Below are 57671 nucleotides of genomic sequence, written 5' to 3'. Positions count from 1 at the left end.
TTCTCGCCGATGGCTTGTAAATGGAGGGCGATCAGCTCCTCCTTCTTCAATTTCTTGGCCGCTGCATCCACAGCCGCGAACGGCGGCAACAGGGCGAAGATAGCGATCCGGAATCCCCAATTTCGCATGATTTACCTCGTGCTCATACGGCCGTTACCCAATCCGGATTTCCTGAAACTTCGGTCTTCCTTGAATCGACACCCAACGACTACTTGATGGCAAAGGCTCGAGCGGCAATCCGCATATCGTGCATCACGCGATCGAACTTGATCTCCCAATGTCCCACGAAACCGCCGATCGCAGAGGCGTTCAGGGCAATCCTGTACTGATGTGGCAGGGTCAACCCATCGACTTCCTTGAAGTCCGAAAAGGTCTCCGTCAAGCTGATGCGGATCTTGTCTGCGGGCCCGGAACCGGCTCCAAACGCACCTCCACGAATGTCTACGATTCCCCGCCCCATGCCGGCCGGCAAAGTCAACCGGTATCTGCTCGCCACATGACGATAGGTCTCCGGTTCGAAGTAGATCCGAATCCGGTAGTCAACGCCGTTCTTCGGCCGGTACTCCAACCTGTGAAGTCTCCGGCCCTCGAACTTCTTGAGTCCCTGGTACCGGACCCTGGCGTGTCTTTTTCCCAGGTCCATTAGCGCCCAGTCGGTGGAGAGGACCCCCCCGTAGAGCCCTTCTTGGGCCAGGCGGGGGAAGAAGTCCCAAAGCGTGCTCCCCAGTCGGGACCGTTCGCCTGGACTGACGTAGGGAATGTCCAGCTCCTCCCCGTTGCGGATGAGGGTCTCCCCCACGTATTGCGGATGGCCGAACTTGATTTCGGTCCGGAGTTTGTTTCCCTCTGCCAGGAGCATGGCCGGACCGACCATCTTGGCCCTGTTTCCCACCCGGATGTCCAGGGTTCCCAAGCCCTGAGCGACACGATTCTTCCGGGCCGGATTCTCACCGACGGCTTTCAGGTGGAGAGCGACAAGCTCATCGGCCTTCATCTTCTTGGCTGATACAAACGGAGTCGCCAAGAGAAGCGCGCCAGCGGCGAACGCACCGAAGATTCTCCACGGTCGTGTAAATTTCCCTCTCTCCGATGGATGGAGGTTCCAGTTCATCATTCCCCGTCCCAAATTCAGCCGTCGACTTTGCCGTGAAGTTGCAGGCGCCTACTTGATGGCGAAGGCCCTGGCGGCGATCTTACGATTGTGCGACATACGCTCGATCTTGATCTCCCAGTGTCCGACGAAACCGGATTGGGCGTCGACGTTGAGGGTGATCCGGTAAAGATGCGGCAAGGTCAGCCCATCGACCTGCTTGAAGTCCGAGAAGGTCTCGAACAGGTTGATCCGGTTCTGGTTCGACGGCCCGTCGGCGGGACCCGGACGAGTATTGTACTGTGGTCCCGAGAATCCTCCGCCTCCCGGAGCCGTAGCACCTCCCGCGCCGCCGCCTCCACCAGTGCGGCCGTCGCCTGCAATGTCCACCAATCCTCGCCCCATTCCACCCGGCACCGAGAGCCGGTAGCTGCTGGCAACGTGGCGGAAGGTCTCAGGTTCGAAGTAGAGGCGGATGCGGTAGTCCACCCCCTTCCTGGGCTTGTACTCCAGTTCGTGCAGCTCTTTCCCTTCGAACTTTTTGAGTCCCCGGTAGCGGACCTTGGCCCGCTTCTTCTTCAGGTTCAGCAGCGCCCAGTCGGTGGAGAGGACTCCTCCGTAGAGTCCCTCCTGAGCCAGCCGGGGAAAGTTGTCCCAGAGGGCCGTCCCCAGTTGAGAGCGGACGCCCGGGCTGATGTAGGCGACGTCCACCTTGTCCCCATTGCGGATCAGGGTCTCCTGGGGGTATTGGGTATGCCCGAAATTGAAGCTGGTCCGGATCTTGTCCGCCTCCGCCAACACCATGGCGGGCCCGCCCAGCTTGCCCTGGCCTCCGACCCGGATGTCCATGGTGCCCAATCCCTGGGCCACCCGGTTCTTCCAGACCAGGTTCTCGCCGATGGACTTCAGATGGAGGGCGACCAGTTGGTCCGCCTTCATCTTCCTGGCCGGCAGATCCACCGCCGTGAGGAGAAACGCCGCGACGGCGCAAATGATCAGGCACGTTGATTTCTTCATGGTTTATCCCCTTATTGAAGGACCCCCGTTCTCGATGCAGCAAGGACTATTGCCCAAGAACGAACGGGCAAAAAAATGCATGAACTGAATGTCATATTCGCTTAGTCGATCCGGCGGGGTCAAGTCTCCGGTGGCTCAGGGCGGGGAGTTCCCGGCGAATGGTCTCCTGACGCCGGGCATCCAGCCGGGCCAGGATCACACCTTCGCCGTCGGGAGCCACGGCCAGGGAAACTCCCCAGGGATCGATGATGGCGGAACGTCCGCAGGTGGCGAATGCAGGCGTGTGCCGGCCGCACTGATTGGGCGCGATGACGTAGGCCTGATTCTCGATGGCGCGGCTGCGCAAAAGGACCTCCCAGTGATCCCGCCCCGTCGGCAGCGAGAAGGCCGACGGGACCAGCAGGATCCGGCAGCCCCGGACAACGAGACTCCGATACAGTTCCGGGAAGCGCAGATCGTAGCAGATGGAAAGGCCCAGGCGGCCATGGTCCGTTTCGGCGGAGACGACGTCGCGGCCGGGAGCCACCCAACTCGACTCCTGGTAGGACACCCTTCCAGGCAGGTCCACGTCGAAGAGGTGGATCTTGCGGTAACGGGCCAGGAGGGATCCCGAGCTGTCGAAAAGAAGACTGGTGTTATAGACCCGGTCCCGGCCCTCGGCGCGCTCGCAGAGGCTGCCTGCCAACAAAGTGATCCGGAAACGGCGCGCCAGATCACCCATCCTTCGGCTGGTGGGACCCGGGACCGGCTCGGCGGCGCGGATCACCTGTTCCTTGCGGCCCAGGCAGTTGAAGAGTTCCGGCAACGCCACCAGCCGGGCGCCCCGCTCGGCAGCTTCCCGGACCAGCCGCTCGGCGGTCTCCAGATTGCGCTCCTTGTCCTCTCCCGAGGTCATCTGGACCGCCGCTGCCCAATAGGTGTCGCCCATGCCGCCCCCGTTCCGAGACTGGTATGATTCTACAGGTTTGGCGCCAGCCTGCGCCGACCGCGGCTTCGTACATGCTCCGAATCCGAGTCTAGAGAGTTCGGTCTATGGATCCCGAAAGACTTGAAATCAACCGTTGCGAGCCAGCACGATCCGGAAGCGGACCGCTTTTCCCGGCGGTGCTCTTCCTGCTGTCAGTGTTCTCCATTCCACTGGCCGCGACTCCGCTGGAGTTGGAAGAGGACCAGGGGCTGACCGGCTTCGGCTTGGCGTTGCGGCGTCTCCCGCCCACGGGTTCTCTGCTTTACATCACGGCCCACCCCGACGACGAAAACAACGCCGTCCTGGCCAAGGTGAGCCGGGGGCTCGGGATCCGCACCGCGCTTCTGAGCCTGACCCGGGGAGACGGAGGACAGAACGAGATCGGTCCGGAACTGTTCGAAGCTCTGGGAGTGCTCAGGACCCAGGAACTCATGCGGGTGCATCGTTTCGACGGCGCTCGCCTGTACTTCACCCGGGCCTATGAGTTCGGCTACTCCTTCAGCGTCGAGGAAACCTTGCAACGCTGGGGCGAGGAAGTGCTGCGGGACGTGGTCCGGGTGATCCGGGAGTTCCGGCCGGACGTGATCTTGACCCTCAACCCCCATGGCGCGGGTGGGGGACAACATCACCAGGCGTCGGGGCGCCTGGCGGCGCAGGCCGTCGAGTTGGCCTCGGACGCCTCTCGTTTCCCGGAACAGCTTGAGGAAGGCCTTCGGACCTGGCAGCCATCCCGCCTGTATCAGGCGCCGGGTGTGGGGTGGGCTTGGGGTGATGGAAGTTCCGCATCGAGCCGGACGGCCGCCATCGAAGTGGGCGAATATGATCCGCTGCTGGGAGAATCGTACGCCGAGTTTGGAGCCCGGGCCCGGAGCAGCCATCGCTGCCAAGGGATGAACGTCCTGCCCGAGCCAGGATCGCGTACGGCTTACTTCCGTCTGATCGAGGGCGATACGGATCTGGGTGACGGAACCGGCTTCTTCGACGGCCTCGATATCTCATTGATGAGAGTGGCCCGGCATGATCGGGAGTTGGCCGGCGGCCTGGAGAAACTCCAACGTCTGATCGGGCAGATCCGGGACGACTACGCCGAGTCTCATCTCGATCAGGCGGCTGCGGGAGTCATGCAGGGCTTGGCGCTGGTCCGGGAATTGGCAGCCCGGACCGGCAATGCCGAGGCTCGATTTCTGCTTCGAGCCAAGGAGCAGGACTTTCTTGCGGCCGCCCGCCGGGGGCACTTCATCTACCTGGACGCGCTGGTCCGCCAGAGCCGGGACGGACGCGTCAATCCGGGAGAAGAACTGCTGGTCCAGGTCCGCTTTCTGAGCCGTTCCGGGCGTCCGGCACGCCTGCGCTCGGTTCAGTTGTCGGGCGCTGGAGATTGGAACGTCCGGAGCCTGGGAAGATCCGGTCCCATCAGCGAGTTCCGGGCCACGGTCCCGGCCGAGGCCGGCTACACGCAGCCGTACTGGTTTCGGCCCGATTCGAAAATCGATCTTTTTTCGGTCCGCGAAGGTTTCAGCGGCGTCGAGGCGGTGAGTCCATCAGCCTTGAAAGCCCAGGTCACGTATGTCTCGGACGGTGTCGAAGCCAGCGCCGAGGTTCCGGTCCGGTACCGCTGGTTCGACCCGGTGATCGGCGGCGAGCGGCGGCGGGAACTCCAGGTGGTCCCGGATGTGACTCTCGAGTTGGAGCCGGAGGTCCGGATCTTCGTTCCGGGCGCCACGCAAGGGAAGATCTTTCACGTCCGCGTGGAGAACGAGAGTCCCGGGAGTCTCGATACGGTCGTGGAGTTGCTGGCTCCGGCGGGCTGGCGGGTGCAACCCCGGACTCGCGATCTGTCGTTCCGGCGGGAGGGGGAGACCGCCACCGTCAAATTTGAAGTGGAGCCGCCGCAACATCTCGAACCGGGCAGCTACCGGCTCGAGGCCCGGGCGAGAGTCGGAGGCAGGACCTACTCCCAGGGCTACCGGTCCATCGACTACCATCATGTCGAGACCCGGCACCTCTATCGGCAGGCCCGGTCGCTGGTCCAGGCGTTCGATGTGAAGGTGGCCCCGGTCCGGGTCGGCTACGTGATGGGAGTCGGCGATCAGGTCCCGGCCGCGATCGAGGATCTGGGATTGGAACTCAACTTCCTGGACGCCTCGGATCTGGCCGAGGGAGACCTGTCCGGTTTCGACGTCATCGCCACCGGTGTCCGGGCCTATCTGAACCGCGCCGACCTGAGATCCAACAACCATCGGCTTCTGGAATATGTGCGCCAGGGCGGGCATTTGCTGGTCCAGTACAACAAGTACGAGTTCAACCGGGAGCAGTACGGTCCCTACCCGGCGCGCATTCACCGTCCCCACGATCGGGTCACGGACGAGACGTCGCTGGTGCGAGTCCTGGAGCCCGATCATCCTGCGCTGACCTGGCCGAACACCATCACCGATGCCGATTGGGAGGGATGGGTCCAGGAACGGGGTCTCTACTTTTTGGGGGAATGGGACCCGGCTTATCGACCGTTGCTCGAGTTGCGGGACCCCTTCCCTTACAACCCCGAGGCCAAGCGTGGAGCCCTGGTCGTGGCCCGCTACGGGAAGGGGACTTATGCCTATACCGGCCTGGGGTTTTTCAGGCAACTCCCCGCCGGTGTGCCGGGCGCCTTCCGGCTCTGGGCCAATCTGTTGTCCTTGGGAAAAGCGCCGTGACGCTCCTCTTTCCTCATTCCTCTAAAATGATCCAATGCTCTCGCTGGGGATCGTCGGCCTGCCCAACGTGGGCAAGTCCACCCTCTTCAACGCGCTGACCTCGGGCGCGGCGGGCGTATCCAACTATCCCTTCGCCACCATCGACCAGAATGTGGGCCAGGTGCCGGTCCCGGACCCGCGGCTCCGGGACCTGGAGCGGTTGCTGGCGCCCAGCGAGTGCACGCCCTGTTTCGTGCAGTTCATCGACATCGCCGGCCTGGTGCGGGGCGCCAGCCGGGGAGAGGGCCTGGGGAACCAGTTCCTCGGTCACATCCGGCAGGTCGACGCTCTCGTCCACCTGGTGCGCTGTTTCCCGGACCCGGATATCGTCCATGTCCTGGATCGGGTGGACCCCGCCCGGGACGTGTCGGTCGTGGAAACGGAACTGATGTTGGCTGACTTGGAGGTCCTTGGCCGGATCGTCTCCAAGCAGCAAAACACGTGGAGGACCGATCCCCGGACCCATGCCAGGGAGAAGGAGCAGTTTCTTCTTTTCCAACGATGCCTGGAAGATGGGGTTCCCCTCAGGTCGCTGGACCTGGACCCGCAGGCACAGCGGCGCCTCAAAGGACTCGGGCTGTTGACGGGCAAGCCTGTCGTCTATGTGGCCAACGTCGCCGAGGAGGACTATTCGCTCGGCGAGGACCAGCCCTGCGTCCGGTCGCTCAGGGCGGAGGTGGCTCCCGCCGGCCCGAACCCGGTTCTGGTGGTCTCGGCATCCCTGGATCATGAACTTCAGCAGTTGGATCCCGAGGACAGGGAGGAGTTCCTGAACGAACTGGACCTGCCGGCCCCGGGTCCGGAACGGCTGATCAGACGGGGGTTCCAAATCCTGGATCTGGTGACCTTCTACACCATCGCCCGAAAAAAGCTCCGGGCCTGGGAGATTCCCCGGGGCACACCGGCCGTCCGGGCGGCCGGAAAGATCCACACCGACATGGAACAAGGATTCATCCGTGCCCAGGTTGTGTCCGGCCCGGAGCTCTGCCGGACCGGGGACTGGAAAGAGATGCACCAGAAGGGCCTGATCCGCACCGAGGGCAGGGATTACGAGATACAGGACGGAGACGTGGTGGAGTTTCTCTTCAGCCCGTGAGAGGCTGCGCCGTCCGCCGTTGCCGTGTGCGGCACGGGACAGCCATAATACCGGCGCCATGGGAGACTCGGAATCGGCTTCTCCATCCCGGGCCGGCGTTTTTCTGCGAACCTTTCAGGCCTTCCGGTACCGCGATTTCCGCTTGATGTGGACCGGCGCCTGCACCTCCGCCATCGGGACCTGGATGCAGACGACGGCCCAGTCCTGGCTGGTCCTCACCCTGACAAACTCCCCCTTCTATCTGGGTTTGATCGGTTTTCTGTCTCAAATGCCCATCGTCCTGCTGGCCCTTGTGGGAGGAGCCGCCGCCGATCGGGTGGACCGGAGAAAGCTTCTGCTCTTCTCCCAGTACGGCCAGATGGTCTCGGCGTTCATCCTGACGCTTCTGGTCTTCGCCGGCGAGGTCGAGCTGTGGCATTTCCTGGTCCTGGTGACGGTGGTGGGGACCGCCCAGGCGTTCGGTGCTCCGGCCTTTGCCGCTCTGATTCCCGGCCTGGTGAAACGCCGGGACATGGCCAACGCGGTTGCGCTGAATTCGATCCAGTTCAATCTCGCTCTGGTCATCGGACCGGTCCTGGCCGGGTTGATCATGACCTCCTATGGCGCTGTCGCCTGTTTCGGACTCAACGGGCTCTCCTTTGTGGCGGTGATCTGCAGCCTCTACCTCATAAAGAGCAGTTTCCGGCCCGCCGCCAGGAAGGAGACGGTCTGGGAAGGGATCCGGAACGGCCTCCGTTTCGTACGGGCCCGCAAGGCGCTCTGGCAACTGAGTTTTCTGGGTTTCGTCCTGACTTTCAGCGCCCTTCCCATGACGATGCTCCTGCCGGTCTACGCGCGGGACATCTACGGCATGGGGCCCGAGGGGTATGCCGGGATGATGACCTGCTCGGGCATTGGAGCGGTGGTGGGGGCACTGATTTCGGCCAACCTGGGATGGATGACCCGCAGAGGCCGGTTCAGCATTCAGGTCCAGGTCGTCCTGGCCCTGCTGTTGGCCCTGTTCGCCGTCTCCACGAACCTCTACCTGGGGCTGCTGCTTCTCTTCCTCTGCCGAGTCTGCCTGATGGTGCTCTTTGCCTCCGTCATGACGCTGGTCCAGGAAGCCACGACGGAAGAGATGCGCGGGCGAGTCCTGAGCATCTTCAATCTGGCCATGAGGGGAGGGATGCCGGTCGGAAATCTGGTGGCAGGACTGCTGGCCTCCCGGGTCTCCGCACCCTTCGCCCTTTTGGTAGGAAGCGTACTGATGGGAGGAGTCGCCGTTTACTGTCTCCTCCTGCGGGTGCGGGTCACACGGCTGTAGTGGTTCAAACCGAGACGGACAAGCGGCAACGGAGAGACGTTCCAGTCGACCTCCACTGATCCTTCGCGCCTCGGCTCCCAGTCGTAGTAGACTGAGCCGGAACTCATTCAGGGCCGGGAGGCTTCATGAAGTACGCATCACACCGGACCACCCGCCGGGGTGGAGTCCTTCTTATTCTGGCGGCCACGGCGTTGGCCGGTTGCCTTGGGGTATCGATGGGCGCCCAGCCGGAAAAGGGCCGTGTGCTGGCCCGGGTCAACGGAGTGGCCGTTACGGAGGACGAAGTCCGCCAGGCCGCGGCCTCCGACCTGAAGAAACTCCGCTTGACCCGTCTACAGTACGAGGCGAAGCACAAACAGAAGGTCCACGACGCGGTCGAGTCGAATCTGGATCGGCTGGTGGGCCTGAAACTGTTGGAGCAGGAAGCCAAGCGGCGGTCGCTCCCGGTGCAGGAGTTGCTGCGGCTGGAAGTGAGCGTCGGCATGAAGCCGGCCACCGATCAGGAGGTGGCCGGTTTTTACCAGAGCAACCGGAAGAAGCTGAAAAAGTCCCTCGAGGAGATGTCCGGAGAGATTCGGCGATATCTGAGTCGGCAGCGGTACCAGAAGCGCTATCAAGCATTTGTGGACCGTCTCAAGGCAGCGAACCAGGTCGAGTCGTTGCTGGAGCCGAACCGGGTGGAGATCCGGACGCTTAGCAGTCCGTCTTTGGGCCCGATGGACGCGCCGGTCACCCTGGTGGAGTTTTCCGACTTTCAATGCCCCTACTGCGCGCGTCTCGCCCCCGTCGTGAAAAAGATCGCTGGCGAGTATCCAGGGAAGGTCCGGGTGGTCTTCCGGCAGTTTCCCCTGAGAAGTATCCATGCGCACGCTCAGAAGGCGGCGGAGGCTTCCCTGTGCGCATTCGACCAGGGCCGGTTCTGGGAGATGCACGACGCTCTCTTCGGCGACATCAAGAAGTTGGGGCCCGGGGACTTGACGACCAAAGCCAAGAAACTGAATCTGGATCCGGAGGCATTCAACCAGTGTCTGGAGTCGGGCAAGTATGCGGCCACCGTCCAGCAGGATCTGGAGGACGGAATGGCGGCCGGAGTCTCAGGGACGCCGGCGGTTTACATCAACGGCCGGGTGCTGAAGGGTTCCAAACCCTACGAAAGCATCAAGAAATTGGTTGAGGAGGAACTGCAGCGGGCGGGGGTCCATCGTCCCTGATGACGACTTCCGGCTCGGCGGCCTGTCCTCGGAAATCCCCGTTGATCCGGGCGTCTCCCCTCGCATTGAGCTGGTGGGGTTGCCTGGCCTGGCTGGTTGTTTCCTCGTCTCAGCTTCACGCACACCAGGGCTCGGTGGGTTACTGGTCGATTCAGGTGGAGCCGGCCCAGGTGCGGTCCACGATTCGTATTTCCATTCTGGACCTGAACTTTCTTCCCGAATTGGATGCGAACCGCGACGGGGTTCTCGAGTATGAGGAGGTCTCCGCGCGGCGTGAGGACATCCAGTCCCGGCTCCTTGAGACTTTCCGAATTCTGAGCGGAGAGCAGACGGCAGACACCCATGTGAAAAACTTCCGGATCCTGGACTCGGGGGAGTTGGAATTGTCCCTGGACCATCGATTTCAGGAAACACCGGGGGAACTTCAACTGGAATCCGCCTTCCACAAGCTCACCGACGACCGCCACCAGACCTTCTGCCAGGTCAACATGGACGGGGAGCTCACCCAGTACGTTCTTGATGTCGGCCGGCCGGTGGAGAGGATCGAGGTGCTGACGGGATGGGCCGGTCTCGCCCGCCGGGCAGGCCGTTTCCTGGTTCTGGGAGTGGAGCACATCCTCACCGGCTACGATCATCTGGCTTTTCTGTTGGGGCTGATCATTCTGGGAGGCACCCTGAAGTCGCTTGTGGGTGTCGTTTCCTCGTTCACGATTGCTCACAGCCTGACGCTGATTCTGGCCACACTGGACTTGGTCATCCTGCCCACCCGATTCGTGGAGGCGGCCATTGCGTTGAGCATCTGCTATGTCGCTCTCGAGAACATGTTCGTGCGGGAGGTGCAGTACCGCTGGGTCATCACCTTCTTCTTCGGACTGATTCACGGATTCGGGTTTTCCAATGTGCTGCGGGAGATGCAGCTTCCCAGGTCAGGGCTGGCCGTCTCCCTCCTCTCGTTCAATCTGGGCGTCGAGGTGGGACAACTCGCGATCCTTCTCCTCCTTTTTCCCGCGGTCCTCTACCTGAGCCGGCGGCGCTGGCACCCGGTCGCCATCAATCTGGCCTCCGCCCTGATGCTGGGTCTGGGGGGGTTCTGGTTCGTGCAGCGGGTGATCTGAAGGCGTTCCCTCCGGCGGGTCGCAAATTGACCTGGAAGGATCAGTCCTGCTACTGTTTAAGGCTATTTTTCGGTTGAGTCCAACTCTCGGAAGGGGCCCATGTCGGAAAAAATCTACATCTTCGACACCACGTTGCGTGACGGCGAGCAGTCTCCCGGATGCTCCATGAACCTTCAGGAGAAGCTGAAGATGGCCCGTCAGCTGGAACGGCTGAACGTGGACATCATCGAGGCCGGGTTCCCCATCGCTTCCCAGGGAGACTTCGAGGCGGTGCAGGCCATTGCCGCCGAGGTGCGGGAGCCCACCATCGCCGGTCTGTGCCGGGCCAATCGAATGGACATCGAGCGGGCCTGGGAGGCCCTGCAGCGAGCGTACAAACCCCGGATTCACACCTTCATCGCCACTTCGGACATCCACCTGAAACACAAGCTCAGAAGATCCCGGACCGAAGTGCTGGAGGCCTCGGTGGAGGCCGTCAAGATTGCCCGGGACCTTTGTGAGGACGTTGAGTTCTCCGCCGAGGACGCCACCAGGAGCGACATCGACTACCTGGTGGAGGTGTTCGACGCTGTCCTGGAAGCGGGCGCCACGACGGTCAACATCCCCGACACGGTGGGCTATTCCGTTCCCGGTGAGTACGGGGCTTTGATCCAGATCCTCCGCTCCCGCCTCTCCCACCACGAGCACGCGATTTTCAGCACCCACTGCCACAACGATCTGGGGCTGGCCGTGGCCAATACGCTGACCGCGTTGGAGCGCGGTTGCCGCCAGGTGGAATGCACCATCAACGGCATCGGCGAACGGGCGGGGAATGCCTCACTGGAAGAGATCGTCATGATGCTGCGGACCCGGGGCAGCATCCTGCCCTTCCACACCGACATCGTCTCGGAGGAGCTCTACGCGGCGAGCCGCATGGTGGTGAACTTGACCGGAAGCTTCGTCCAGGCCAACAAGGCCATCGTGGGCAAGAACGCCTTCGCGCACGAGGCGGGAATCCACCAGGACGGGATGCTCAAGAATGCCCAGACCTACGAGATCATGACTCCCCAGTCGGTGGGTCTCAAGAGCAGTTCGCTGGTGCTGGGCAAGCACAGCGGACGCCACGCCCTCCTTCGGAAGTACCAGGATCTGGGCTACGAACTCTCCCGCGACGAATTGCACCGAGCCTATTTCTTTTTTACCAAGTTGGCGGATCAGAAGAAGGAAATCTTCGACGAAGACCTGATCACCATCATCCAGGACGGAATCAAGACGATTCCGGACACCTACAAGCTCAAGTACGTTCATGCGCAGGGCGGGAATCAGCAACTGGCATCGGCTGTGGTCCAGCTCCAGCAGGGTGACGACGAGTTCGTCGCCACCGCCCACGGCGACGGCCCCATCGATGCCATCTACAAGGCCATCGACCAGATTACGGGGATCACCGGCCGGCTGCTGGATTACAACGTCAGCGCCGTGAGCCGGGGCAAGGACGCCCTGGGTGAAGTCTTTGTTCGAACCAGGTTCGGCGGAATCGGATACACGGGGAAGGCCGCCAGCGTCGATGTCATCGATGCCAGCGCCCGCGCTTATCTGAACGCCGTCAACAAGGCTCTGTACGAAGCCGGCAGGTTGGAGAGGGAGGCGCCGCGCAGCGCCTCGGCCTGACGGGTCCCGGCGGGCCGGCCCCTTCGCGGCACCCATCCGGGGCCGGCGGAGCACCATCTTGGACTGCCCGGCTGAGCAGTCCTCAACCAGCCAGGGGAACAACTCATAGACATGCCCAAGACCCTCTTCGCGAAGATTTGGGATGATCACGTGGTTCACCAGGAATCCGGGCGGCCGGACCTCCTCTACATCGATCGCCACCTGGTGCACGAGGTCACTTCGCCCCAGGCCTTCGAAGGCCTGCGTCAGGCGGGACGAGGGGTCAGGCGTCCCGGCCTGACGACGGCAACGGTGGATCACAACATCCCCACCGTCGATCAGAAGTTGCCCATTGCCGACCTCATCGCCAGAAAGCAGGTGGAGACGCTGCGCCGGAATTGCCGGGAGTTCGGGGTCACCCTCTACGATCTGGACAGCCGGAATCAGGGCATCGTGCACGTGATCGGGCCGGAGCTGGGCCTGACCCGTCCGGGGCTGACCATGGTCTGCGGCGACAGCCACACGTCGACCCACGGCGCCTTCGGAGCCTTGGCCTTCGGAATCGGCACCAGCGAGGTGGAGCACGTACTGGCCACCCAGTGTCTGATCCAGAGCCGGCCGCGGACCATGCGGGTCCACTTTTCCGGCAGGCTCTCTGCCGGCGTGACCGCCAAGGACGTGATTCTCTACATGATTCGCACCCTGGGGACGGATGGCGCGGTGGGACATGTCATCGAGTACGCCGGGCCGGCGGTCGAAGGCTTCTCCATGGAGGAGCGGATGACGCTGTGCAACATGTCCATTGAGGCGGGGGCCCGGGCCGGAATGGTCGCGCCCGACGAAACCACCTACGAGTACCTGGAGGGACGCCCGTTCGTCCCGCGGGGAAGGGACTACCAGGAGGCGGTGGGCCGGTGGCGGCTCCTCCCCAGCGATCCCCAGGCCGAATTCCACCGGGACGTGGACCTGGACGTGGATTCCCTGGCGCCCCAGGTGAGTTGGGGGACCAATCCTGCAATGGTGGTGGACGTGACGGGCGTGGTTCCCGATCCGGAAGCCTTTGACGAAGAAGCGGACCGGGAATCGGGACGGAGAGCCTTGGACTACATGGATCTGGATCCGGGAACTCCGGTGCAGAGGGTTCGCGTGGACCGGGTTTTCATCGGGTCCTGCACCAATTCCCGAATCGAGGACCTGCGCAGCGCCGCCCGCATCGCCCGGGGACGGAAGGTGGACCAGCAGGTCTATGCCATGGTGGTTCCCGGTTCCCAGCGAGTGAAGGGACAGGCCGAAGCGGAAGGACTGGACCGGATCTTCATCGAGGCCGGGTTCGACTGGCGGGAGTCGGGTTGCAGCATGTGCCTGGGCATGAACCCCGACGTCCTTCAGCCCGGACAGCGCTGTGCTTCCACCTCGAACCGGAATTTCGAGGGCCGCCAGGGGAAAGGCGGACGGACCCACCTGGTGAGTCCCGCCATGGCGGCGGCGGCGGCGATTCAGGGAAGGTTCGTGGATATTCGAGACTGGCTCTGAGGCAATCGTCATGGAACCCTACCGGCGGGAAACGGGCAAGGTGGCCACCCTGGATCGGGCCAACGTGGACACCGACCAGATCATTCCCAAGCAGTTCCTGAAGCGGATCGAGCGAAGCGGGTTCGGCCGGTTTCTCTTCCATGACTGGAGGTTCCTCGAAGACGGGAGCCTCGACCCCCGTTTCGAGTTGAATCAGTCCCATTTCCGTGGCGCCACCGTGTTGTTGACGGGCAGCAATTTCGGCTGCGGGTCCTCCCGGGAACATGCCCCCTGGGCGTTGCTGGACTACGGATTCCGGACCGTAATCGCGCCCTCGTTCGCCGACATCTTCTACAACAACTGCTTCAAGAACGGGATGCTGCCCATCAGGCTCCCGGGGCGGCAGGTGAGGGACCTCTTCCGGCGCGTCCGGGAAAACCCGGACTACACCCTGACGGTGGACCTGGAGAGCTGCACCCTCCGGGATGGCCTGGGTCTGAGACTGGAATTCCCGGTGGAGCCGTTCCGCCGGCACTGCCTGTTGGAGGGGCTCGACGAGATCGGGCTCACCCTCCGCCACGAGGACAAGATCAGCCGATACGAGGCGGCTCGCTCCCTCTGAGAAAAAGGGGGGGCGATTTCCAATCGCCCAGTCATCGTCGCCAAAGTTGTCACATTGGAGTTCGGCGGTTGGAAACCGCCGCTCCGTTTCGGCGGTTAGGAAACCGCCGCTCCCGCTCCCGTCCGCCGAAACGGACCGGGCCGGTGGGGGAGCTCCCGGTTGGTCGGATTCCGGAGTTCCCCGTCAAGGCGAATCCAGGGCCTCGCGAGGCCTCAGGCGGACCTCAATGTCTCCAGCTTGTCCCGCACCTTCCCGGCGTGTCCCTTGGCCCTGACACTGCGCCAGTGGTGAGCCACGATGCCGGACGGATCGATGATCACGGTGGAGCGTTTCACGCCCATGAAGGTCCTGCCGTACATCTTCTTTTCGCCCCAGGCCTGGTATTCCTCCATGACCTCGTGATCGGGATCCGAAAGGAGGGAAATCTTCAGGTCGAACTTGTCGATGAAATTGCGATGCTTGCGGGTGGTGTCGGGGCTGCAACCCAGGACCACGGCATCGAGTGCCGCGAATTCCTCCACGCCTTCGGTGAATTCGCAGGCCTCGACGGTGCAGCCGGGCGTGTTGTCCCTGGGATAGAAGTAGAGGACGACCCACTGGCCGTCGAAGTCACTGAGGCGGACGTCCTGGTCCGCTTGGTTCTTGAGGCTGAAGTCAGGGGCTGGTTTTCCGATTTCGATCATCTTTCTTGTTTCTCCAGGATGAAGTTTACGGCTGCCGGGGCCGTTCAGAGGTCGATGATGATGGGTTCGCGCCCACCCTCCTTCGCTTCCACGGCGCCAATGATAGCTGCCTCGGGGTCGCCCCCCGCCCGCAGCTCTTCGACACAGGTTTCCGCGCGTTGGCCAGGCACGCTGGCCAACAATCCTCCCGCGGTCTGGGGATCGCACAACAGCGGGAAGGCCGGTGCTGTCGACGCCAGTCTAGGGTTCCGAACCGTTTGCTGCAATCGGAGGTTTTGAGGATGGAGCGAGCTGTGGATTCCGGCGCCGGCGGTCTCGATGGCCCCTTCCAGAAGGGGGACGGCGGGCAGTGAGATCCTGACCTGGACGTTCGAACCCCGGACCATTTCGAACAGATGCCCCAGGAGACCGAATCCACTCACATCGGTGCAGGCATGGACCGCGTGCCGGAGAAAGCTCTCGGCGGCTTGCTGATTGGACCGCAGCATGGACTCCTGGGCCCCCTGAATCCAGCGGCCCTTGGCCTTCAGCCGCATTTGAGCGGCAAAAAGGGCGCCGGTCCCCAGGGGCTTGGTCAGGATGAGGCGGTCTCCGGGCGCCATCGCTCCTTTGCGCAGGAGCCGGCCGGAATCGGCGAGGCCGGAGACGGCCAATCCCAAGGCCAACTCGGGGCCCTCCAGGGTGTGGCCTCCCACCAACTCGGCTCCGGCCCGGTGCAGGACCCGTCTCGCGCCTTGCAGCAACTCCTCCAATGTCACTTCCATTTTGCCTTCGGAAGCCAGGACCAGCGTAGCGATGGCCAGTGCAGTCCGGGGCCGGCCGCCCATGGCGAAGATGTCGCTCAGACAGTGGTTGGCGGCAATCTGGCCGAAGACAAAAGGATCGTCGACGATCGCCGGAAACATGTCGACCGACTGGAGCAGGGTCTGTCCCGGCGGGACCGACAGCGCAGCCGCGTCCTCTCCGGCCTCCAGTCCCAGCACCACATCCGGGAGGTTTCCCGGATCGATCCGGCCCAGCACCCGTTCCAGGACGGCGGCCCCCACCTTGGATCCGCATCCCCGGCAACGCATCAGGCGATCCCCAGCGGGGGCCGCCGGCGTCTTCATGGTCCCTCTCCCAGGGGAAACGGCCGGCGCGGCTTGAATCTCCGGGAGATGGTTGAAGCGCGCCATGAATCGCCGGTCGATCCGGTCCTTCCAATGCCAGACCCAACGCCCCTCCATGGACCAGGAGCCTCGGGAGGCCACGGCCCGCCGGTCCCCGGTGCTGATCAGGCTCAGGAATTTCCGCTGGGGATGAAACGGTTTCGGAGGAAGTCCCTCCAGGGACCGCCGGAGATTCCGTTCGAGTGGCTTGCCCTGGCGGACGGCGAAGACCCCCGCTTTCTCCCGGGGACGGGAGATCACGGCGGCCACATCTCCCGCGGCGAAGACTCCCGGATGGGAGGTCGACTCCAGGGTGGCTTCGACTCTCACGAATCCCCGGGCGTCCACCTCCAGCTTCGACTCCCGCAGCCAACCGGGGGCCGAAGCCTGTGTGACCCATAGAATCTCATCCATTTCATGGCTGGACCCGTCCTCCAACGCCAAGGTTCGGCCCCGGACCCGGACGACCCTCAATCCCGGGTAGAGCCGGATGCCGCGGCGGCGGAGCACCCGCTGAAACTTGGATCGGACCCATTGATTGTGGGTGGGAAGGATGGTCCCGGAATCGAAAAAAAGATGGAACTCCGGAGGCCGGAGGGGCCGGCCCGATTCCCGGCGCAATGTCTCCAGCGCATGGCGGACCGACAACAGGAGCTCGACGCCGCCGGCTCCGGCTCCGACCACTCCGATGCGGGTTCTTCCGGGTCTGGCCAGGACGCGTTGCCTGACCTCGGACCAGCGGCGGAGAAAGTTGCCGATGGGCTTGACCGGAACCACCGATTCGGCAGCTCCCGGAACCGGGTCGAGAGTGGGCGTGGAGCCGATATTGATGGAAACCAGGTCGTAGGGAACGGGCGGCCGGGAACGGCACAGAATCCTTTTGGAATCCAGATCCAGGCCGACGGCCTCATCATGGTAGAGGCGGGCGCCCGCAAACTGGGAGAGAGGCCCCAGGTCGATGTGCGTCTCGTCGTATTCGTAGTGACCCGCGATCAGGCCCGGAAGCATGCCGGAGTACGGGGTGTGGACGTCCCGGGTGACGAGGGTCACGCGGACGCCCGGCATGGGCTCTGCGCCGAAGCCCTTCAGGACTCCGACGTGGCTGTGGCCGCCGCCGACCAGAACCAGATCCTTGGTGACGGGAACTTGAATCGGGTTCATGACTCGTCAGGAGCAGGTGGTGGCCAACCGAAGCCGATCCCGGACCGCAGGCAGCCGAGCGTACCACAGGGCGCGGATCGGCGACCATTGTCGTCCCGGGTGGACTTCCCGTGCCCCGGCGACTTTTATGCCGGGTTCACGTGTTACAAGGTACTGTGGCGAGGGTCGGATCGCCCTCGGGACCGGAGATGAAATGGGGGACGATCGCCGATGGCTCGCATCCTGCCTTCTCCTGATCCCCGCGTATTGCCTGCTGCTCCCGCCGGCGGCACAGGCTCGGGAGGCCGCGGATCAGCAGAGCGGGCCCGCCGGACAGGAGGAGACGGAGAAGCGCCGGGAGCCCGCCCGCGAATCACAACCGGAGTTGACCGAAGAGATCGTGGTCGTCGGAACCCGGGCCCAGCCGCGGACGGTGACGGAGTCGGTGGTGCCCATCGACGTGATCTCGTCCAAGGACATCGCCGGTCAGGGTGAGCCGGACGTGGCCGACCAGTTGAGAAACGTCCTTCCGGCCTACAACGTCAATCCGCAGCCCGTGGGGGACGCGGCCCGCATCATCCGCCCGGCCACCCTCCGGGGCCTGGCTCCCGATCACACGCTGATCCTGGTCAACGGGAAGAGGCGCCACCGCGGCGCCGTCATCACCTGGTTGGGGAACGGGGTTGCCGACGGGGCTCAGGGACCCGACATTTCCGTGATCCCATCCATCGCGTTGCGCCAGGTGGAGGTGCTACGGGACGGCGCCTCGGCTCAATACGGCTCGGACGCCATCGCCGGCGTTTTGAATTTCCTGGTCAAGGACGATTCCTCCGGCGGCAGCGTGGAGTTCCGGACCGGCAGCTTCCTCGCCGGAGACGGCGGAACCCATACCGTTTCCGGGAACGTCGGCCTGCCCCTCGGACCGGGTGGTTTCGCCAACCTGAGCGTGGAATACGGCACCACCGCCGCCACCAGCCGCAGTGTCCAGCGCACCGACGCCGCACACCTCATATCGGTCGGGAACACCCATGTCGCCGACCCGGCCCAGATCTGGGGGTCGCCCGCCATCGACGACGACTTCAAGTTCTGGGGAAACTTCGGGCGCGTATTCGACCAGGTTCAGCTCTACGGTCACACCAACTACGCCAGCAGGCGCGTGACCGGAGGATTCTTTTTCCGCAACCCCAACACCCGGGCGGCTGTTTTCAGCGCTGACGGCGGCAAGACCCTGCTCATCGGGGACCGTCTCGATGCTCAGGACGGCGTCCTCGACGGTTCGGCCGGTTGTCCCCGCGTCGGCATCGAAAACGGTGTCCCGGAACGGCAGGCGTTGGACCGGGTCTTTGCCGATCCCGACTGCTTCTCCTTCCAGGAGATCTTCCCGGGGGGCTTCAGGCCCCAGTTCGGCGGTGAATTGATTGACGCGTCGGTGGTCGGCGGCCTGCGTGGCCAGTTCTCCGGCGGGATGGTTTGGGATGCCAGCTTCAGCCTGGGTTCCAGCGCAGTCGATTTTTTCATTTTCGATACGGTCAATGCGTCGTTGGGTCCGGCCACGCCCACCGAATTCGACCCCGGTCTCTACCGGCAACAGGATCTCGCCTTCAATCTGGATCTGAGCTATGCCGTGAACGACCGGGTCCACTTGGCCGGGGGCGGTGAATGGCGCGAGGAAGACTTCAAGATCGGCTTGGGCCGGAACGAGTCCTGGGAGATCGGGCCGTACGCCCCTCAAGGCTTCAGCGCCGGCTCCAACGGGTTCCCTGGATTCAGTCCCATCGCCGCGGGCCAGTGGGCCCGGGCCAACTACGCCCTCTACGGCGACCTGGAGTTGCGCGGACGATCCCGCCGGTGGACCGTCGGCGCCGCGGCCCGGATCGAAGACTACGACGACTTCGGCGCCACGCTCAACGGCAAGTTGGCGGGACGCTATCGTGTGACCCCGGCGTGGGCGGTGCGCGGCAGCGTGAGCAGCGGTTTCCGGGCCCCCACACCGGGGCAGCAGAATGCGTTCAACGTTTCGACCCGCTACGATCTTCAGCTCAGGGATCTGGTCAATGACGGCACCATCCCCTCCACTTCCAGGGCGGCCCAACTCCGGGGCGGCCGGCTGCTCGAACCCGAACGCTCCATCAACACCAGTCTGGGTGTGGTGGCCGACCGTGGACCGCTGAGTCTTACGGTCGACTACTTCCGAATCGGTCTCTCCAACCGCCTCGCCTTGACCCAGTTGTTCGCCCTCAGTCCCGACGAGGTTGAGACCCTCATCTCGGAGGGGATCACCAGCGCCCGCAATCTGCAGAACTTCCGATTCTTCACCAACGACTTCGAGACCCGGACCCAGGGGATCGACTTGGTGGCGACGGTGACGCCGGTTTCGCTGGGAGGCGCCACGACCTTCGGCTTTCTCTTCAACCATACCGACACCGAAGTCACCGAATTCAATCCGGGCGTGCTGGACGCCGTGCGTCTCCGGCAGTTGCAAGAGGCAATTCCCGGAACTCGCTGGAACGTCTCGGCTCAACACGACCTGGGCCGCTGGCGCCTCCTGGGACGCCTGAACTACTACGGCGACTGGTATGACTCCCGGGACGTCCGGGTCTACAATGGCGACTACATTTTCGATCTGCACGCCACTCGCTCGATGGGAGAATCGGTCACGCTCACCCTCGGCGCCCAGAACGTGTTCGACAATCAGCCGGAAGAAAACCCCAACGCCACTGCCGTCGGCAATCGATACAGTCCGTACACCCCGTTCAACTACAACGGAGCGTTCCTCTACTTCCGCATCGCCTACGCGTGGAAATGGAATCGTGGCGCCGCTCCATAACAACCCTGCCGGGATTCCCAATAGTTGGAACCCGCGTCCATTCCAAGGTGTAGACTGAGCCGGAGGGAGTGATCCCGGGGTCCGGTGGAGGCCCCTTTCGGATTGTTCACGACCGGCCCCGTGGGGAGTCCCCGGGAGAGGAGAAGGTCAAATGAGAGTTCTCGTTACCGGAGCCACCGGATTCGTCGGGCGCAGGCTCTGCGAAGTGTTGTCCGAGTCGGGTTGCCGGGTGACGGCGCTGTCACGCCGTCCGGACGCGGCCCGGAAAGCCGTCCCCGGTCTTTCCCGGGTTTTCGCATGGCGGCCGGTGGAGGAGGGTCCACGGTTGGAGAGCCTGGAGCAGGTGGACGCCGTCATCCACTTGGCGGGCGAGAGCGTCGTCGGCCGCTGGACCGCCCGCAAACGGCAGGCCATCCGCGAGAGCCGGGTCCGGTCCACCGGGAATCTGGTCGACGCCATGCGGCAGGTGGAGGGACGGCCGCGAACGCTGGTTTCGGCCAGCGCCATCGGCTACTACGGCGACCAGGGAGAGACGGAGTTGACGGAGTCGATGCCGGCAGCGAGTGACTTCCTGGGCGAAATCTGTGGCCAATGGGAGAGAGAGGGTGCCCGTGCGTCGGAGGCGGGCGTCCGCGTGGTCCATCTCCGAATCGGCGTTGTCCTGGCGGCAGGCGGAGGCGCCCTGGACGCCATGCTGCTGCCGGCGCGGCTGGGACTGGGGGGCCCCCTGGGTTCGGGCCGCCAGTGGTGGTCCTGGATTCACCGGGAGGATCTGATCGGCATGGTTCAGCATGTGCTGGCCGACGAAAACCTCTCGGGTCCCTTCAACGCGACGTCCTCGAACCCCGTTCGGCAAAAGGACTTCGCCAAAGCGCTGGGAAGGGTTCTGTCCCGTCCCGCGTTCCTGCCGACGCCCGGGTTCGCCCTGAAACTGGTTCTGGGCGGGTTTGCCACCGAGCTGCTCTCCAGCAAGAAGGTGCTGCCCGGCCGGATTCAGGAGAGTGGCTACCGCTTTCGCTTCCCCGATCTGGAACCTGCGCTCCGGGAGATCCTGGGTTAGCCCGCAGGCATTGCGGGCAAGCGGCTGTTTTTGCCTTACCTCAACGGTTTCGGGCGATAGACGAATTGAAGGATGTTGCCTTCGAGATCGGGGAAAAAGGCCAGCTTCGTTCCCGTGGCGCTCACGGAGATGGGTTGCAGGAGCTCGATGCCCCGCTCCTTGATGTGCTGGCAGGCTTCCTCGAAGTCGACGACGGTGAAGGCCAGGTGGCGGATGCCGGCGTCGTCTCCTTCAGCTTCGAAGCGGGGACGGTCGCTGGAGGGAAGAATCTCCAGGACTCCGGTTCCGGGAACGGCCACGAAATAGGTGGAGTACGCCTCGTCGGCTACGGCGATCTCGCAGCCCAGGTTCGTGCAGTACCAGTCGGCCAGCGCTCGAGGGTCATCGGCCACGATAGCCACATGTTCCAATGATGTGATCATGACTCATCTCCTTTTCGTTCGGCGGCGAGTCCGCCGGAAACCATGAAGCGCCAGTTTATGCAAGCGGAAGGAAAGAGAAAAGAGGAAAGACGTCAAGAGAGAGGAAGGAGAGCCCCGCACGACTCCGGTCGCGGACGCCCCGATTGGGGCGGCTAAACGCCGCTGTCGAGTGAGATGAGGGAGGGTTCGGATGCCGTGACGGGGTCGGACCTGGACTGTTACTATCCTGACGCAAAGATGAGCATGTCCCTTGAAAACAAGGTCGCGGTAGTGACGGGAGCCGCCCAAGGTCTGGGGTTGGCCATCGCCGGTCGGCTGGCGCAGGATGGGGCCTCCGTTTTGCTCTGCGACCTCCAGGAAGAGAAGGTCCGGGGAGTCGCCGACGCTCTGGTGCGGGACGGATTCCAGGCCGAGTCGTCCCCATTGGACGTGACCGACTCCCCGGCGGTGAGCGCCGTTTTCGAGGAGACGTTCCGGAGCCGGGGGAGATTGGACATCCTGGTCAACAGCGCCGGTCTGGGCCAGAAGGTGACCCCGACGGTGGAGTTGGATGACGAAGAGTGGCGGCGCATCCTGGAGGTGAATCTGACGGGAACCTTTTTCTGTTGCCGGGCCGCGGGACGGCTCATGCGGCGGCGGGAGTCGGGAAGCATGGTGAACCTGGCCTCCATCAATGCCCACAGCCCTGCGGCTCTGGTCGCCGCCTACAACGCGGCCAAGGCGGGCGTCGCCAGCCTGACCCGGACCCTCGCCACGGAATTGGCCGCCTATGGTGTCCGGGTCAATGCCGTGAGCCCCGGTCCCGTCTACACCGACTTCAACCGCAGGACCATGGCCCAGCGTAGCCGGACCCTGGGAATCAGCCGGGACGAGATGGTCGAGCGGGTCCGCCGATCCATCCCCTTGGGCCGCTGGGGCGAGCCCCGGGACGTCGCTTCCATGGTCGCCTTCCTGTGCGGGTCCGAAGCGTCCTGGATCACCGGGCAGGTGTTCCAGGTGAACGGGGGATTGCAGGGCGTTTCGGCGACTCCCCCCAGAAAAGAATGAAACCCACCGTCTTCATCCCCGAACCCATCGCTTCCCCCGGGGTGGAGTTGCTGCGCCGGCACTGCCATTGCCGGACCCCTTGGGAAGAAGGGATCACCGTGCCGCCGGAGCCGGACGCCGAAGGGTCAGCACCTCATCGGGCCGCCTTCCGGGAAGCCGACGCGGCCCTGGTGCGCCTCTTTCAGGTAGACGCCGAAGATATTCGAAACGCACCCCGCCTCAAGGTGATCGGCAAGCATGGGGTCGGTACGGACAACATCGACTGCGAGGCGGCCACCTCCAGAGGCCTTCCCGTCGTGTTCACGCCCGGTTCCAACGGCCGGACCGTGGCCGAACACGCCATGGCGCTGATGTTGGCTCTCTCCCGGCAGATCTATCCCTCCAGCCACGCCATCCGCTCCGGAACCATGGAGGACCGCAATCGATACCAGGGGGTGGAGCTTGCCGGGAAAAACCTGGGCCTGATCGGCCTGGGCCGCATCGGCAGCCGCGTGGCCGGGATCGCCTCCGGTGGATTCGGCATGCAGGTTCGCGCCTACGACCCGTTCCTGCCACCCGGTTCGGCGATGGGCGCGGCCGTTTTCGAGGAGTCGCTGGAGGCTCTTCTGGCCTGGGCCGACTTCATCAGCCTTCACGTTCCGCTGAGTGGTGCGACGCGCCATCTCATCAACCAGGAACGCCTGAAGCTGATGAAGCCCGGCTGCCGGCTGGTGAACACCTCCAGAGGACCCGTCATCGACGAGGCGGCCCTGGCCCGGGCGCTGCGGGAGGGCCGGCTGGCCGGGGCGGCCCTGGATGTCTTCGAAGAGGAACCCCTGCCTGCGGATCATCCCCTCTGCCGAACACCCAACACCCTGTTGACCCCTCACATCTCCGGCTTGACGGACAGCGCTTTGGAACGCGCCTCCCTGATGGCCGCCCAAGGCATCCTGGACGTACTCCAGGGAAGGCGTCCCGAACATGTCGCCAACCCCGGGTGTTTCGGAAATCGCGCCACGAACTGAAAAAGGAAGATCAGCCATGACCATTCCAAGGGATCAGATCGCCAACATGCCGGCCTTTTCTCCCTATTATCCTCCGCTTCCGGCCCGTTACCGGAACGTCCGCATCCAAATCGTCTGCTTTCGGGCGGACCCGGGGGCGTTGGACCGGGTCCTCCCCTGGTGTTTCGAGCCCGACCCGGACGGCAACTGTGCCGCCATCGGCATCGACGCGACCTGGACGGCCAACTACGGGGGGTTTCTGGAGAGTGTGCTCACCGTCAAGTGCAGCTACCGGGGACAGCCGGGCTACTTTGCGCCCATCGCGTTTCTCAACTCCAAGTCCAGCATCCCGGCGGGGCGGGAAATCTACGGCACGCCCAAGGTCTATTCCGACATTCGGGTGGGAATGGACGAGCGGGTCATGTACACGGACACTCGGCTGGCCGGCGCCTCGATCCTGGCGATCCGCTCCACGATGCACCGCGCGGCCGACCCGGAGAGCCTGCCCGCAATGGCGCCGTCCTGGCGCTTGAAGGCGATTCCCAGGGTGGACGGCAAGGGATTCGACGTTCTCCAGGTCATCGACGGGGCCAAGTGCTCCTCGGACGTGACCGTCCACGTCTGCCGGGCCGGCGACGGGGTCGTGCAGTTCGATCCCTCACCCATCTACGATCTGACCGACTTCGCTCCCCGGGAGTACTTGGGCGCGTACTACATGGAAACCGACTACACCGAAGGCTTCGCGGAGATCGTGCACGACTTCCTGAAGGAGTCGTGATCCGCCCCGTCAGAGGACGTCTTGAGCCCGTCCGGTCCGGGCCGCCTCGTAGGCGCTGAAGATGGATTTCAGGACGTGAAGGCACTCCTCGCCGGTGGCCGGCGGCGGGCCCGTGCCCCGGGCCGCGTCCAGAACCGCCTCCACGATACCGTGGTAGGGCCCGACCTCGTAGGCAAAGGGAAACGACTGGACCCCTTTGGGAGCATCGGGATGAGTCGAGTACCACTCCAGAGGCGAGTTGTCCTCGTCGAAGCGGAGCCATCCCTTGGAGCCCCAGAGGGTCAGTCCAAGGTGGTAACCCCGATCGAGATAGTAACCGCCGTGGTACGTTCCCACCATCCCCTTCCGGGACTGGAAGGTGACCCCCACCGCGTCCTCGACGTCGATGGGCTGGCCCCCCACGTTGCGGGTCATGGCGGAGACCCGTTCGATGCGGTCCTGCGTCAGATGCTGGAGCAGGTCCACGTAGTGGATTCCCAGCCAGATCAGGTTTCCTCCGCCGGCCGTGTCTCGCGAGGCGAGCCAGGAACGGTGGAACGCCGGGCGGGTGAGACGGGTCTGATCCGCCACCACCAGCAGATGCGCCGCGTAGGGTTTGCCGATGAAACCGGAACGCACCAGTTCCCGGGCCTTGACGGCTCCCGGATTCGCCCGCAGGTAGAAGGCCAGCGTGAGCGTCAGCTTCCTGGTCTCGGCGAGCCGGACCAGGGGCTCGAAGTCTTCGGCCCGGGTGCAGGAGGGTTTTTCGGCCAGGATGTGGCAGCCGGCCTCCAGGGTCTTGCGGATCACGGGTGGAGCCTTGTGGGCGGCCAGGCTGATGACGGCCGCGCGGGGCCGGAACTCCCGCAGCATCCGGTCGTGGTCCCGAAAGGTGGTCACCTTCGCGCCCAGGGCATCTCGCGCACTTGCGAACGTCGTCCCGCTTTCATCGGAAAGGCCGATGGATTCAATGCCGTCGATTTGCGCCAGGGATCGGAGGTAGGCGCTCAGATGGGGCCCGTTTTCCTGAGTGAGCACCCCCACCCGGAGGGGTTCGACGGTGGCGGACGGGGCCCCGCGGCCCACGATCCAGGGTGAGAGAATTGTTCCGGCGGCGGCCCTGCGGAGGAATGCTCTTCGTTTCATGGCGGGAGAGTGTATCAGGGTTGATATGGCTCATCAGGTTTGCGGCCGCTGCCGCGTCGGGATGGATGACCCGGTTTCAGGAAAGGAACGAGGAATGATCTGGTCGACCGTGTCTGAAGCGATTCGAGCCGCGCGGAGGGCCGCGCCGGCCGGAATCTGCCTTCTTCTGCTGGGGTTGGATTGCTCCGTGATCCAGGCGCGGGAGCTGGTCCTGGTCGTGGACACGCCAATGGAGCCGCCCGAGTGGGCCCTCCTGCAGCGCCGGCTCCTGGACGCCAACAGCCTGGCCTGCCGGGTCCTGGCCCAACACGCTCTGGACGACCGCGGATACCTCCTGCACGTGCCTCGCTGGGGAGTGATCGACGGGCCTGACGACGCCATCGAGACCTTCAGCGACTGGCCTCTTCTGCACTCCCTCGGAGCCGGCGATTCGGTGTTGGAGGACTACAAGAGAGCGCAAGAGGGTCACTGGCTCCAATACGGCGAACTGAGAACGGTGAAGACCGATCTGGCCCGGGACGGGGCCTATTTTCAGGAATTCATCACCATGTCCGACTGGGCGCACACCCGGGAAGGGATGCAGCCCTTCATGTCCCTCGGGCTTTCGGAGCCCAACAACTCCCTCTACCGAAAGCGGATGGCCCGCTTCGCCGGCCTCTACATGAACGAGGACCCGTCCGCCCCCAACTACGACCCGGTGCGCAAGCTGATCCGGAGCACCTGGACCGGCAGCAGGGGACCCATACTGAGGGAGCCCACGGTCTACGATTGGGTGGGGGACCCCGTTCGCGGCCGATTCCATTTCCTGCACAGCTCGGCCGGACTGGCGCGGATGTTGGACTTCGCGGCCCACTATCCCAAGATGCTGGCCCACTGCCAGGACTACAAGGACAGCGTGGGGGACAGCCACCTGAACCTCTCCGCCACCAACCTGGCGTTGAACGCCTTCATGCTGACGGGCCGGGAGAAATACCGGCGCTGGCTCCTGGAATACGTGGATGCCTGGAAGGAGCGGACGCGCGCGAACAACGGCTTCATCCCCACCAAGGTGGGCCTGGACGGAAAGCCGGGCGGCGCGTCGGGGCAGTGGTGGAAGGGGCTCTATGGTTGGAATTTCACCAACTTCGACGCCGAAGTGGGGTACGTGAAGCACCGGGGAACCATCTTCATCGGGACCTGGGACGGATTTGGAAACGCTTTCCTCCTCACCGGCGACCCGGGCTATCTGGCGGTTATGAGACAACATCTCATGCACTTCCACAGCCGGAAGAAGGTGGTCGACGGCAGGACGGTCATCCCCAAGATGTACGGCGACCCGCGGGGGCACACCTACACGGGGCAACCGGAATGGTACGCGTGGACGGACAAAATGAACCTGGATCGCTGGACCGAACTCTACCTGTGGGGCATGGACCGGGCCGACCTGGAACCCATTCCGAAGACCGGCTGGATCGGGTTTCTGGAAGGGGCGGAGCCCGACTACCCGGCCCGGATCTTGAGGAAGGACCTGGAGCGGGTCCGGAATCGGGTGCAGGCGATCCGGGACGACCCCACGACGCCCGACACCCGGCTTCCCGACTGGTTCATGCATCTGAACCCGTCCTCCAGCCGGAATCTGGCCAGCCTGATGACCGGGGCCTATCTTCCCAGTGTCATCTGGAGCGTGAACTTCCGATTGCGATACTTCGATCCGGGCCGGCGCCGTTCGGGGGTCCCACCGGATGTGGGCGCATTGATCCAGGAAATGAGCGCCGATTCGGTGACCGTCACCCTGGCCAACTTGAATCCCGTCGCGGCGCGCGACGTCGTGGTGCAGGCGGGCGGATACGGGGAGCACCGGTTTACGGAGGTGGCAAAGGGCGAATCGAGGATTGAGCTGAACGGCTCCTGCGTCACGGTCCGGCTGGAGCCCGGCTGCGGGGCGCGGATGACCTTCGGGATGGACCGGTACGCCAACGCCCCGACGTTGCACCATCCCTGGGATCGTTGACCGTCTGCGGCGAGGGCGCAGGAATGCCGTCCACGGCGCGAACTCGGGGCGAAGAACAGAGAATCAATCGACGGAGCGGGGCGTCCGGGCAACCGCAACGGTCGCCCGGATGCCGATTGATTCGGACCGGCACGCATGTCAGTCCTGATCTTCTTGCGTCCGGTCGCGAGGGATCAGGAACCCAACTTTTCGATCATCCTCACCAGCGTACTGACCTGGTTGTTCAGCGCACCGGAGAATTCTTCCAACTGTCGGGCATAGGCACGCAGGGCCTGGAGTTCGGGAGCCAGAGCAGGCGTCTCCGCCTCGGGAGCCGCCGCTTCGGGTTCCGGTTCGGGCTCCGGTTCCGGTTCAGGCTCGGGTTCGGGTTCGGATTCGGGAGCTGCCGGAGCCTCCGGAGCGGCTTCCGCCTCGGGCTCGGGAGCCGGTTCGGGGGCATCGGCGGCGACGGCCGGTGGCGCCTCCACCTGGGACACGAAAAAGAGTTCGCGGCCCCGTTTTTCCATCTCGACTCCGTCGACGGAATTCAACAGCCGCTTGACCAGATTCTTGTCGTTGGGAGTCGACTTGAGACCCAGCTTGGATCCGTTCTTGGCGATGAGTTGACTCACACTGGCGGCGCCCGCTTTCAGGACGGCCCGTTCCAAGCCTTTCTTTATCTTTTCCAACTCAGCTCGCTTTCGACGTCTCCTCTTAGCCATTTTCCGATCCTTTCTTCTATTGTTTGAACCAACTAACCAAAAAGCCGACAGTATTACAGTGACTATTATCCATCAATCGGCAGATGAAATCCACAAATTTAATAGCGAAAGTTGAATTTCTGTCACTTCGGCTCTTCTGTTTGGGGCCCTTATGATCTAAAACAAATGTGAGGATGCGCGTGTGATTTCTGGAGCGGACTTTCGGTAAAGGTTTTGTACGATAACGACATGGTGCGGAGTTCGGTGCGAGACTCGAGCGGTCTGGGCCGGAGGGTAAGGATGCTTGCGCAACGCAGGCGATCATCCGAATATGCATTGAAATTCATGTTGCCCGGAATCGATGGTAGGCTGACAGGGGGAGTTAGCGCATGAATAGCAGATTGAACCGGCGTCATTTCCTGGGAGGCGCCTTGGCAGTTTCTCCGTCCGTCATCGCTTCCGCCGGAGCCGGGCGGCGGACGGTTCGGGAGGAAGGGAAGCGGCGCCGCTTTCTCCTCTGGTGTGACAAGGGAGGCCTGATCAATCCGGCCGGGCCCGCCGATGATCCGAAAGTGGCCCAATTCGTCGGCAAGTGTTCGGATCACGGAGTGACCGACCTGATCCCTTGGAGCGGGTCTCGCGTTCTGGTGGAGGAGGGGCGGAAGAAGGGCATAAAGGTGCATCCCTACCTGGCCTTCAATTCCCATGGCTCCCGGCGAGTCAACTATGCCTGGTCGGTTCACTACCTGAGCGCGCCGCCCGGTTCTCCCGAAATGAAGAAGAAGCTGGAGCGCCACCAACCCATCTGGTCCCATCCCCGGTCGTCTCCCAGCCTGAGCGATTTCGCCCGGGCGCACCCCGGGTACTGGGCTCGCGACCGGAGTCGCCGTGATGAGATTCAGCCGGGACAAAGGCGCACCCTGAGCCTTGCCGTCCCCGAGGTCCGGGAGCACGAGAAGCACAACTACCTGGCCATGCTGGAGCGCACCGGCGGGCACGGATTCCAAGTGGAGTTCGTCAGTCTCAACCAGGACGAAAACGGCGTCGGAACCGACGGTTACGAAGACCCCATGACCCGGTTCTACCGGCAGAAATCCCGCCGGGATCCCATGGAGCTGCCCAACGACGACCCCTCCTGGGTCCAGTTCCGGGCCGACTACACCACGGTCACCATCCGGGAGTTGCGGGAAGCCTTGCGGGAAAAGGATCCATCGGCGCCCATGACCGTCGCCCTGGTGGCGCGGGAGATGGACGAGTACGTGAAGGTGTTTCAGGATTGGCCGACCTGGGTGGACCAGAACCTGGTGGATGAGCTCCATCTCTGGTTCCGCACCACTTCCGACGTGCGGCGGGTGGAGCGGCAGGTAGCCGCCGCGGTCAAGAGGGTCGCGGGCCGCTGTCCCGTGGTGGCCGAGTTCTCCTGCTACCATGTCGGGAGCTTTCAGGACCCCGATCTCCTGATGGAGGCCGCTCGCCGCGCCTACGGCAGCGGCGCCGAAGCGTCGGGGATCTACCGCAGCCACGCCGTGGAGCAACTCGGTTTCTGGCCCCTGTTGGAGAAGATCGCCGCGCTTTGATCTCCGGTGAGGACACGAACGATGAAGTCCATGCGAGGACGACGCCTCTGGTTCCCGATTGCCGTGATGGTCCTGTGCTTCCCGGCGGTCCGGGCGGAAGATCCCCGGATCGTATCGGTGGAGAAGATCTGGGACCGGGGTCTTCACAACGCCTTCACCGACCTGATCCGTTTCCGCGAAAGGTGGTTTTGCACCTTTCGGGAGGGCGAACGGCATGCCGCCGGTCAGGACGGACGGATCCGGGTCATCACCTCATCGGATGGTGAGAGCTGGGAATCGGCTGCCCTCCTGGAGACGGCGGGGGTGGACCTGAGGGATCCCAAGCTCTCCCGGACGCCCGATAATCGCCTCATGCTGGTCGCCGGCGGCAGCATTTACAGGGATGATTCGTTCCAGACCCGGGTGCCCCGCGTCGCGTTCTCACCCGACGGCTACGAGTGGACGCCTCCACGGCGTGTCCTGGCCGAAGAGCACTGGCTCTGGCGCATCACCTGGCACAAGGGCACCGCCTACAGCGTCTCCAAGATGGGAGACGGGAAGAACACCCGCCGAGTGATCCTCTACTCGAGCCCGGACGGCATCGAGTGGAACTGGATCACGGTATTCAGAAACATTCCTCCGTGGCCCAACGAGGCCACCATCCGCTTTCTTCCCGGGGACGAAATGATGATCCTGTTGCGGCGCAACGCCACCGGTTGGATCGGCACCAGCCAACCTCCCTATCGGAAGTGGACGTGGCACGACACGGGGCACCGGTTGGGTGGGCCCAATTTCATTCGCCTGCCCGACGGCCGGCTCTGGGCGGGAAGCCGCGCCTATACCGGAGATCCCACCACGATCCTGGCCCGCATGACCCGGAACAGCTTCGAGCCGGTCCTGACCCTGCCCAGTGGCGGGGACACCAGCTATCCCGGCATGGTCTGGCACCAGGGACTGCTCTGGATCAGCTACTACTCGTCGCACGAAGGGAAGAGCAACATCTACCTGGCGAAGGTCCGGCTGCCGGAGGAGTGATTCACACGCGGATCTGTCCGTCCCCCACGATGACGAACTTCTCCGTCACCAGGCTCTCCAGCCCCATGGGTCCGTAAGCGTGCAGCCGGGTGGTGCTGATTCCGATCTCGGCGCCCAGGCCCAGCTCTCCTCCGTCGGAAAAGCGGGTGGAGGCGTTGACCAGGACCACTGAGGAGTTGACCCGGTTCAGGAACGCCTCGCCCGTGGCCTGGTTTTCGGTGACGATGGATTCGGTGTGGTCGGAACCGTAGGTTTCGATGTGGGCGACGGCCTCGTCCAGGTTTGAGACGACCCGCACGGCCAGGATCAGGTCCAGGAACTCTTCGTGGTAGTCCTCATCCGTCGCCGGCGTGGCTTCCGGGAGGATTTCGCAGGTCCGGTCATCTCCCCGCAGCTCGACTCCCGCCTGGTCCATCCGCCGGGCAAATCGGGGAAGGAACCGGGCGGCCGCCTTTTCGTGGATCAGGAGGTTCTCCACGGCATTGCAAACGGCGGGCCGGGAGATCTTGGCGTTCTCGGCGATGGTCAGGGCCTTTTCCAGATCGGCTTCCTCATCCACATAGATGTTGCACACCCCCTTGTAATGCTTGATGACGGGGATTCGGCTCGTTGCCGCAACGAAGCGGATCAACCCCTCGCCTCCCCGGGGAATGATCAGGTCGATGAACTCCTCCTGGCGGACCATGATGGCGATGGCGTTGCGGTCAGTGGTGTCCAAGAGCCGGCACGCATCCGAGAGGCCGGCCGGCGCCAGCGTCCTGGCCACCAGGTCCACCAGGGCCCGGTTCGAATGGATGGCCTCGGAGCCTCCCTTGAGGACGGTGGCGTTTCCGGCCTTGAAGCAGAGGGAGAAGGCGTCGATGGTGACGTTGGGCCTGGCCTCGTAGATGATGCCGATCACTCCCAGGGGGATGGTCCGCTTGGCGACCTGAAGCCCGTTGGGCCGGGTCCAGCTCTGGCGGTCGACGCCCACGGGGTCGGGCAGCCGGGCCACCTCCCGCAGGCCCCGGATCATGGAGTCCATCCGCTTGGAGTCCAGTTTCAGCCGATCCAGCAGCGCGCCGGTGAGACCCTTTCGGGCGCCCGCTTCCAGGTCCCGGGCGTTGGCCGCCAGCAACGTCGCGCGCGCGTCGGGCTGCGACAGCCGATGGGCCAGGTCTTCCAGCAGTGCGTTCTTGGCGTCCGTGGACAGCTCGGCCAGCCGGCGGGAAGCCGCCTTGGCCCGCCTGGAGAGCTGGACGATCTCGTTTTCCAGTGAGGTCACGGTTGTGGTCATCATTCTTCTCCCGCAAATCAGGGGACGGTCATTTTACCAGCACCAGGTTGTCTCTATGGATCACCTCGTCGTAGTAGCTGTAGCCGAGTCGTGCGCGGATCTCTTCGCTCTTGCAGCCCCGAATCGCCGCCACCTCCCTGGAACTGTAGTAGCTCAGACCCCGGGCGATCTCCCGGCCGTCGGGTCCCATGACCCGGACCGGGTTTCCCGAGTGGAACGTGCCTTCCACCGCGGTGATGCCGATGGAAAGGAGGCTCTTGCCCTGTTGAGTCAGCGCCCGCGCGGCGCCCCGGTCCACGATCAGGCGCCCCTGTGGCTGGAGCGAATGCAGGATCCAGTGCTTCCGGGCCGAAAGCCGCTCCTTGAACGGAAGGAAGAGGGTGCCCACCTCCCGTCCCTCCAGCGCCGTCTCCAGGATTCGCGCGTCCAGGCCGCTGACCAGCAACGAGGGAATTCCCGACTCGGCCGCCTTGCGGATCGACAGCAGCTTGGAGCGCATCCCGCCGCGGGTAACGGACGCCGAATTCCGGGTGTCGCGCGTATGGCTGAAATGCCAATCGGTGATCTGCTCCACCGTGGAGATCAGTCGTCCATCCTCCGGGGCGCCCTCCCGGATCTGCTCGTAGAACCCGCCCACCGTGGAAAGAATCAGCAGCAGGTCGGCTTGAACCAGGACCGCGACCTGCGCCGAGAGCTGGTCGTTGTCGCCGAACTTGATCTCGTTGACGGCCACCGTGTCGTTCTCGTTGACCACGGGGAGGATTGCAGACGCGAGCAGCGTCTCCAGTGTGTTTCTGGCGTTGAGATAACGTTCCCGATTGTGCATGTCGTCCCGCGTCAGAAGGACCTGCGCCGTGTGCCGGCCCAGCCGCGAGAAGAGGCGTTCGTAGACGGACATGAGGAGGTTCTGACCGACGGCGGCGCAGGCCTGCAACTGGGGGATGGTCTTGGCCGAACCGGTCAACCCCATGACCGGAGCCCCGGCCGCCACCGCTCCCGACGTGACCAGCACCAACTGGCGCCCTTCCGCCAGGAGGCGGGCCATACTGTCCACGAGGCTGCCGATTCGCTTCGTGTCCAGGCGCTGCCGGGAGTCCACCAGGACTCCGGAACCCACCTTGACCACGATGCGGCCCGCCCGGGCCAGCGAACGGCGAACCTGTAGCCCCCTGTTCGTTGTCATGTCCGGCGCCCATCTTCCGGGCTTGTTATTGTCAAATCAAATCAAGAGTAGATAATTGGCCGATGGAGATGATTCGGTCCTGGCTCTTTGTCCCTGGCCATCGGCAGAAAATGATCGATAAATCGCCCGGCCGGGGTTCGGATGCATTGATATACGATCTTGAGGACGCCGTCCCGCCGAATGAGATGGAGGCGGCCCGAACGAAGGTGGCCGCGGCCTTGAGTGCGGCGCGGGAGGGACCTCGCCGGTTCGTTCGGATCCACGCCGCCGGCCATGGAGCCGTGGACGGAGATCTGCGCGCGGTGGTCCGGCCCGGCCTGGAGGGGCTGGTGCTCCCCAAGGTGGACTGTCCGGAGGACGTGCGGACCGTCGATCGTTCGCTGACGGAACTGGAGCCTCAGGCAGGCGTGGCGCCTGGAAGTGTTCGGCTGGCGGCGATGATCGAGAGCGCCGTGGGTCTGATTCAGGCGCCGGCCATCGCCGTATCTTCTCCCAGACTGGCGGCGCTCATGTTTGGGGCCGAGGACTTTGCCGTCGATCTGGGCCTGTTCTCGTTTCGCCAGGGAGGTCTATTGGCCTACGCACGCTCCGCGCTGGTGGTGGCCGCGGCCAGTGCCAAGCTGGAGGTGGTGGACAAGGTCTACGTCGATTTTCGGGATCCGGACGGCTTGGCCCGGGAGACTCAAGCGGCGCGGGAACTCGGGTTCACGGGAAAGCTTCTGATCCATCCGGCTCAGATCGAAGCCGTCCATCACGTTTTCCGTCCGACGGATCAGGAGGTCGAGTCTGCACGCCGGGTGGTGGCGGCTTTCAAAGCGGCCCCGGAGGAGGGGACGATGGCCGTCGACGGGAGGATGGTGGACCTGCCGGTGGTCAAGCGAGCGCAGTGGATTCTCCGATCCGCCCCGAAAAAGGGGTCATCCTGCCGAGGAGAAAAAGAAGATGGCATCCAGGCGTGAGTTCCTGACCACGGCTGCCATGGGCGTGGCCGCCAAGGCCGTCTCGGCGACTCCGGGATACGTGGGCCACGGATCGAACACGTCGGATAAGAAGATCCGCATCGGGATCGTTGGAGGCGGGTTCGGTTGCAACTTCTACTGGCACGAGCATCCGCGGTGTGTGGTCGAAGCCGTGACCGACCTCTACCCGAAGCGCCGGAAGAGGCTCCAGGAAGTCTACGGTTGCGACAACGTCTACGACTCCATGGGGGAAATGCTGCAGGAGAAGACGAACGACCTGGACGCCGTGGCGGTCTTCAGCGGGGCTCTCGACCATGTGAAGCACACGAGAATGTGTTTCGAGAGAGGACTCCATGTGATCGCCGCGGTACCAGCCTGCTTCACCATGGAAGAGGCGTACGAGCTCAAGGAGCTGAAGGAAAAGACGGGTCTCCGATACATGATGGCCGAGACCAGTTACTACAACACGGCCTGCATCTACGCCCGAGAGCTTTTTCAGAAGGGCGGATTCGGAGAGTTGTTCTACAGCGAAGTCGAGTACTATCACGATGTCTATCGCGAAGACATCATCAACAATCCGAAGTCCAACTACTACGATCCCGACGGTTCCGTGAGCTGGCGGCAGGGGTTTCCTCCCATGCACTATCCGACCCATGCTCTGGGCTACATCGTGGGAGTCACGGGCGAGCGTATCGTCAGGACCTCGGCTCTGGGATGGGGGGATCCGGGAGAGATGGCCATGTTCAAGGCCAATCCGTACCGGAACCCGTTCTCCAACGCCGGCGCCTGGATGCAGACGGATCAGGGCCACATCGTACGCTGCAACATGTTCTGGCACATCGCCGCGGGGGGCGAGCGAGCCAACTGGTTCGGCGAAAAGGGAACCTTCTACATGACCCGGGAGGGCATCCATCGCGTCATTTGGGACGGGCGGAACAGCAAGCCGAAGGAAGTGACCCTGCCCGAGTACTGGAACACCGGCCGGTTGCCGCCGGCGATGCGGCACGAGAGCGGTCACGGCAGCAGCCACACCTTCCTCACGGCGGAGTTCGTCAATGCGCTGGTGGAGGACCGGGAGCCGGCCATCGACGTCTACGAGTCGCTGGCCATGACCGTGCCGGGAATCGTTTCCCACCAGTCCGCCCTGCGCAACGGTGAGCAGATGGAGGTTCCCCAACTCGACCCGGCAACCTGACGGCCTGCAAGGGTCTTCGCGAAACCGGATTCACACAGCCAATCGGTGCGTGGTGGAGGCCGGTTGCCGTCCGGATGAGAGGCAATATGGACAATCCGCGGTCTGTAGAGACGTTTCAGAGCCGTTGCCGCTTCGGTCTGGCACAGGCGGATATCACTCCGCCCGTCGGCATCTATCACCGAATGTGGGGCGCCGCCAGCCACGACCGCTCCACCGGCGTGCATCGTCCCCTGACGGCATCGGCTCTCGCGTTCGGGTCACTTGAGGAGGGAGGGCCTCCTTCGGCGTCCGAGCAGATCCTGATCCTGTTGGACCACGTCCTGTTGTGGCCCGCCGAGATGGACCTGCTGCTGGAAAGGGCGAGCCGGCTCTCCGGGGTCGGCCGCGACTCCCTGTTGGTGGTGTTCTCCCATACTCATGCCGCCGGCCTGATGGGCATGGAGCGAGAGTCCCTGCCGGGCGGAGAGCTGATCCGCGGCTATCTGGAGCGGGTCGCGGCCTCGGTGGGCGATCTGATCTCGGCGGCCAGGTCGCGGCGGCAGACGGCCATCATCAGATACGGCTTCGGCCGCTGCTCGTTGGCCCGGAACCGGGATCTGTGGGACGAACAGTTGCAGCAATACGTGTGCGGGTACAATCCCGAAGGGCCGTCGGACGACGCTCTCCTGGTCGCTCGGGTCACCGGCGAACGGGATGAGCCGTTGGCGTCCATCGTCAACTACGCGTGCCATCCCACGACTCTGGCCTGGCAGAACACGCTCATCAGCCCCGACTTTCCAGGCGCCATGCGGGAGGTCGTCCAGCGGGAGACCGGCGCGCCCTGCCTCTTCCTACAGGGCGCCTCCGGGGACCTGGGACCCAAGGAGGGATTCGTGGGGGACCCGGAAGTGGCGGACCGGAACGGACGCCAGCTCGGCTACGCCGCCCTCTCGGCCCTGTGTGATCTGCCGCCTCCCAACCGGTGCTTTCGATACACCGGGCCCCGGGAGTCCGGCGCCACCCTGGGAACCTGGTCCTGGACCCGGTTTTCCCGCGGGGCGGTGGGACGAAGCCGCCGGTGGAAGATGAGGCGCTGGGCCATCGACCTCCCGTACCGCGGGACTTCGCTCACCAGGGCTCAGGTCGAATCCGAGCTGGAACGGTGCCAAGCCGAGGAAGCGCAGGCCCGCGCTGGCGGAGACCAAACCCGAGCCGCCGATTTCCGGGCTTTGGCCGAGCAGCAGACCCGCCGGCTGCAACGGCTCGAATTCCTCCCTTCGGGAGAGAGCATGGCCTGTTCGATCTGGCTCTGGAGCCTCGGGGACGCTTTCTGGCTGGCCGTGGAAGGGGAGCCCTACCAGTTGTTGCAAACTTCTTTGCGGGAGCGGTTTCCGGGAGTGCCCATCATGGTGGCTTCCCTGGCCAACGGCGCCCGGGCCAACTATTTGCCGCCGGCCGCCGCCTACGGATCGGGGCGTTACCCGGACACCATCGCCGTCCTGGCCAAGGGTGCTCTGGAAACGATCATCGACCAGGCTGGGAACCAGATCGACAAGTGGCTGAGGTCCGAATAGCCCGTTCCTCTTCCCCGGTCCGGCGGCGGGTCGTCATCTCAACGAGGACGCCGCCGGGCGTTGCTCAGAAAGGCCAGCAGGCTGGCCAGTTCCTCCCGGCTCACCTGTTCCTCCAGGCCTGAGGGCATGACGGAGACGTTGCCGGGCCGGATCTCGCGAATCTCCGACCGGGCGACCCGCACCTCGGTGTCCGGTCCGGTCACCAACCGGACCTCCTCTTGCCCGTCCCGGGTGACGACTCCCTGGTGGATCTCTCCCGATTCGGTCACCACCACCACCGGTTCGTAGCCGCGGACGAAGCTGGCGCTGGGAAACAGGATGGACTCCAGCAGATCGCGCCTGGATCGAACGTCGCCGATCCGGGTGAGATCGGGCCCGGACCGGCCCCCCTGGTAGCCGATGGCGTGGCACGAGGAGCAGGCGGCGTTGCTGCTGTTGAAGACGTCCTGGCCCCGGCGAATATCCCCTTCGTCCAAAGCCGCCAGAAGATCCTCCAGACGTGTTTTCTGCTGGACCGGATCCATTGCCAGGGAGGCCAGGAGTTGCTCCCCCTGTCGTTGCACGGGAGGCGGAAAGTTGGCCAGGGTCTGCTTCATGACGTCGGCCCGCAGTCCGTTCAGCCCTTTTGAGTTCCGGACGGCCGCCATCAGCCGCCGGCCGAGATCTTCGTCTCCGCCGTCGCGATAGGCGCCAAGCAGCGGTGAGAGCACCAGGGGGCCGGCGGTCCGGACCGTCTCGGTCAATTCCAGCATCTGATGGCGGTTCGGCCGGGACCTGCCCAAAACGCCAGCGGCGCCGGTGCGGAGGTTCACCGCCGCCGCGGATCCCAGGTTCTCCTGCAACATTTCAAAGAGATCGGGGTCGAGTTCGTCCAATTCTCCCGGTATGGCCGCCAACGCATTCACCCGCAACTCGGGTTCAAGGGTCGAGTCGCGCCCGGCGAGGAGCAGCGCCGTTCGCAGACGCCCGGCGTCCTCGTCCCCAGGGTTCGGCAGGCTGCGGAGGGCGGACACCGCCTCCCGGATCAAAGCTTGGTCTCCTCGCGTCAGGACCGCGACGAATCCGTCGACCCATGCGGACGGCGTCTCCTTGAGGGTGCTGCCGGCCATGGCCCGCAACGCCGTCTGGCGGGACTCGATGGAACCGGCGCCGGCAACGGTCGATGCCAGCAAGCTTTGGATGGTGCCGTTTTCTGCGAACCTGGCCAGTTGCCGGGTCAATTCCGCCCTCTCCTCGGAGCCCGGATGGCGACGGGCCAGACGCCGGCGAAAATACCGGGCCAACGCGTCTCCCCACTCCGGATGGCCCCCGGCGATCCAGGCGGCCGTCTGCTTGAGGATCGGATCCCCGGACGCCAGCAGAGGAGTGACGGACTCCGGCGTCAGTCCTCCCGCGGGCATCTGGTCCAGGGCGATGAGCGCGGCGCGCCGGGTATGGGCGGAAGTGGCGCGCAGCCCGGCAGCGGTGCCGTCGGGATCGGCAATCTCGATCAGTGCATAGATCAGGGAGTGCTCCAGGATCCGGTCGTTCTTCGACCCGGTCCGAGTCAGCAGGCCGGGGACGGCGCGGCGGTCGCCGATGCGTCCCAACGCCTCGGCGGCCACCCTCCGAATGGATGCGGAACCCTGCTCCAGAAGCTCCAGCACCCTGGGTCCGCTGCCGGCGTCCCGCCAGACGCTGACCGAATGAAGGGCGGCCTGCCGCACGCTCTCGTCCGCGTCGGAGAGCGCCGGCCGAACGGCGGCGCGGGCCTCCTCGTGATGGATGCGGGTCAGTGTCCAAACGGCGTTTCGGCGCGCCTCGACGGAAGCGGAGGTGGCGAGCGTCCGCCTCAGCGCCTCCACCGCCGGACTCCCCGTCTTGGCCAGCGCCGCCATGGCCCGGTTCCGTACGGCGGGGCGCCGATCATCCAGGAATGCCGTCAGTCGGGCGCCGCCGGCGTTGTCCCAGTCGATGCTCAGGCCCCTGGGATCCGCCGGCCCCGGCGCGCCCTTGCGCCGGATCCGGTAGATCCCGCCCAGGACATCCGGCTTGTGGAGCTGGGACGTGGGGCAGCAAAGCTTGTACCAGCCTCCCGTATCGGCCACCAGCAGGCTGCCGTCGGCGTCCTCCAGTACGTCGGTGGGATGGAAGTCCCGATCGCCGGAGACCAGGAAGTCCGAGTCCCGGGTCTTGAAGGTCGCGCCGCTGGGCTCCAGAACGTGGCGCGTCACCTTGTTCAGGTTGAAGAGGCAGGCAAACAGGTTGCCCTGGTACTCGCTGCCGAAGACCCGGGAGGCATAGATGGCCTGGGCGCAGGGAGCGGCCGGGCCCAGGTGCAGCATGGCCGGCAGCAGGTCCCCGGTCCTGGCGTGGCCGTGGAGGACGTCGTGCGGTTTTCCGTAAACGCTGCCATGGACGGCGTGAATGATCCCGTCGCGGCGGCCCAGTTTCGGGTGCTGGACGAAGGTGGACGCCAACAGCCGTTCTCCACGGGGCGTGAAGACGACATCCACGGGGTTGTCCATCCCTCCGGACAGGACCGGCTCGATCCAGGAATCTGAGGGCCGCCGCCGGAAGACATGGGCGGCGCGGGTGACCAGGGGAGGACCGTCCGGCCGTTCGTAGGTCTGCTCGGCGAAGGCGCCCTTGGTCCAGTAGATCCAGCCGTCCGGTCCCAGGTAGGGACCATGGAGATCGTTGGCGCACCCGGTGAGGGTCTTGCCCGCGAACCATTCCTCCCGCCGGTCGGCGATGCCGTCGCCGTCGGTGTCCGTCAGCTTCCAGATGCTGGGAGGCGCCGCCACGTAGAGCGAGCCGTCGAACCAGAGGGCGCCCTGGGGAATCATCATGCCGTCGGCGAACGGCGTGCTCCGGTCGAAGCGGCCGTCCCCGTCGGTGTCTTCCAGCCGCTTGACGCGGTGCGTTTTCTGTTCCAGTTGTTGCTCGACCGGGTCGTTGGAACCGGAGGACTCGGTCACGTAGAGTCGCCCCTGCTCGTCGAAATCGATGGATATGGGACGTTCCACCAGCGGCGGCCCGGCGACGAGCTCCACCTCGAATCCTTCGGCCACCGTCAACGTGGAGTCGCCCGGCGTTTCGTCAATCTGAAAAAGCCGGTACAGCAGAGCCGAAGCGGCCAGCAGGACCAACCCGCAGAGCAGGAAAGCGCGAGGAAAATCGGTTTTCATGGATAGGGCCTCTCCGGTATGGTGCCGGCTACGCAAACAACGCGCTTGATTTCACTCTATTCTCTTTCCTCGACTTTTCAGAACAGACGCCGCTCCGGAGCCGAGTGGAGGATATCCGGATGGTTGTTCCGGACGTTGTTCACCATGGTGCTGACGGGGCGCTTCTCGTAGGGGCCGGTACAGGGCTCCCGTACCAGATCGAGGAGGCTCGATACTGAAGATGCCGGATTGAGCCAGTCGTCGAATCGCGCGGGGTCGACGATGGTGGGTTGGCGGTGATGGATGCCGGCAAGATCCGGAAAGGCTGCCGTCGTGATGATGGTGAACGTCTCCCGAGCATCCGCGGGACCGCTCCAGCGCTCCCACAGCCCGGCAAACGACAGGGGAGAACCGTCGGCCAGGGCCAGGAAATAGGGTTGCTTGCTGCGGCCTTCCTTTCGCCACTCGAACCACCCGTTCGCCGGCACCAGGCAACGGCGGGAACGGAAGGCGGAGGCGAACGACGGCTTGGAGTGGACCGTCTCCGACCGCGCGTTGATCAGCCGGAAACCGATCCGGACGTCCTTGGCCCAGGACGGCACCAGTCCCCAACGCAGTTTCACGACCGTGCGCCGTCCGGCCTCGTCGAGCCTGCAGGCCGCAAAGTCCTGGGTCGGCGCGCCGTTGTATCGGGCCGTCATAGGCAAAGGCGCGACCGGATCCTTGTGGCGGTACAGCTCGTGGACCTGACTCCAGGACATCATCTGAGTGAAACGGCCGCACATGATCGGACAATCTCCGCTTTCTAATCGCCAGGCGAATAGTCGAACTCGTCGAAAGGGAATATGGGCCGGGGCATCCTCACGAACGGGAGCCTGGTCAAGTCGGGGCTGCAGCATCCCGGGCTGTTCACGATGATGATGGAACGAGCGATGGGTTCGTACTCGGTACGCATTCCCAGCGGCGACTTGACCAGCACCAGCTTCATGTCCCGCGGTTCGATTCCGTGGCTTCGATACAGCTCCGGATCGGTTGTGGGAACGGGCCGCTGGGAGATCAGCAGGCGGATGCGTCCGATGGACAACACGACGGCCCTCCCCATCTCGACCTTGCGGCCCGTGTAGACACGGCCCTTGTAACGGAACTCGCCGTCGGAAATGAGTTTGACCTTGCCCGTGACGCGAACGGGCGAGGCGTAGTCGGGATCCAACCTTCCCCCCACCCTCAGGGTGACGGTATTCCCGACTCCCGCCCGGATCGCCTTCTCGACCGCGACGGGATCGACGACCACGGCCGCCGTCGGCACATTGATTCCCTTGCTCAGGATGCCGGCCAGAATGCTGGTCCCGTCGCCGGGCGCGCCCCCCATGGTTCCGTCCGCACCCTCTCCAAGCACCACCGGACCCCCGCGTACGGAAAGGGCCTGCTCCAAGGCGTCCTCCACCGTGGGGAGGGCAACGACGAACGACTCTCGGACGGACCAGATGAAGCGGGCCAATTCATTGGCCTGAGATCTGGCCCGTACCGGATCGCCGTCGGTGATGACCAGCGAGGCCCAACCCAGCTCCTCCACGTCCATCCAGGGTTGGACCGCAAATACTGAAGCGGAGACGGTTGTTCCCCGGCCCTCCAAGGACCGGACACGGTCGTAAATCCGGCGGAATTCGCCCCGGTCCGTGAGCATGTTTTCCGCCTGGACCACCATGGGGATCTTCACGGCGTGCATGGTGGGGCGGACCTCGCGCCGGAGAAGGGAGATCATCAGGTCGCCCGCCCGCCGTCCGGTGTCGTAAAGGTCCACGTGGGGACAGGTCTGATAGCCCACCAGGGCATCGGCGTTCTCCCGCATGGCGCGGGTCAGGTTGGCATGGAGATCCAAGGTGGCGACGATGGGAACCGAGGGCCCCAACAGCTCTCTGGCCTCCCGCAGGACGGCGCCGTCGCAACTGTCGATTCCCTCGCCGGCCCAGGCGCCGTGCAGCGCCAGGAGCAATCCGTCCAGGGGGCCTGCCTTTCTGATTCCCTCCTTGAGTTCATCCAGCAGCGAGTGGAAATCGCCGGCCTTGATCCTGCCGTAACTGACGGCCCATCCACCCAGAATGGGCGCGATTCGCGCCCCGGCCCGGGTCAGCGCATCCACGAATCCATGCAGCTCGCTGTTTTCCGTTTGGTGGCTTTCGATCAACTCGCGTCCCGGGGTCATCAGGAAGTGGTCCCGGACCGTGGCTTGAGGGGAAAAAGTATTCGTCTCTTGCAATAATGCAGCGATTGCAATTTTCACGGAACGGCTCCGTTGTGCTCTGTTTCTCAACGGAAAAGTCTATGTTCGCGCCGTTCACCGTACAAGTCCTCCAGGAGTTGTTTCCATGAATCGAAGAAGCTTTATCGAGACCGGTCTGACGGCCGGAGTGGCGGCCGCCTCGACCGGTGTTCCTCAGGCGCAGGGGAAGAGAACGGGTCGACTCACGCTCCCGCAGCCGCGCAAGATCGCGGGAGAGGTGTTCGGCGCCGGCGGCTACGACGCCATCTGGACCCTCGTGAACGTGGGATTCGTGGTCCGGCTGGGGGAGGTGATCATCTTCCTGGACCCGATCCTCCAGAGCGGCAATCCACTCTATGCCGAGTTGCGGGAGGCGCGCCGGAAGGCGGACCGGCTTCCTCCGGAGGTCCGTTTCTACGACCCCGACAGCCTGTACATGGAGACCGAGCACTACCCGCTCTCCGGGTCCGACGTGAAGCGGGCCGATTACGTCCTCGTGACCCACGATCACACCGACCACTGCGAGCCCCGGTCGGTCAAGGCTCTCTCCCGTCACAATCCCCGGATTCTGGCACCGCCGTCGTGCCACCCCATGTTGATCGAAGAGGGAGTTCCCAAAGAGCAGTTGCAGGCTGTGGCCCATGGGGACCGCATCCGCGGCGAGGGTTTCACCGTCCGGATTCAATACGCCCGGCATGGAAATTCAGAGGGCGCCTGCGGCTTCCTTCTCGAGACCCGCTACGGCAACATCTACCATCCGGGCGACGGCCGCTTCGACCACCCTCACAAGGGCGAGAACTGCAACCTCGAGGTGGACTACCTGCTGCTTCCCATCAACGACACCAACCTGGGCGTGGGGTTCGCGGCCCTCTTGACGCAGATCCTGCAGCCGAAGGTGGTCATCCCCTGCCACTACGGATTCACGTCCCCTCCGGTGAGGTCGCAGGGAGGGCACCCGGCGGAGTTCGTCACGGCGCTGGCGGCGCGCAACTATCGCTTGCCGGCCACTGACGTCCTGATCCTCAAGCCGGGAGGAAAGGTCGTCCTGGTCTGAATCGGGCGCTTCCCGTCCGTCCGGGTTGGACCTTCCAGAGGTTGCAGCGGGGATCGTCTCAAGCGTAACCTTGCGGCGGCCTCGGTCCGGCCCCGGGAGCCGGAACGGATGCCGTTCCCATCAAAAGGTTGAGATAGAGGAACCGATATCGGAAGGAAGGCACATGAACCGGATCGTAATCGTCGTCCTGGTCGTTTTCGCAGTCATTCAAGGAAGCTGGACCCTGCTGCCGGCCCAATACATCCCGCAGGTGACTCCCGAGCACAAGCAGCTCTTCGTCGACGACCACATCATCGGGAAGCTGGTCAATGTCAAGCGCACTCTGCACCAGCCCACGAAGCACCCGGACCCCATGATCCGGCCCGTGCATCCCTGGGAGAACTTCGTGGTGCAGGCGCGCACGGCCCCTTTTTGGGTCCCGGATGAGAAGCTGTGGAAGTTCTACTACATGGCCTTCGCCAAGAAGGGGAAGGGGACGAAGGAGCAGCATACCTCCCTGGTCGCCGTCTCCAAGGATGGGCTCCGCTGGGACAAGCCGGTGCTGAACCTGGTCGAATGGGACGGGTCCAAGGCCAACAACCTGGTGGCGGAGCATGACCGAAGCGAACAGTTCCTCTATCACGTCGTCTACGATCCCCACGACGTGCCGGAACGGCGCTACAAGGGCATGTTCGGAATTGGGAAGCGGCAGCCGGCGGTATCGCCGGATGGCCTTCACTGGACCCCTCTGGAGGTCTCCGCCGTCCCCAGCGCCGACGAATCGCAGATGATCTACGACGAGCTGGGCAAGCAGTTCCTCTCCACCGTCAAGCACGCCGCACCTTACGGAAGGTCGGTCTACCTGGCCGTGAGCAAGGATTTCGCAAACTGGACCGAGCCCAGGCTCATCTTCCACGCGGACGGCGAGGACCAGGTCGTGGGCCGGCAGCGGATCGCCGAGCGCGTGTCCGATCCCCGCTGGGTCCCCATGGCCATCAACCAGCCCTCCCACTACAACGTGGACATCTACAACATGCCCGTCTTCCCCTACGAGGGCATGTACCTGGGCCTGCCCATGAAATTTCATCAGACCGGCCCCACGCCCATCGGTAACCAGGATGGGTTCCACATGGTGGAGATGGTCTCCACGCGGGACCTGAGGGAATGGCAGAGGGTGGCGGGACGGGCCATCTTCATCCCCCTCTCCTACGACGGGTTGGGCCGCTACGACACCGGCACCATCGTTCCGCCGACGCGTCCCATCGTGCGGGACGGTGAGTTGTGGCTCTACTACAGCGGGATGCGGCGGCGATTTCAGCCGGACAACATCGGTCCTCTCGTGGACGGACGGCGGCGCTACGTGTCGGTCCCGGACAACGGGGCCATCCTGCTGGCCAAGCTGCGCCTGGACGGCTTCGTTTCCATGGACGCCGGCCACCAGGAGGGGACTCTCACGACTGTCCGCCTGAACTTGGAGGGCCGAAGGTTGTTCGTGAACGCCGACGCCTCCGGCGGCCAGATCCGGGCGGAGATCCTGGGTCCCACCGACACTTTCTCGCTGGACAAGAGCATCCCGGTCAAAGGAGATCACCTGAAGGGCGAGCTCAAGTGGAAGGGGACTCCCAATTGGGCCGCGCTGGAAGGAAAGCAGGTCCGGATCCGCTTCCACATGCGTCAGGCGAGCCTCTATGCATTCTGGACGGAATAGGCCGAACCCATGACCGCTACGGGATCGACACAACCGCGCGTGATGCGGGTCTCGGGAGAGACCGTCACGGCCCTGGCCTGGATCGGGCCCATGCTCATGCTCCTGGCCGAGGCCATCGGCAGCGGCGAGATCCTCACCGAGCCGGTGGCGGGCGCCCGCTACGGAGGGGCCCTGCTGTGGCTCATCCTCCTGACCATCGTCACCAAGGCCTTCTGGAACGAGGCCATCGGCCGGGTCTCCATCGTCACCGGCCAGAACTTCCTGGAGGCCTGCTCCGGGATGGGACCGCCGTTCTCCTGGGTGCCCTGGATCTGGTTCTGCATCAACCTGATCAAGGACTTCCTGCTGCGAGGCGGGATCGTGGCCATCGCCGGGCTCATCTGCCACGACATCTTCGGCGGACTGCTGCCGGGAGCGGGCGAGATCCAGCAGCAGGTGTTCTGGACCTTCCTCAATTTCCTGCTGGTCTGGGTGATTCTCATCGTCGGCGGCTACCGGCCGGTGGAGACCTTCAACACGGTCATGTGCCTGCTGTTCACGCTGAGCCTGCTGATCTGCGCCAGCTTCGTGGCTCCGGACGTGACCGGAGAGCTGGGCCGGGGCCTGGTGCCGCGAATGGCCACCGATTTCGACCAGTTGCTGGTCATGATGTTCCTGGCCGGGATCGTCATGGCCGGTTCGGGAACCATCAAGTACAGCGCCTGGGCCGAAGAACGGGGGATGGGGCTTCTGGGCCACGCCCGGGAACATGGCCGTTTGACGCGGGAGCAGTTTCAGCCCAACTCGCCCGAGGAGGTAAGCCGCATGCGGGGCTGGCTCCGGATCAACCGGACCAACATCGTCCTGACCTATGTGCTGGGCCTCATCGTCTGCATGTCCACCTTCATCCTGGGCGTCGGCATTCTGCACCCGGCGGGCATCACCCTTGGGGGTCCGGGCCTGGCGCGGGAGTTGAGCCTGATGATGACCGAGGTCCTGGGGCCCTGGTCCCGGAACGTCTTCTACCTGGGGGCGTGGGCCGCCATCATCAGCACCGCCATCTCCATCTTCGACGGCTCCTCGCGCATGTTCCTGCAGCCCCTGCGGATGAAGGCGCCGGGCCTGTTCGGCAGGCTGTCGCCCCAGGTCTGGCAGAAGTTGATTCTGAGCGCCATGATGGCCGGTTCCTGGGCCGTCTACGCCTTCTTCCCCAAGCCGGTCACCCTGGTCCTGGTCATGGGCGCCATCGACACACCCATGATCGGCATCATGATGGTCGCCTACGCCTTCCTGGGGCGGAAGTACCTGCCGGCCGAGTACCGCTACGGCAAGGCCTGGTGGGCCAGCATCGTGTTGATGGGATGCCTCTACCTGGTGCTGGGAGTGTCCTACGCGTTTCTGAAGTGACGAGAGCCGCGACTTTCCTGTCGCCGAATCCCGTAGTTGCACCGACGGGCGAGGGACTGAAAGTCCCCCTTCCAAGTCGCCCGTATCGTTGTTTCCGGGAAGAGAGGCCGAGGCCGCCGGGCGCGAAACTGAGACGGACTCGCGGAGACTCCACGAATCCGCAGATCTCAGCGCCGGGTCAGGTCCACATCGGAAACTGAGCCGCCCAACGTCTCCCGTGCAATTTCCAGGAGGTGCCGATGGTGGGTGAAGAAGAGCACCTGGGTCTTCCCGGCCAGTTCTCCCAGCACCTGGAAGCCGGCTCGCGCCCGGTCATCGTCGAAGTTGACGAACAGATCGTCGGCAACGAAGGGCAGGGCCGGGGCATGACCGAGATAGTCTTCGATGGAAGCGATGCGCAGAGCGAAGTAAAGCTGGTCTGCGGTTCCCCTGCTCATGCCTGGCACGGGAACGACCTCACCATCGGGCCTCGTTCCGATCAGATGAGCCTGATCCCTGGTGTCGTAGTCGACCCGAAGCTCGGTGAACGAGCCCCCGGTGACGGTCGCGAAGAGCTGGCCGGCGCGCCTGAGCAGAGGAGCCTGTTTTTCGCGCCTATAGCGGTCGATGGCCCACCGCAGCAAGAGGACCGAGGTCTGAACGCGGATATAGCGCTCGGAGATCTGGCCGAGGTCCACGAGAGCCTCCTGACGCGCCGCTTCGGCTCGGGCCGCCGCCGCGTCGCCGCCGACCGCCTGGAAAGCGCTTCGAGCCTGAGCTCGCTGCTCGGCAGCGGCGGCCAACCGGTCCCGCAATCGCCTCAGTCTGGCCTGGGTCGTGTCTTCCTGGGCCACGACCTGGTCCAGATCCACGTTTTCGCACTCTTCTTCCAACTCCGCCGCCGTCAGACCATCCCCTTGCTGCTCCAGTGCTTTCCGGATCGTAGCCAGCTCGAGGTGCAGCGCCCGCAGGGATTCGGATTTCTCAATGGCGTTGCTCAGCTCCCCACTGGTCCCCACGCCGGCCGCGTCCCTGAGATAGTTGACCGACCCACGTGCCGCTTCGCGGTCCTCCACCAGGACGCGGAGGTTGTTCTCCAGATCTCTTGTCTCCTGCTCCTTCCTGGCCCGAAGGTCACGTGTGCGCCGAGCGTCGGCCAAGCGGTCCTCGATCTCCAAAACGGCGTCCTCGGCGGGTGTATCGGAGAGGTCTCCCGCCACCTCATGGACCATCTTCTCGACGAGGGCCTCGAAGTCGGCCACGTCTCGCCGGATCTTTCCGATGCGTTGATGGCGCAGGTCGTTGATCCGCAGGGACTTCTCTCGTATCCGGTCCATGACGTCGATCAGAGCGGACACCGAATCGGGATTCGAGCCCGTGGCGAGCCCGACATCGGTCAGGGCGGCCGACCACTCCTTCCGCCACCGGACCCACGCCTGCTCCGCCCGGGCCAACTCGCGGCGGCGACGCTCCAGGGTGGACTTCGCTTCCTGCAGGCGGTCCTCGAATCGACTCTTGGTGTCCGCCTCCTGCTCATGATCCAAACGTATTCCGTCCGCACGCTCCAGCAACATCGGAAGGGTCTGCTGCTCCAACAAGCCGGGGTCGGCGCCGAGTGACGAGAATTCGGCCAGGAGCTCCGCTCTGGCCTCTCGCAGCTCTTCGCAGTGGACCTCCAGCGTGCGGGCCGCCCTGGCCCGGTCGTCGACCGCTTCCAGCAGATCATTTCGCGTCTTCATCCACTCCAGCATGGCGTCGGGAGGCAACGGCAAAAATGGCGCCCGGCTCCACAAGGTCTCCCAATCGGCGTGCAGACGCTCGCCTTCCTGAACGAGCTCCTCCCGGAGTTGGGTGAGCTGAGACACGCCGGACTCCTGCTCCTCGATGGTGCGGGACATCTCCGCTAAGCGTCCGGCCGCTTCGGCGTTGTCGAATCGTCGGTCCGCCAAGTCGTCCGCGTTGCGTATCGCGGTTGCCACGGCCGTCGCCAGGTCATCGAGCGCGTGCGCGTAGCGCCCCGCCTCCTCGGCGGTCACCCGCAGATTGTCGATGTGCCTTTTCTTGGCCAATCTCCAGAGAGCGTCCCGATCGTCTCTGGCCTCCCGGAGGGTCTCCAAGGAGACGATCTGTTCCTCTTGCATGGCGCTCCGGAATTTTTTGCGAGCTCGATGAAGTTCCTTTTTGGCGCGGGCAAGTTGGCGGACCGCCTCGCGGTTGCGCCGCTCCCAGCTCTGCAGCTTGTCCCGATGCGCCTGCACGGTGGCCGCCGGGGGCACGCGCATCTCCCTGGCGGTTTCCGGACTCGGGACAGCCGGGTGCAAGGCGGAGAGCAGTCGATCCAGGCGATCCTGCGTGTGCTTGACGTCCAACTCCGCCCGGCGTACGCGCCCGGTGATGTCGCCGCTCTCCCGGATCGCCCTGATGACCGATCTCAACCGAGAGACATCGAAGGTCTCGCCCATGACCTCGATGGTCTGTCGAATCTCTTCGTGTTCGGCTTGCGCCTCCTGCACGTTCTCGTCCCGGTTCTCCCGGTCCGAGGCCAGCTTGCCTCGCTGGCTCAGGAGGGACCGCAGGACCCCCAGCTTGGTCCGCGCCGGTATGCGTGAGATCAACTTGCCGACTTCCTCTTTCCAGCCCAACTCGGCGGCCAGGTCCCGCAGCTCGACTTCCGCCGCGGCGAGCTCCGCCTGCCGCTTCGGAAGGTCATCCTTCCCGCGGCGGACCTCGATCCGGCGTTCATGGAGATGGGTGATGTCCGGGTCGCGAAGGATCAGCCGTTCATCGTATTTGAGAGTGCTCAACTCCTCCCGCGCTTGGGCCAGGCGACCGGAGAGAGTCTCGATCCGGGTGGTCAACTCGCTGTCCCTTCGCTCCGATTCCTCCAGGACCCGTCGAGCGTCTTCGGGCAGCAGGACGACCTTTTCCAACGCCGCAATATCCTTTTCCTCTTCCAGGTCGACCATGCGGCAGACCTCGCGATAGACGCGCCGGATGCGACTGAGCCGGCGAACTTCGGCGGAAAGATTCTCGAACTCGGACTCGATTCCGGCGTAGGCCTCTTCGGCGCGCTCGAACGCCTGTTTCAACTCATGCCACTTGTGGGCCGTGACCGTCCGTTGCCGCAGCTCCGTTCCGGCGTCCCTCAACCTGTCAAGAGCCCGATAGAACTTTCTGCGTCTCGCCCTTCTCGGCGCCCAGAGTCCGTCGGCCTCGTGGGAAAGCTCGTCCAGCAGATCTCGCAGGCCTGTAAGCCCGGCGCCAGCTGAGAACAGCACCTGCCCGACATCGTCCTTGGCTTCCAGAATCTCGCGACCGCCGGTTTCGAGCCGAACGTGGTCGAGACTGAACATCCGCTCGAAGAAAGGACGATCGGCGCCCGCCAGAAAGGGTCGCAACGCGGTCTCGCCGCCCGGCAGCGGAAGCTGGTCGGTCCCGAGCAGCGTATCCTTCCTGCCCTTGCGGCGAACCACCTGCAGCAACGCCTGTTCGTTTTCCAGGACGGCGCCGATCCGCAGGCTCCCGTAGTCGTGCAAAAAATTGTAGGGGGTTCTCACGGGGATGCCGAACAGGAGGTCCTCGATGGCCGAGAGCGCGGTGGATTTTCCGGCCTCGTTGAGACCGAACACCACGTGGAAATCGACCTCGCTGGCCGGAAACCCGAAGGAACGGTCCGTGAAGTGCCCGTAACGGAGCAGGTCAAGCCGTCCGAAACGCATTTCAGTCTCGTCCTTCCGTCAGCCGTGCGGACAGAAACGGCGCCACTCCGCCGATCAACGCCGCGTGGTCGCCGTCGACCGCGGCCTTCAGCACCGTATCCTCCACTGCGGACCGCACCTCCGACGGTAGCCGACGGACCATCCCACCGATGTCGGTCTCCAGCCGGCGCAGCAGGTCGGTATCGGACCCCGCCTCCTGCAGCATCCGGAGCAGTTCGCCGACGGCATCCTCCCGCCGCTCCAGGATTTCCGGGGCGATCGCCGGTTCGGTCTCCACGATCACCTTTTCCACCCAGGCCGCGTCATCCCCGAGGCCCAGCGCGACGGAGCGCGCCTCGGCGAGGAGTTGCTCCTCGTCCGTCAGAAGTCGGCCATGGACTTCGGTACGGCCTTGGAGCACGATGCGGCACGCCAGAAGACGACCTCCGGAGCAAGTGTCGACGGCATCATCAAGGGCATCCCGAATTCGATCCAAGACCTCGCCGAAGCTTGTCGCAGACCCCAAGTCGACCGTCACGACGGTCCAACGCACGACATCACAAGGCAAGGTTTCAAGATCTGAGATTTCGCCGTTGTCGATCGTGACCATGGTGGCGCCCTTGGCGCCGGTCTCCCGCACGTGCCGTCCCTGCAAGTTCCCGGGAAACACGATATGGGGCCGGGAATGAAGTACTTCCGCACGGTGAACATGCCCCAGCGCCCAGTAGTCGTAGCCCTTGCCGATAAGGTCGGCGAGTGCACACGGCGCGTAGTTCTCATGGCCGCTGGCACCCCCGAGTCCCGTATGCAGGACGCCGATGTTGAAGGCGCCCGGGAATGGTTCCGGATAATTCAGCGCCAGATTGTCCGTGACATCCCGTTGCCTGAAGCTCTGTCCGTGAAGGACGACGTTCAGGCTGTCAATCGCAATGGACTGTGGTCTTCGCGATCCGAAAACGTGCACATTCCCGGGCAGGGTGAGGCGGCGCGTGATCTGACTCCTGGCGTCATGATTGCCGTAGAGTAGATAGACGGGAATGCCGGACCTATGGAGGCGGCCCATCTCGCTGACGAAGTACAGGCCCGTCCGGTAGTCTCGCCAGTCGCCGTCATAGAGGTCGCCGGCGATGATCAGGAAGGAGACCTGCTCTTCGATGGCGAGTCCGACCAATTGATGCAAAGCTGTCCGGGTGGCGGTGCGAATGGAGTCGGCCGCGGAACCTTCATGTCTGGCAAGCCCCTTCAAGGGACTGTCCAGATGAACGTCTGCGGTGTGAATGAAGCGAAATGGATTCACAAGGGAAATATTCCTTCCGTTCAAGTACCGCTACGGCAAGGTCCGGTGGGCCGGCATCCTATTTATGGGATGCCTCTATCTGACCCTGGGAGTCTCCTACGCGTTTTTGAAGTGATGAGCGGCGACTTTCCTGTCGCCGACCAGGGGGGGCGGGGGACGGAGGCCCTCTATTCTTCCCGATCGTTGTATCGATCCAGCAGGCGGCAAGGAAGCCGCCTGTCCCAATGGGGGACTAACAGTCCCGCCTCCTATTCGGACGCCATTTCCTCCATGGCGGGCATCCCGCCCTGCAGAGGAATCACCGGCAGCGTGGTGAAGATGCCGTTCACGCCATCCAATTCAACCGCGACTCCGGTGAACTTCTGAGCGATTCCCGGCGCCATGCAGCGCACCGATCCCGTGAAGTTCGAGGTGTCGGTTTCAAACAACTCGCTGATGAACATGGCATCCTGGCCGTTGGCCGCCAAGCTGATTTCCGCCTCTTCCATCGCCTCGCCGCCCATCATCAGGCTGCAGGTCAACGTCAGCTCCTTCTCGCTCAGATTGCGGAGCGCCGCACCGGTGTCGATGCCTCCAGCCTGGCGCCGGGCCGGGAAGATGGCGTTGCGGACCGCCTGGCTGGCTCCGACCCCGGCCACGCCGACGCCGGGAACATCAAATCGCAGGACTCCGCCGATGGGGCTGTGGGGACCGTCGGAGATCACTTTCACCGATCCGGTCACGGTCTCGCCCTGACCGTTGGTCGAGATCGTGACTTCGCCCAAGGGTGCCAGTTCGGACTGGAGCGTAACCGCCCCGTAATCCGTGGCTGTCAAATTCCCCCCGATATCCACCACGGACGCCGGATCGATGAGTTCGCCCATCTCGTCGTAGAAGTAGACCGTAGGCCGGATCGGCGTGGCGGCCAGGTTCACCAACACGATGTCGGAACTGATTGCGGATCCATTGCCGAAATGGGCGAAGTCCAGCGCGACCTGATGTCCGAGATAGATGCCGGAGCCAATGACCATGTCCTGTTCCGGAAAGAGGTCCGCAATGGGAGAAGTAAAAGGCTCGACGTATCCCAATTTGGGGGAAGTATGGTCTTCATCTCCTTCAATCGACGGATCGTCGAAATGATATTCGACGTAGCCTCCTCCCGATCGGGCTGCGGCGATGAGTTCCTGGACGTACGGGGCCCCGGTGAGCGCGTCTACCACGCCGCTGAGATCCTGGTCCACCAGGGCCGCATTGGCCCCGTGCCAGCGGATGACGCCCTCGTCATTCGAAAGGTAGACGTAGACGGAGCCGAACCTCCATTGCTCGTTCAATAGATCCTCGATCTGGGCGGCATCGGTGATGCCTTCGACGTATGCCTTTGCCGTCTGAACGAAGGCCTTCAGCGTCTCCCGGTCCAGGACCTCTCTGGCCGCGATCCCGTTGCCCTGGGCGAGGGCGGGCTGCAGCGCGGATAAGACGACCGCCGAAGCCAGGACCCCCATGAGAAGCAGCGATTTAGGAAGTTTCATAGTGGGTGCTCCTTTACTCTGACCAGCGGAGGCTCTCACTGAATTCATTCCTGCGGTGTAACTCTCTACTGCGCCACCGGGACCACGGGCAGCGTCGTGAAGACGCGGTTGTTTGCATCCAGCTCCAGGGCGACGGCAGTGAATTCCTGTCCCCCTGCAGGCGACATGCAGCGGACCGACCCCGTGAAGTCGGATGTGTCGTGGTCGAACAGTTCGTGGATGAACTTGGCGTCCTGTCCGTTGGCCGGCAATTCGACCATTGCATCGTCGCCAAGCGCCTGACCGGCCTTCATCAGCCGGCAGGTCAACGTCTGTTCGGAATCGCTCAGGTTGCGGAACGCCGCCCCGGTGTTGATCCCACCTGCCATGCGGCGCGCCGGAAAGATAGCGTCCTGGACCGGCTGGCTGGACCCCACGCCGGCAACTCCGACATTGGTCAGATCAAAGCGCAGGACTCCGCCGATAGTGCTGTCGGAAGCCACCTTTACCGAACCGGTCATCAGGTCTCCCATACCGTGGGTCGGGATGGTGACCTCGCCCAATGGCGGTATCGGGTCCGGGACGGTCAGAGATCCGCTGTCCGTGACCTCCAGACCTTGTCCCATGACGTCCAACACCGATCCCGCATCAATGATTTCACCCATGGTGTTGTAGAAGTAGATGTCCGGTTGGGCCGCCGTGGCGGACGCGTTCACCACCACGATGTCCGAGGTGATGCCGCCTCCATTGGCGAAGTGGGCGAAATAGAGTGTGGCTTGTCCGTTGCCGGAGCCGGATCCGTCCATATCCACCGGCACCACCGGCAGGGTGGTGAAGACGCCGTTGTTGGTATCCAACTCCAGGGCGACGGCGGTGAATTCCTGCTCCCCTTCCGGCGACATGCAGCGGACCGACCCCGTGAAGTCGGACGTGTCGTGGTCGAACAGTTCGTGGATAAACTTGGCGTCCTGTCCGTTGGCCGGCAATTCGACCATCGCATCGTCGCCAAGCGCCTGACCGTCCTGCATCAGGCGGCAGGTCAGCGTCTGCTCCGACTCGCTCAGGTTGCGGAACGCCGCCCCGGTGTTGATCCCGCCTGCCATGCGGCGCGCCGGAAAGATGGCGTCCCGAACCGCCTTGCTGGATCCGACGCCGGCCACGCCGACATTGGTGAGATCAAAGCGCAGAACACCGCCGATGGGGCTGTCGGTACTGTCGGAAACCACCTTCACCGACCCGGTCATCAGGTCTCCCATGCCGTGGGTCGGGATGGTGACCTCGCCCAGCGACGGGATTGCGGTCGGGACGGTCAGAGCTCCATAGCTCGTGACCTCCAGACCCTGCCCCATGACGTCCACGACTGATCCCGCCTCGATGAGTCCGCCCATCGTGTCGTAGAAGTAAATGTCCGGCTGGACCGCATTGGCGGACGCGTTCACCACCACCACGTCCGAGGTGATGCCTCCCCCGTTGGCAAAATGGGCGAAGTCGAGAGCCAACTGGTTGCCCTTGTAGAAACCGGAGCCGACGATGATAGTGGCACCAGGGAAAATCGCGAAGTCGTCCGGTAGCGTGAGGGCTTCGGCGTAGCCAACCTTGGCGGACCCTAATGCCTCATCCCCGTCGACGCCCGGATCGTCCCAGTAATACTCGACATACCCGCTTGCGTCCTCGTCGATGGCAGCACCGATGAGAGCCTCCACGAATCTGAATCCGTTGCGGTCTTCCAGGTCGATGTTGATCGTGCCCTCCTGGTCTTCACGGGCCCCGTGAAAAATCACCCTGCCGTCAGGCGTCATCGTAAAGATGTAGGTGGAGCCGCTCTTCCAATGACCCCCTTCCCCTTCCAGCCTGAAGATGGCCTCCAATTTCTGCAGATCGAAGCTCAATGTCGGCAGGGCCCGAATAGCCCAATCGCCCGCCCCTTGAACGAAAGCCTTCAAGGTCTCCCGATCCCGGACGTCCATGGCCGAAACCTCCGGCAATTCAGGGAGCTCTTCGGTTTCCTCTCCCGGATCCGTGCTCGTCGCAACGTTCACGTGATAGCCGCCGACCAGAATGAACACCCGGCCGGGCAATGCGGGATGCCCCCCCTTGATGGCAAAGCAATACCTGGGATTCGTGTCGTCGGCCGCCGGATCGTCCCACGTGTACTCGACGAATATTTCCTCTTCATCATTGTCAATCAAAGCCGTTTTGATCTCTTGGACGACCATTTTCCCATTGTCGTCCACCTCTTCCGTCAGGTCCGTGTTGTCCTTGCTCATATCTTCGCCGTGAATAAACACGGAGCCCGTGTCGGTCAGGACAACGAGGTACATGGACTTGTAGTTCCAATCCCCGCCCTCTTCCCGCAGGGTGTCCCCAAGCGTGAGCAGCGCGCTGATGGGAAGGGTCAAAAAGTGATCTCTCGCGGATTCGACGAACTTCTTCAGTGTATCCTTGGTCTCGTCGGGAGCCGCCTCCACCACATCTTTGGCCGTGGTCAGCTCTGCGTCCTGAGCAAGAATCGGGGACATTGCGCCGAGAATCCCGGACAAGCTGAGTACCAATCCCCATAGCAACATCGATCTTGAGAACTTCATGAAAATCCGTTCCTTTCCCGTTGAGATGTGATTCTTTGGCGGTAAGCATCCAATAAACAAAAGCCCGTGGCAAGTATCGCCACGGGCTTCCGGCCGGTCCGCCGGTCAAGTCAGGGGCCGGGAAGAAGAAAGCCGGCGTTTCCAACACCGGACAATCCGGGCAGGCCGACGATACGGCCCGCCCGGATTCGTTCTATGGCCTCCATTCGACTATTCGTCCGATGCCATCTCCTCGTCAGACATCATGTGCCCGCTCAACGGCACCACCGGCAGCGTCGTGAAGATGCCGTTCATGGCATCCAGCTCCACGGCCACGCCGGTAAATTCCTGCTCGCCCGCCGGGGCCGTGCAGCGCATGGATCCGGTGAAGTCCGAAGTGTCGTGTTCGAACAACTCGCTGATGAACATGGCGTCCTGGCCGTTGGCCGGCAGTGTGACCTCCTGCATTTCGATCATCTCGCCGCCCATCATCAAGTGGCAGGTCAACGTCAGCTCCGACTCGCTCAGGTTGCGGAGGGCCGCTCCGGTGTCGAGGCCTCCCATCTGGCGGCGCACCGGGATGACGGCGTCCCGGACCGCCTGGCTGGCGCCCACACCCGCCACGCCGATGCCGGGTGCGTCAAATCGAAGCACCCCGCCGATGGGGCTGTCGAGGCCTTCAGTGACCACCTTGACCGATCCGGTCGTGAGTTCTCCCATGCCGTTGGTTGAAATGGTGATCTCTCCCAGGGCCGGCAACTCGGCGATGAGGGTCAGAGCCCCGAAGGGGGTGGGGAACAGGTTGCCCATGACGTTCACCATCGATCCCGGATCGATGAGCTCGCCGTTTTCTCCATAGAAATAGACCAGGGGCCGGATCGGCGTGGCGGCCAGGTTCACCAGCACCACGTCGGAGCTGAAGGAACCCCCGTTGGCAAAGTGGGCAAAATCCAGAGCCATCTGGTGTCCCTTGTAGAATCCGGAGCCGATCACCAGGGTTTCGCCCGCGTAGACAGGACTGTCGTCCGGCACTGCAATGGTCTCGGCATAGCCGACCTTGGCGGAACCGAGATCCTCGTCTCCCATGACCGACGGATCGTCCCAATAATATTCGACGTAACCTCCTCCCGAGGTGGCCGCATCGATGAGGGCTTTCACGAATTTGAATCCGTTTCGGTCCTCACGTTCGATCTGAATATGACCTTGCTGGTCCGGTCGGGAACCGTGAAAGAGCACGAACCCTTGTTCCGTCATGACGAAGAGGTATGTGGCCCCCTGTCTCCATGGACCTCCTTCTCTCCGGAATTCCTCCGTCAGTTTCACCAAACCCAAGTCATGCTCGACCACGCTTTCGAAAGTCCACGCGACGGCTCCTTGGACGAACGATTTCAGGGTCTCCCGGTCCACGACGTGCGCTGCGTTGAGGGCCGGTGGATCGGGGAGTTCACCGATGTCGGTCTCAACGTCGGACAGATCCTGGTAGTAGCCGGCCACCAGGATAAATTCGGTTTGCGCCAACTCGGATGTGTAACCGAGGGCGTAGCAAACCTTGGGATTGGTGTCGTCCGGGTCCGAGGGATCGTCCCACGTATATTCGACAAAGTCTCCGCCCTCCGTTTTGCCTGCAGCGAGAATCTCTTGTACGACCTCGACTCCATCGTCGTCTTTGACACCCGAGACATCGGTTCCATCCAATTTGACGTCGGCCCCGTGAAACCACACGGTACCGTTCGGCAAGAGAATGACGAAATACATGTTTCCGTCTTTCCAATCCCCTCCTTCTTCCCGTAATTCAACCGCGAGCGCCGCCAACTGATTGATGTCAGTTATGCTCGCGATGTAATCCCTCGCGGAGAGGACAAAGGCCTTCAGGGTGTCCCGGTCCACCACCTCGCTGGCCGTGGTGCGGTCGTCCTGGGCCAGGACAGACGGCATGGCGCCGCATAAGACGGCCAAAGTCAGCACGGTCGCCCATAACATTTTCGATCCTGATAACTTCACGATAGTCACTCCGTTTCGTATGAGGTTCGACCCCGTTCGAGATGCGACCCCGGCATGGTTGTTTCGTGACAACGGCCGCCACGCGCGGCCGTGTCGCTGGTCGCTTATTCCTCCGAATCCATTGGGGATTATATATTGAGGTTGACAAGCTGAGCCGAATCGTGTAGACTCTTCCCAT

At 63.8% G+C, this 57671-nt stretch carries 42 protein-coding genes (1 of these 42 running past the window's edge); 23 read left to right on the top strand and 19 right to left on the bottom strand.

Features of this window, described 5'->3' with window-relative positions:
* The 4 genes from OXT71_02345 to OXT71_02330 all read right to left on the bottom strand — a co-directional run.
* Positions 1-128, bottom strand: the beginning of a protein-coding gene (locus tag OXT71_02345) for a hypothetical protein (protein MDE2925221.1). It extends 826 nt beyond the left edge of the window; the window shows 128 of its 954 coding nt (coding positions 1-128); its start codon is at positions 126-128; its stop codon lies off the left edge, out of view.
* Positions 129-208: 80 nt separating this feature from the next.
* Positions 209-994 carry a hypothetical protein gene (locus tag OXT71_02340; protein MDE2925220.1) on the bottom strand — a complete coding sequence of 262 codons (786 nt, stop codon included), beginning with the start codon at positions 992-994 and terminating at the stop codon, positions 209-211.
* A 168-nt stretch (positions 995-1162) separates the two neighbouring features.
* Positions 1163-2107, bottom strand: a complete 945-nt coding sequence (locus OXT71_02335; protein ID MDE2925219.1) for a hypothetical protein — start codon at positions 2105-2107, stop codon at positions 1163-1165.
* Positions 2108-2198: 91 nt separating this feature from the next.
* Positions 2199-3035: a carbon-nitrogen hydrolase family protein gene (locus OXT71_02330; protein ID MDE2925218.1), complete on the bottom strand. Its 837-nt coding sequence runs from the start codon at positions 3033-3035 to the stop codon at positions 2199-2201.
* A gap of 104 nt (positions 3036-3139) precedes the next feature.
* Here OXT71_02330 and OXT71_02325 point away from each other — a divergent pair, with 104 nt between their 5' ends.
* The 8 genes from OXT71_02325 (at position 3140) to leuD (ending at position 14291) form a co-directional block, all read left to right on the top strand.
* Entirely contained in the window at positions 3140-5767 is a 2628-nt protein-coding gene (locus OXT71_02325; protein ID MDE2925217.1) for a PIG-L family deacetylase, read from the top strand.
* A 34-nt stretch (positions 5768-5801) separates the two neighbouring features.
* Positions 5802-6902 carry a redox-regulated ATPase YchF gene (gene ychF, locus OXT71_02320; GenBank protein MDE2925216.1) on the top strand — a complete coding sequence of 367 codons (1101 nt, stop codon included), beginning with the start codon at positions 5802-5804 and terminating at the stop codon, positions 6900-6902.
* A 58-nt stretch (positions 6903-6960) separates the two neighbouring features.
* Positions 6961-8205, top strand: a complete 1245-nt coding sequence (locus OXT71_02315; GenBank protein MDE2925215.1) for an MFS transporter — start codon at positions 6961-6963, stop codon at positions 8203-8205.
* A 125-nt stretch (positions 8206-8330) separates the two neighbouring features.
* Positions 8331-9416, top strand: coding sequence for a thioredoxin domain-containing protein (locus OXT71_02310; GenBank protein MDE2925214.1), 1086 nt, complete (start codon positions 8331-8333; stop codon positions 9414-9416).
* A 41-nt stretch (positions 9417-9457) separates the two neighbouring features.
* Entirely contained in the window at positions 9458-10531 is a 1074-nt protein-coding gene (locus tag OXT71_02305) for a HupE/UreJ family protein (GenBank protein ID MDE2925213.1), read from the top strand.
* Between the two features lie 99 nt (positions 10532-10630).
* Complete coding sequence (locus OXT71_02300; protein ID MDE2925212.1) at positions 10631-12178, top strand: 2-isopropylmalate synthase; 1548 nt, start codon at positions 10631-10633, stop codon at positions 12176-12178.
* Between the two features lie 111 nt (positions 12179-12289).
* Positions 12290-13690: a 3-isopropylmalate dehydratase large subunit gene (gene leuC / locus OXT71_02295; protein ID MDE2925211.1), complete on the top strand. Its 1401-nt coding sequence runs from the start codon at positions 12290-12292 to the stop codon at positions 13688-13690.
* A 10-nt stretch (positions 13691-13700) separates the two neighbouring features.
* Positions 13701-14291: a 3-isopropylmalate dehydratase small subunit gene (gene leuD / locus OXT71_02290; GenBank protein MDE2925210.1), complete on the top strand. Its 591-nt coding sequence runs from the start codon at positions 13701-13703 to the stop codon at positions 14289-14291.
* 212 nt (positions 14292-14503) lie between these two features.
* Here leuD and bcp read toward each other — a convergent pair whose 3' ends face one another.
* Both bcp and selD read right to left on the bottom strand, forming a co-directional pair.
* A complete protein-coding gene (gene bcp, locus OXT71_02285) occupies positions 14504-14974 on the bottom strand; it encodes a thioredoxin-dependent thiol peroxidase (GenBank protein ID MDE2925209.1) in 471 nt (156 codons plus the stop codon).
* A gap of 44 nt (positions 14975-15018) precedes the next feature.
* Positions 15019-17283 carry a selenide, water dikinase SelD gene (gene selD, locus OXT71_02280; protein ID MDE2925208.1) on the bottom strand — a complete coding sequence of 755 codons (2265 nt, stop codon included), beginning with the start codon at positions 17281-17283 and terminating at the stop codon, positions 15019-15021.
* Positions 17284-17476: 193 nt separating this feature from the next.
* On the opposite strand from selD, the gene OXT71_02275 reads away from it, so the two are divergent.
* Entirely contained in the window at positions 17477-20089 is a 2613-nt protein-coding gene (locus OXT71_02275) for a TonB-dependent receptor (protein ID MDE2925207.1), read from the top strand.
* 151 nt (positions 20090-20240) lie between these two features.
* Positions 20241-21149: a TIGR01777 family oxidoreductase gene (locus OXT71_02270; protein ID MDE2925206.1), complete on the top strand. Its 909-nt coding sequence runs from the start codon at positions 20241-20243 to the stop codon at positions 21147-21149.
* 35 nt (positions 21150-21184) lie between these two features.
* Here the strand turns inward: OXT71_02270 and OXT71_02265 are convergent, their stop codons facing one another.
* Positions 21185-21571 (bottom strand): VOC family protein, encoded by a 387-nt coding sequence (locus tag OXT71_02265; protein ID MDE2925205.1) that lies wholly within the window; start codon positions 21569-21571, stop codon positions 21185-21187.
* Between the two features lie 237 nt (positions 21572-21808).
* Between OXT71_02265 and OXT71_02260 the strand changes: the two genes are divergently transcribed.
* The 3 genes from OXT71_02260 to OXT71_02250 are packed head-to-tail and all read left to right on the top strand — an operon-like array spanning position 21809 to position 24379.
* Positions 21809-22618: a glucose 1-dehydrogenase gene (locus OXT71_02260; protein MDE2925204.1), complete on the top strand. Its 810-nt coding sequence runs from the start codon at positions 21809-21811 to the stop codon at positions 22616-22618.
* Positions 22615-23622: a hydroxyacid dehydrogenase gene (locus tag OXT71_02255; protein ID MDE2925203.1), complete on the top strand. Its 1008-nt coding sequence runs from the start codon at positions 22615-22617 to the stop codon at positions 23620-23622. The genes OXT71_02260 and OXT71_02255 overlap by 4 nt, the downstream gene beginning before the upstream one ends.
* A 16-nt stretch (positions 23623-23638) precedes the next feature.
* A complete protein-coding gene (locus OXT71_02250) occupies positions 23639-24379 on the top strand; it encodes an acetoacetate decarboxylase family protein (protein MDE2925202.1) in 741 nt (246 codons plus the stop codon).
* A gap of 9 nt (positions 24380-24388) precedes the next feature.
* Here OXT71_02250 and OXT71_02245 read toward each other — a convergent pair whose 3' ends face one another.
* Positions 24389-25504: a Gfo/Idh/MocA family oxidoreductase gene (locus OXT71_02245; protein ID MDE2925201.1), complete on the bottom strand. Its 1116-nt coding sequence runs from the start codon at positions 25502-25504 to the stop codon at positions 24389-24391.
* Positions 25505-25598: 94 nt separating this feature from the next.
* Here OXT71_02245 and OXT71_02240 point away from each other — a divergent pair, with 94 nt between their 5' ends.
* Complete coding sequence (locus OXT71_02240) at positions 25599-27494, top strand: hypothetical protein (protein ID MDE2925200.1); 1896 nt, start codon at positions 25599-25601, stop codon at positions 27492-27494.
* 173 nt (positions 27495-27667) lie between these two features.
* On the opposite strand, the gene OXT71_02235 is transcribed toward OXT71_02240, so the two are convergent.
* Complete coding sequence (locus OXT71_02235; GenBank protein ID MDE2925199.1) at positions 27668-28195, bottom strand: hypothetical protein; 528 nt, start codon at positions 28193-28195, stop codon at positions 27668-27670.
* A 368-nt stretch (positions 28196-28563) separates the two neighbouring features.
* Here OXT71_02235 and OXT71_02230 point away from each other — a divergent pair, with 368 nt between their 5' ends.
* Positions 28564-29751, top strand: coding sequence for a family 10 glycosylhydrolase (locus tag OXT71_02230; protein ID MDE2925198.1), 1188 nt, complete (start codon positions 28564-28566; stop codon positions 29749-29751).
* Positions 29752-29772: 21 nt separating this feature from the next.
* Positions 29773-30765 (top strand): sialidase family protein, encoded by a 993-nt coding sequence (locus OXT71_02225; GenBank protein MDE2925197.1) that lies wholly within the window; start codon positions 29773-29775, stop codon positions 30763-30765.
* Between the two features lies 1 nt (position 30766).
* Here OXT71_02225 and OXT71_02220 read toward each other — a convergent pair whose 3' ends face one another.
* Together OXT71_02220 and proB are read right to left on the bottom strand one after the other, a co-directional pair.
* Positions 30767-32041 (bottom strand): glutamate-5-semialdehyde dehydrogenase, encoded by a 1275-nt coding sequence (locus OXT71_02220; GenBank protein ID MDE2925196.1) that lies wholly within the window; start codon positions 32039-32041, stop codon positions 30767-30769.
* A 28-nt stretch (positions 32042-32069) separates the two neighbouring features.
* Positions 32070-33224 carry a glutamate 5-kinase gene (gene proB, locus OXT71_02215; protein ID MDE2925195.1) on the bottom strand — a complete coding sequence of 385 codons (1155 nt, stop codon included), beginning with the start codon at positions 33222-33224 and terminating at the stop codon, positions 32070-32072.
* Between the two features lie 68 nt (positions 33225-33292).
* Between proB and OXT71_02210 the strand changes: the two genes are divergently transcribed.
* The 3 genes from OXT71_02210 to OXT71_02200 all read left to right on the top strand — a co-directional run bounded on the left by OXT71_02210 (position 33293) and on the right by OXT71_02200 (position 36931).
* Positions 33293-34183, top strand: coding sequence for a CoA ester lyase (locus OXT71_02210; protein ID MDE2925194.1), 891 nt, complete (start codon positions 33293-33295; stop codon positions 34181-34183).
* On the top strand, positions 34167-35378 hold the full coding sequence (locus tag OXT71_02205; protein ID MDE2925193.1) for a Gfo/Idh/MocA family oxidoreductase: 1212 nt from the start codon (positions 34167-34169) through the stop codon (positions 35376-35378). Before OXT71_02210 ends, OXT71_02205 begins: the two co-directional genes overlap by 17 nt.
* Positions 35379-35464: 86 nt before the next feature.
* Positions 35465-36931 (top strand): hypothetical protein, encoded by a 1467-nt coding sequence (locus OXT71_02200; protein ID MDE2925192.1) that lies wholly within the window; start codon positions 35465-35467, stop codon positions 36929-36931.
* Between the two features lie 38 nt (positions 36932-36969).
* On the opposite strand, the gene OXT71_02195 is transcribed toward OXT71_02200, so the two are convergent.
* The 3 genes from OXT71_02195 to OXT71_02185 all read right to left on the bottom strand — a co-directional run bounded on the left by OXT71_02195 (position 36970) and on the right by OXT71_02185 (position 42361).
* Complete coding sequence (locus OXT71_02195; GenBank protein ID MDE2925191.1) at positions 36970-40101, bottom strand: HEAT repeat domain-containing protein; 3132 nt, start codon at positions 40099-40101, stop codon at positions 36970-36972.
* 77 nt (positions 40102-40178) lie between these two features.
* Positions 40179-40865: an SOS response-associated peptidase gene (locus OXT71_02190; protein ID MDE2925190.1), complete on the bottom strand. Its 687-nt coding sequence runs from the start codon at positions 40863-40865 to the stop codon at positions 40179-40181.
* 20 nt (positions 40866-40885) lie between these two features.
* The gene (locus OXT71_02185) at positions 40886-42361 is read right to left on the bottom strand and encodes a M81 family metallopeptidase (protein MDE2925189.1); all 1476 of its coding nucleotides are present in this window, start codon (positions 42359-42361) and stop codon (positions 40886-40888) included.
* Positions 42362-42446: 85 nt separating this feature from the next.
* On the opposite strand from OXT71_02185, the gene OXT71_02180 reads away from it, so the two are divergent.
* From OXT71_02180 to OXT71_02170, 3 genes are all read left to right on the top strand, one after another.
* Positions 42447-43394: an MBL fold metallo-hydrolase gene (locus OXT71_02180; GenBank protein MDE2925188.1), complete on the top strand. Its 948-nt coding sequence runs from the start codon at positions 42447-42449 to the stop codon at positions 43392-43394.
* A gap of 163 nt (positions 43395-43557) precedes the next feature.
* A complete protein-coding gene (locus tag OXT71_02175) occupies positions 43558-45081 on the top strand; it encodes a hypothetical protein (GenBank protein MDE2925187.1) in 1524 nt (507 codons plus the stop codon).
* Positions 45082-45090: 9 nt separating this feature from the next.
* On the top strand, positions 45091-46467 hold the full coding sequence (locus OXT71_02170; protein ID MDE2925186.1) for an Nramp family divalent metal transporter: 1377 nt from the start codon (positions 45091-45093) through the stop codon (positions 46465-46467).
* Between the two features lie 167 nt (positions 46468-46634).
* Here the strand turns inward: OXT71_02170 and OXT71_02165 are convergent, their stop codons facing one another.
* Both OXT71_02165 and OXT71_02160 read right to left on the bottom strand, forming a co-directional pair.
* On the bottom strand, positions 46635-50165 hold the full coding sequence (locus tag OXT71_02165; GenBank protein ID MDE2925185.1) for an AAA family ATPase: 3531 nt from the start codon (positions 50163-50165) through the stop codon (positions 46635-46637).
* A 1-nt stretch (position 50166) separates the two neighbouring features.
* Positions 50167-51441: a DNA repair exonuclease gene (locus tag OXT71_02160; GenBank protein MDE2925184.1), complete on the bottom strand. Its 1275-nt coding sequence runs from the start codon at positions 51439-51441 to the stop codon at positions 50167-50169.
* Between OXT71_02160 and OXT71_02155 the strand changes: the two genes are divergently transcribed.
* The gene (locus tag OXT71_02155; protein ID MDE2925183.1) at positions 51422-51556 is read left to right on the top strand and encodes a hypothetical protein; all 135 of its coding nucleotides are present in this window, start codon (positions 51422-51424) and stop codon (positions 51554-51556) included. The genes OXT71_02160 and OXT71_02155 overlap by 20 nt on opposite strands.
* A gap of 133 nt (positions 51557-51689) precedes the next feature.
* Here the strand turns inward: OXT71_02155 and OXT71_02150 are convergent, their stop codons facing one another.
* The 3 genes from OXT71_02150 to OXT71_02140 form a co-directional block, all read right to left on the bottom strand.
* Positions 51690-52949 (bottom strand): cache domain-containing protein, encoded by a 1260-nt coding sequence (locus tag OXT71_02150; protein MDE2925182.1) that lies wholly within the window; start codon positions 52947-52949, stop codon positions 51690-51692.
* Positions 52950-53014: 65 nt separating this feature from the next.
* The gene (locus tag OXT71_02145; protein MDE2925181.1) at positions 53015-55447 is read right to left on the bottom strand and encodes a cache domain-containing protein; all 2433 of its coding nucleotides are present in this window, start codon (positions 55445-55447) and stop codon (positions 53015-53017) included.
* Between the two features lie 276 nt (positions 55448-55723).
* Complete coding sequence (locus OXT71_02140) at positions 55724-57427, bottom strand: cache domain-containing protein (GenBank protein ID MDE2925180.1); 1704 nt, start codon at positions 57425-57427, stop codon at positions 55724-55726.
* Positions 57428-57671: the final 244 nt, after the last annotated feature.

Source organism: Acidobacteriota bacterium (assembly GCA_028874215.1).
Taxonomy (GTDB): domain Bacteria; phylum Acidobacteriota; class UBA6911; order RPQK01; family JAJDTT01; genus JAJDTT01.
The sequence above is the reverse complement of the archived record's forward strand: the minus strand, read 5'-3'. Positions and strand labels throughout refer to the sequence as shown.

What these genes read in the sequence shown, in the direction of transcription:
- OXT71_02340 (MDE2925220.1), bottom strand. Translation starts at nt 994, where the DNA reads ATGAAGGCCGATGAGCTTGTCGCTCTCCACCTGAAAGCCGTCGGTGAG.
- OXT71_02335 (MDE2925219.1), bottom strand. Translation starts at nt 2,107, where the DNA reads ATGAAGAAATCAACGTGCCTGATCATTTGCGCCGTCGCGGCGTTTCTC.
- OXT71_02330 (MDE2925218.1), bottom strand. Translation starts at nt 3,035, where the DNA reads ATGGGCGACACCTATTGGGCAGCGGCGGTCCAGATGACCTCGGGAGAG.
- OXT71_02325 (MDE2925217.1), top strand. Translation starts at nt 3,140, where the DNA reads ATGGATCCCGAAAGACTTGAAATCAACCGTTGCGAGCCAGCACGATCC.
- ychF (MDE2925216.1), top strand. Translation starts at nt 5,802, where the DNA reads ATGCTCTCGCTGGGGATCGTCGGCCTGCCCAACGTGGGCAAGTCCACC.
- OXT71_02315 (MDE2925215.1), top strand. Translation starts at nt 6,961, where the DNA reads ATGGGAGACTCGGAATCGGCTTCTCCATCCCGGGCCGGCGTTTTTCTG.
- OXT71_02310 (MDE2925214.1), top strand. Translation starts at nt 8,331, where the DNA reads ATGAAGTACGCATCACACCGGACCACCCGCCGGGGTGGAGTCCTTCTT.
- OXT71_02300 (MDE2925212.1), top strand. Translation starts at nt 10,631, where the DNA reads ATGTCGGAAAAAATCTACATCTTCGACACCACGTTGCGTGACGGCGAG.
- leuC (MDE2925211.1), top strand. Translation starts at nt 12,290, where the DNA reads ATGCCCAAGACCCTCTTCGCGAAGATTTGGGATGATCACGTGGTTCAC.
- leuD (MDE2925210.1), top strand. Translation starts at nt 13,701, where the DNA reads ATGGAACCCTACCGGCGGGAAACGGGCAAGGTGGCCACCCTGGATCGG.
- bcp (MDE2925209.1), bottom strand. Translation starts at nt 14,974, where the DNA reads ATGATCGAAATCGGAAAACCAGCCCCTGACTTCAGCCTCAAGAACCAA.
- selD (MDE2925208.1), bottom strand. Translation starts at nt 17,283, where the DNA reads ATGAACCCGATTCAAGTTCCCGTCACCAAGGATCTGGTTCTGGTCGGC.
- OXT71_02275 (MDE2925207.1), top strand. Translation starts at nt 17,477, where the DNA reads ATGGGGGACGATCGCCGATGGCTCGCATCCTGCCTTCTCCTGATCCCC.
- OXT71_02270 (MDE2925206.1), top strand. Translation starts at nt 20,241, where the DNA reads ATGAGAGTTCTCGTTACCGGAGCCACCGGATTCGTCGGGCGCAGGCTC.
- OXT71_02265 (MDE2925205.1), bottom strand. Translation starts at nt 21,571, where the DNA reads ATGATCACATCATTGGAACATGTGGCTATCGTGGCCGATGACCCTCGA.
- OXT71_02260 (MDE2925204.1), top strand. Translation starts at nt 21,809, where the DNA reads ATGAGCATGTCCCTTGAAAACAAGGTCGCGGTAGTGACGGGAGCCGCC.
- OXT71_02255 (MDE2925203.1), top strand. Translation starts at nt 22,615, where the DNA reads ATGAAACCCACCGTCTTCATCCCCGAACCCATCGCTTCCCCCGGGGTG.
- OXT71_02250 (MDE2925202.1), top strand. Translation starts at nt 23,639, where the DNA reads ATGACCATTCCAAGGGATCAGATCGCCAACATGCCGGCCTTTTCTCCC.
- OXT71_02245 (MDE2925201.1), bottom strand. Translation starts at nt 25,504, where the DNA reads ATGAAACGAAGAGCATTCCTCCGCAGGGCCGCCGCCGGAACAATTCTC.
- OXT71_02240 (MDE2925200.1), top strand. Translation starts at nt 25,599, where the DNA reads ATGATCTGGTCGACCGTGTCTGAAGCGATTCGAGCCGCGCGGAGGGCC.
- OXT71_02235 (MDE2925199.1), bottom strand. Translation starts at nt 28,195, where the DNA reads ATGGCTAAGAGGAGACGTCGAAAGCGAGCTGAGTTGGAAAAGATAAAG.
- OXT71_02230 (MDE2925198.1), top strand. Translation starts at nt 28,564, where the DNA reads ATGAATAGCAGATTGAACCGGCGTCATTTCCTGGGAGGCGCCTTGGCA.
- OXT71_02225 (MDE2925197.1), top strand. Translation starts at nt 29,773, where the DNA reads ATGAAGTCCATGCGAGGACGACGCCTCTGGTTCCCGATTGCCGTGATG.
- OXT71_02220 (MDE2925196.1), bottom strand. Translation starts at nt 32,041, where the DNA reads ATGACCACAACCGTGACCTCACTGGAAAACGAGATCGTCCAGCTCTCC.
- proB (MDE2925195.1), bottom strand. Translation starts at nt 33,224, where the DNA reads ATGACAACGAACAGGGGGCTACAGGTTCGCCGTTCGCTGGCCCGGGCG.
- OXT71_02210 (MDE2925194.1), top strand. Translation starts at nt 33,293, where the DNA reads ATGATTCGGTCCTGGCTCTTTGTCCCTGGCCATCGGCAGAAAATGATC.
- OXT71_02205 (MDE2925193.1), top strand. Translation starts at nt 34,167, where the DNA reads ATGGCATCCAGGCGTGAGTTCCTGACCACGGCTGCCATGGGCGTGGCC.
- OXT71_02200 (MDE2925192.1), top strand. Translation starts at nt 35,465, where the DNA reads ATGGACAATCCGCGGTCTGTAGAGACGTTTCAGAGCCGTTGCCGCTTC.
- OXT71_02195 (MDE2925191.1), bottom strand. Translation starts at nt 40,101, where the DNA reads ATGAAAACCGATTTTCCTCGCGCTTTCCTGCTCTGCGGGTTGGTCCTG.
- OXT71_02190 (MDE2925190.1), bottom strand. Translation starts at nt 40,865, where the DNA reads ATGTGCGGCCGTTTCACTCAGATGATGTCCTGGAGTCAGGTCCACGAG.
- OXT71_02180 (MDE2925188.1), top strand. Translation starts at nt 42,447, where the DNA reads ATGAATCGAAGAAGCTTTATCGAGACCGGTCTGACGGCCGGAGTGGCG.
- OXT71_02175 (MDE2925187.1), top strand. Translation starts at nt 43,558, where the DNA reads ATGAACCGGATCGTAATCGTCGTCCTGGTCGTTTTCGCAGTCATTCAA.
- OXT71_02170 (MDE2925186.1), top strand. Translation starts at nt 45,091, where the DNA reads ATGACCGCTACGGGATCGACACAACCGCGCGTGATGCGGGTCTCGGGA.
- OXT71_02165 (MDE2925185.1), bottom strand. Translation starts at nt 50,165, where the DNA reads ATGCGTTTCGGACGGCTTGACCTGCTCCGTTACGGGCACTTCACGGAC.
- OXT71_02155 (MDE2925183.1), top strand. Translation starts at nt 51,422, where the DNA reads ATGAAGCGAAATGGATTCACAAGGGAAATATTCCTTCCGTTCAAGTAC.
- OXT71_02150 (MDE2925182.1), bottom strand. Translation starts at nt 52,949, where the DNA reads ATGAAACTTCCTAAATCGCTGCTTCTCATGGGGGTCCTGGCTTCGGCG.
- OXT71_02145 (MDE2925181.1), bottom strand. Translation starts at nt 55,447, where the DNA reads ATGTCCCCGATTCTTGCTCAGGACGCAGAGCTGACCACGGCCAAAGAT.
- OXT71_02140 (MDE2925180.1), bottom strand. Translation starts at nt 57,427, where the DNA reads ATGCCGTCTGTCCTGGCCCAGGACGACCGCACCACGGCCAGCGAGGTG.